Origin of the sequence: Paraburkholderia sp. CNPSo 3274 (assembly GCF_024206475.1) — a bacterium.
GTDB lineage: Bacteria > Pseudomonadota > Gammaproteobacteria > Burkholderiales > Burkholderiaceae > Paraburkholderia.
On sequence record NZ_JAMBPR010000033.1, the window covers coordinates 54,144 to 96,853 of the forward strand.

General features: G+C 61.4%; 55 protein-coding genes and 2 pseudogenes. 33 read left to right on the plus strand and 24 right to left on the minus strand.

Going from position 1 to position 42,710, the window contains the following annotated elements; all coding sequences use genetic code 11:
- Positions 1 to 22: 22 nt before the first annotated feature.
- The 7 genes from M3I54_RS22645 to M3I54_RS22675 all read right to left on the minus strand — a co-directional run bounded on the left by M3I54_RS22645 (position 23) and on the right by M3I54_RS22675 (position 3,177).
- Positions 23 to 484, minus strand: a complete 462-nt coding sequence (locus tag M3I54_RS22645) for a RusA family crossover junction endodeoxyribonuclease (RefSeq protein ID WP_254339991.1) — start codon at positions 482 to 484, stop codon at positions 23 to 25.
- Complete coding sequence (locus M3I54_RS22650; protein WP_254339993.1) at positions 478 to 666, minus strand: hypothetical protein; 189 nt, start codon at positions 664 to 666, stop codon at positions 478 to 480. The genes M3I54_RS22645 and M3I54_RS22650 overlap by 7 nt, the downstream gene beginning before the upstream one ends.
- A 35-nt stretch (positions 667 to 701) precedes the next feature.
- Positions 702 to 1,199: a hypothetical protein gene (locus tag M3I54_RS22655; protein ID WP_254339996.1), complete on the minus strand. Its 498-nt coding sequence runs from the start codon at positions 1,197 to 1,199 to the stop codon at positions 702 to 704.
- On the minus strand, positions 1,196 to 2,164 hold the full coding sequence (locus M3I54_RS22660; protein ID WP_254339998.1) for a hypothetical protein: 969 nt from the start codon (positions 2,162 to 2,164) through the stop codon (positions 1,196 to 1,198). The genes M3I54_RS22655 and M3I54_RS22660 overlap by 4 nt, the downstream gene beginning before the upstream one ends.
- Positions 2,165 to 2,489: 325 nt before the next feature.
- The gene (locus tag M3I54_RS22665) at positions 2,490 to 2,687 is read right to left on the minus strand and encodes a hypothetical protein (RefSeq protein WP_254340000.1); all 198 of its coding nucleotides are present in this window, start codon (positions 2,685 to 2,687) and stop codon (positions 2,490 to 2,492) included.
- Positions 2,684 to 2,902: an antitoxin VapB family protein gene (locus M3I54_RS22670; protein ID WP_254340002.1), complete on the minus strand. Its 219-nt coding sequence runs from the start codon at positions 2,900 to 2,902 to the stop codon at positions 2,684 to 2,686. The genes M3I54_RS22665 and M3I54_RS22670 overlap by 4 nt, the downstream gene beginning before the upstream one ends.
- Before the next feature lie 50 nt (positions 2,903 to 2,952).
- A complete protein-coding gene (locus M3I54_RS22675) occupies positions 2,953 to 3,177 on the minus strand; it encodes a helix-turn-helix domain-containing protein (protein ID WP_254340004.1) in 225 nt (74 codons plus the stop codon).
- Positions 3,178 to 3,275: 98 nt separating this feature from the next.
- Here M3I54_RS22675 and M3I54_RS22680 point away from each other — a divergent pair, with 98 nt between their 5' ends.
- The 16 genes from M3I54_RS22680 (at position 3,276) to M3I54_RS22750 (ending at position 11,265) form a co-directional block, all read left to right on the plus strand.
- Positions 3,276 to 3,890 (plus strand): hypothetical protein, encoded by a 615-nt coding sequence (locus M3I54_RS22680; protein WP_254340006.1) that lies wholly within the window; start codon positions 3,276 to 3,278, stop codon positions 3,888 to 3,890.
- Positions 3,865 to 4,038 (plus strand): hypothetical protein, encoded by a 174-nt coding sequence (locus tag M3I54_RS22685; RefSeq protein ID WP_254340007.1) that lies wholly within the window; start codon positions 3,865 to 3,867, stop codon positions 4,036 to 4,038. The genes M3I54_RS22680 and M3I54_RS22685 overlap by 26 nt, the downstream gene beginning before the upstream one ends.
- 130 nt (positions 4,039 to 4,168) lie before the next feature.
- Positions 4,169 to 4,354 (plus strand): hypothetical protein, encoded by a 186-nt coding sequence (locus M3I54_RS22690; RefSeq protein WP_254340008.1) that lies wholly within the window; start codon positions 4,169 to 4,171, stop codon positions 4,352 to 4,354.
- A 1-nt stretch (position 4,355) separates the two neighbouring features.
- Positions 4,356 to 4,532 (plus strand): hypothetical protein, encoded by a 177-nt coding sequence (locus M3I54_RS22695; protein WP_254340010.1) that lies wholly within the window; start codon positions 4,356 to 4,358, stop codon positions 4,530 to 4,532.
- Position 4,533: 1 nt separating this feature from the next.
- A complete protein-coding gene (locus M3I54_RS44890; RefSeq protein WP_302059078.1) occupies positions 4,534 to 4,662 on the plus strand; it encodes a hypothetical protein in 129 nt (42 codons plus the stop codon).
- Positions 4,659 to 4,814 (plus strand): hypothetical protein, encoded by a 156-nt coding sequence (locus M3I54_RS22700; RefSeq protein WP_254340012.1) that lies wholly within the window; start codon positions 4,659 to 4,661, stop codon positions 4,812 to 4,814. Before M3I54_RS44890 ends, M3I54_RS22700 begins: the two co-directional genes overlap by 4 nt.
- Positions 4,815 to 4,816: 2 nt before the next feature.
- A complete protein-coding gene (locus M3I54_RS22705) occupies positions 4,817 to 4,990 on the plus strand; it encodes a hypothetical protein (RefSeq protein ID WP_254340013.1) in 174 nt (57 codons plus the stop codon).
- The gene (locus M3I54_RS45155; RefSeq protein WP_254340014.1) at positions 4,987 to 5,130 is read left to right on the plus strand and encodes a hypothetical protein; all 144 of its coding nucleotides are present in this window, start codon (positions 4,987 to 4,989) and stop codon (positions 5,128 to 5,130) included. The genes M3I54_RS22705 and M3I54_RS45155 overlap by 4 nt, the downstream gene beginning before the upstream one ends.
- A complete protein-coding gene (gene bet / locus M3I54_RS22715; RefSeq protein WP_254340017.1) occupies positions 5,127 to 6,098 on the plus strand; it encodes a phage recombination protein Bet in 972 nt (323 codons plus the stop codon). The genes M3I54_RS45155 and bet overlap by 4 nt, the downstream gene beginning before the upstream one ends.
- Positions 6,098 to 6,715 carry a PD-(D/E)XK nuclease family protein gene (locus M3I54_RS22720; protein WP_254340019.1) on the plus strand — a complete coding sequence of 206 codons (618 nt, stop codon included), beginning with the start codon at positions 6,098 to 6,100 and terminating at the stop codon, positions 6,713 to 6,715. The genes bet and M3I54_RS22720 overlap by 1 nt, the downstream gene beginning before the upstream one ends.
- Complete coding sequence (locus tag M3I54_RS22725; RefSeq protein ID WP_254340021.1) at positions 6,672 to 7,478, plus strand: hypothetical protein; 807 nt, start codon at positions 6,672 to 6,674, stop codon at positions 7,476 to 7,478. Before M3I54_RS22720 ends, M3I54_RS22725 begins: the two co-directional genes overlap by 44 nt.
- A gap of 49 nt (positions 7,479 to 7,527) precedes the next feature.
- Entirely contained in the window at positions 7,528 to 8,151 is a 624-nt protein-coding gene (locus M3I54_RS22730) for a 3'-5' exonuclease (RefSeq protein ID WP_254340023.1), read from the plus strand.
- A 26-nt stretch (positions 8,152 to 8,177) separates the two neighbouring features.
- On the plus strand, positions 8,178 to 8,342 hold the full coding sequence (locus M3I54_RS22735; protein WP_254340025.1) for a hypothetical protein: 165 nt from the start codon (positions 8,178 to 8,180) through the stop codon (positions 8,340 to 8,342).
- Positions 8,342 to 8,533: a hypothetical protein gene (locus M3I54_RS22740; protein WP_254340027.1), complete on the plus strand. Its 192-nt coding sequence runs from the start codon at positions 8,342 to 8,344 to the stop codon at positions 8,531 to 8,533. Before M3I54_RS22735 ends, M3I54_RS22740 begins: the two co-directional genes overlap by 1 nt.
- 9 nt (positions 8,534 to 8,542) lie before the next feature.
- Positions 8,543 to 9,436 (plus strand): hypothetical protein, encoded by an 894-nt coding sequence (locus tag M3I54_RS22745; protein WP_254340029.1) that lies wholly within the window; start codon positions 8,543 to 8,545, stop codon positions 9,434 to 9,436.
- A gap of 89 nt (positions 9,437 to 9,525) precedes the next feature.
- Entirely contained in the window at positions 9,526 to 11,265 is a 1,740-nt protein-coding gene (locus M3I54_RS22750) for a DNA cytosine methyltransferase (RefSeq protein ID WP_254340031.1), read from the plus strand.
- On the opposite strand, the gene M3I54_RS22755 is transcribed toward M3I54_RS22750, so the two are convergent.
- Entirely contained in the window at positions 11,246 to 11,590 is a 345-nt protein-coding gene (locus M3I54_RS22755) for a hypothetical protein (RefSeq protein ID WP_254340033.1), read from the minus strand. The genes M3I54_RS22750 and M3I54_RS22755 overlap by 20 nt on opposite strands.
- Here M3I54_RS22755 and M3I54_RS22760 point away from each other — a divergent pair.
- From M3I54_RS22760 to M3I54_RS22775, 4 genes are read left to right on the plus strand one after another with little or no spacing between them, the layout of a single operon-like run.
- Positions 11,550 to 12,551 (plus strand): hypothetical protein, encoded by a 1,002-nt coding sequence (locus M3I54_RS22760; protein WP_254340035.1) that lies wholly within the window; start codon positions 11,550 to 11,552, stop codon positions 12,549 to 12,551. The two genes, M3I54_RS22755 and M3I54_RS22760, sit on opposite strands and share 41 nt — an antisense overlap.
- Positions 12,551 to 12,952 (plus strand): antitermination protein, encoded by a 402-nt coding sequence (locus tag M3I54_RS22765; protein ID WP_254340037.1) that lies wholly within the window; start codon positions 12,551 to 12,553, stop codon positions 12,950 to 12,952. Before M3I54_RS22760 ends, M3I54_RS22765 begins: the two co-directional genes overlap by 1 nt.
- Positions 12,949 to 13,194 carry a DUF4224 domain-containing protein gene (locus M3I54_RS22770; RefSeq protein ID WP_254340045.1) on the plus strand — a complete coding sequence of 82 codons (246 nt, stop codon included), beginning with the start codon at positions 12,949 to 12,951 and terminating at the stop codon, positions 13,192 to 13,194. The genes M3I54_RS22765 and M3I54_RS22770 overlap by 4 nt, the downstream gene beginning before the upstream one ends.
- Positions 13,191 to 14,252 carry a tyrosine-type recombinase/integrase gene (locus M3I54_RS22775; protein ID WP_254340053.1) on the plus strand — a complete coding sequence of 354 codons (1,062 nt, stop codon included), beginning with the start codon at positions 13,191 to 13,193 and terminating at the stop codon, positions 14,250 to 14,252. The genes M3I54_RS22770 and M3I54_RS22775 overlap by 4 nt, the downstream gene beginning before the upstream one ends.
- Positions 14,253 to 14,432: 180 nt before the next feature.
- On the opposite strand, the gene M3I54_RS22780 is transcribed toward M3I54_RS22775, so the two are convergent.
- Complete coding sequence (locus M3I54_RS22780; protein WP_254340055.1) at positions 14,433 to 14,744, minus strand: hypothetical protein; 312 nt, start codon at positions 14,742 to 14,744, stop codon at positions 14,433 to 14,435.
- Positions 14,745 to 14,993: 249 nt separating this feature from the next.
- Here M3I54_RS22780 and M3I54_RS22785 point away from each other — a divergent pair, with 249 nt between their 5' ends.
- The 4 genes from M3I54_RS22785 to M3I54_RS22800 all read left to right on the plus strand — a co-directional run bounded on the left by M3I54_RS22785 (position 14,994) and on the right by M3I54_RS22800 (position 17,339).
- Complete coding sequence (locus M3I54_RS22785) at positions 14,994 to 15,626, plus strand: TetR/AcrR family transcriptional regulator (RefSeq protein ID WP_254340057.1); 633 nt, start codon at positions 14,994 to 14,996, stop codon at positions 15,624 to 15,626.
- 59 nt (positions 15,627 to 15,685) lie between these two features.
- Positions 15,686 to 16,429 (plus strand): Pr6Pr family membrane protein, encoded by a 744-nt coding sequence (locus tag M3I54_RS22790; RefSeq protein WP_254340060.1) that lies wholly within the window; start codon positions 15,686 to 15,688, stop codon positions 16,427 to 16,429.
- 23 nt (positions 16,430 to 16,452) lie between these two features.
- Positions 16,453 to 16,962: a DUF1697 domain-containing protein gene (locus tag M3I54_RS22795; protein WP_254340061.1), complete on the plus strand. Its 510-nt coding sequence runs from the start codon at positions 16,453 to 16,455 to the stop codon at positions 16,960 to 16,962.
- Positions 16,963 to 17,033: 71 nt separating this feature from the next.
- Positions 17,034 to 17,339, plus strand: a complete 306-nt coding sequence (locus M3I54_RS22800; RefSeq protein ID WP_254340063.1) for an NIPSNAP family protein — start codon at positions 17,034 to 17,036, stop codon at positions 17,337 to 17,339.
- Between the two features lie 147 nt (positions 17,340 to 17,486).
- Here the strand turns inward: M3I54_RS22800 and M3I54_RS22805 are convergent, their stop codons facing one another.
- Genes M3I54_RS22805 through M3I54_RS22820 form a run of 4 tightly spaced genes read right to left on the minus strand, consistent with a single transcriptional unit; the run spans position 17,487 to position 22,609 of the window.
- Positions 17,487 to 18,779 (minus strand): MFS transporter, encoded by a 1,293-nt coding sequence (locus tag M3I54_RS22805; protein WP_254340065.1) that lies wholly within the window; start codon positions 18,777 to 18,779, stop codon positions 17,487 to 17,489.
- 17 nt (positions 18,780 to 18,796) lie between these two features.
- The gene (locus tag M3I54_RS22810) at positions 18,797 to 19,348 is read right to left on the minus strand and encodes a GAF domain-containing protein (protein WP_254340067.1); all 552 of its coding nucleotides are present in this window, start codon (positions 19,346 to 19,348) and stop codon (positions 18,797 to 18,799) included.
- A gap of 30 nt (positions 19,349 to 19,378) precedes the next feature.
- Positions 19,379 to 20,791, minus strand: coding sequence for an MFS transporter (locus tag M3I54_RS22815; protein WP_254340068.1), 1,413 nt, complete (start codon positions 20,789 to 20,791; stop codon positions 19,379 to 19,381).
- 33 nt (positions 20,792 to 20,824) lie between these two features.
- Complete coding sequence (locus M3I54_RS22820; RefSeq protein ID WP_254340070.1) at positions 20,825 to 22,609, minus strand: gamma-glutamyltransferase family protein; 1,785 nt, start codon at positions 22,607 to 22,609, stop codon at positions 20,825 to 20,827.
- A gap of 225 nt (positions 22,610 to 22,834) precedes the next feature.
- Between M3I54_RS22820 and M3I54_RS22825 the strand changes: the two genes are divergently transcribed.
- Positions 22,835 to 23,485 (plus strand): FadR/GntR family transcriptional regulator, encoded by a 651-nt coding sequence (locus tag M3I54_RS22825; RefSeq protein WP_254340072.1) that lies wholly within the window; start codon positions 22,835 to 22,837, stop codon positions 23,483 to 23,485.
- A 27-nt stretch (positions 23,486 to 23,512) separates the two neighbouring features.
- On the opposite strand, the gene M3I54_RS22830 is transcribed toward M3I54_RS22825, so the two are convergent.
- Together M3I54_RS22830 and M3I54_RS22835 are read right to left on the minus strand one after the other, a co-directional pair.
- Entirely contained in the window at positions 23,513 to 24,037 is a 525-nt protein-coding gene (locus tag M3I54_RS22830; protein ID WP_254340074.1) for a heme-binding protein, read from the minus strand.
- 98 nt (positions 24,038 to 24,135) lie between these two features.
- Complete coding sequence (locus M3I54_RS22835) at positions 24,136 to 25,332, minus strand: NnrS family protein (protein ID WP_254340076.1); 1,197 nt, start codon at positions 25,330 to 25,332, stop codon at positions 24,136 to 24,138.
- Between M3I54_RS22835 and M3I54_RS22840 the strand changes: the two genes are divergently transcribed.
- Positions 25,331 to 25,582, plus strand: a complete 252-nt coding sequence (locus tag M3I54_RS22840) for a hypothetical protein (protein ID WP_254340078.1) — start codon at positions 25,331 to 25,333, stop codon at positions 25,580 to 25,582. The two genes, M3I54_RS22835 and M3I54_RS22840, sit on opposite strands and share 2 nt — an antisense overlap.
- A gap of 378 nt (positions 25,583 to 25,960) precedes the next feature.
- On the opposite strand, the gene M3I54_RS22845 is transcribed toward M3I54_RS22840, so the two are convergent.
- The 3 genes from M3I54_RS22845 to M3I54_RS22855 all read right to left on the minus strand — a co-directional run bounded on the left by M3I54_RS22845 (position 25,961) and on the right by M3I54_RS22855 (position 29,280).
- Positions 25,961 to 27,106: a branched-chain amino acid ABC transporter substrate-binding protein gene (locus M3I54_RS22845; protein ID WP_375542191.1), complete on the minus strand. Its 1,146-nt coding sequence runs from the start codon at positions 27,104 to 27,106 to the stop codon at positions 25,961 to 25,963.
- 129 nt (positions 27,107 to 27,235) lie between these two features.
- Positions 27,236 to 28,591 (minus strand): amidase, encoded by a 1,356-nt coding sequence (locus M3I54_RS22850; RefSeq protein WP_254340080.1) that lies wholly within the window; start codon positions 28,589 to 28,591, stop codon positions 27,236 to 27,238.
- 5 nt (positions 28,592 to 28,596) lie between these two features.
- Positions 28,597 to 29,280, minus strand: coding sequence for a DUF2848 domain-containing protein (locus tag M3I54_RS22855; protein ID WP_254340082.1), 684 nt, complete (start codon positions 29,278 to 29,280; stop codon positions 28,597 to 28,599).
- A 198-nt stretch (positions 29,281 to 29,478) separates the two neighbouring features.
- On the opposite strand from M3I54_RS22855, the gene M3I54_RS22860 reads away from it, so the two are divergent.
- Together M3I54_RS22860 and M3I54_RS22865 are read left to right on the plus strand one after the other, a co-directional pair.
- A complete protein-coding gene (locus M3I54_RS22860; RefSeq protein ID WP_254340085.1) occupies positions 29,479 to 30,423 on the plus strand; it encodes a LysR family transcriptional regulator in 945 nt (314 codons plus the stop codon).
- 30 nt (positions 30,424 to 30,453) lie between these two features.
- Positions 30,454 to 31,014, plus strand: a complete 561-nt coding sequence (locus tag M3I54_RS22865; RefSeq protein WP_254340094.1) for an ureidoglycolate lyase — start codon at positions 30,454 to 30,456, stop codon at positions 31,012 to 31,014.
- A gap of 503 nt (positions 31,015 to 31,517) precedes the next feature.
- On the opposite strand, the gene M3I54_RS22870 is transcribed toward M3I54_RS22865, so the two are convergent.
- Positions 31,518 to 32,381 (minus strand): class I SAM-dependent methyltransferase, encoded by an 864-nt coding sequence (locus M3I54_RS22870; protein WP_254340096.1) that lies wholly within the window; start codon positions 32,379 to 32,381, stop codon positions 31,518 to 31,520.
- A 292-nt stretch (positions 32,382 to 32,673) separates the two neighbouring features.
- On the minus strand, positions 32,674 to 33,570 hold the full coding sequence (locus M3I54_RS22875) for an NAD(P)/FAD-dependent oxidoreductase (RefSeq protein ID WP_254340126.1): 897 nt from the start codon (positions 33,568 to 33,570) through the stop codon (positions 32,674 to 32,676).
- Positions 33,571 to 33,850: 280 nt separating this feature from the next.
- On the opposite strand from M3I54_RS22875, the gene M3I54_RS22880 reads away from it, so the two are divergent.
- Together M3I54_RS22880 and M3I54_RS22885 are read left to right on the plus strand one after the other, a co-directional pair.
- Positions 33,851 to 34,483: a TetR/AcrR family transcriptional regulator gene (locus tag M3I54_RS22880; RefSeq protein WP_254340099.1), complete on the plus strand. Its 633-nt coding sequence runs from the start codon at positions 33,851 to 33,853 to the stop codon at positions 34,481 to 34,483.
- A pseudogene (locus M3I54_RS22885) lies at positions 34,474 to 34,593 on the plus strand (IS5/IS1182 family transposase); the annotation flags it as partial. The gene M3I54_RS22880 and the pseudogene M3I54_RS22885, both read left to right, overlap by 10 nt.
- 779 nt (positions 34,594 to 35,372) lie before the next feature.
- Here M3I54_RS22885 and M3I54_RS45160 read toward each other — a convergent pair.
- The 4 genes and pseudogenes from M3I54_RS45160 to M3I54_RS22900 all read right to left on the minus strand — a co-directional run.
- Positions 35,373 to 35,534, minus strand: a pseudogene (locus M3I54_RS45160) (hypothetical protein); the annotation flags it as partial.
- Between the two features lie 97 nt (positions 35,535 to 35,631).
- Entirely contained in the window at positions 35,632 to 37,359 is a 1,728-nt protein-coding gene (locus tag M3I54_RS22890; protein WP_254340101.1) for a glycosyltransferase family A protein, read from the minus strand.
- 34 nt (positions 37,360 to 37,393) lie between these two features.
- Positions 37,394 to 38,416, minus strand: a complete 1,023-nt coding sequence (locus tag M3I54_RS22895; RefSeq protein WP_254340103.1) for a glycosyltransferase — start codon at positions 38,414 to 38,416, stop codon at positions 37,394 to 37,396.
- A 150-nt stretch (positions 38,417 to 38,566) separates the two neighbouring features.
- Entirely contained in the window at positions 38,567 to 39,595 is a 1,029-nt protein-coding gene (locus M3I54_RS22900) for a hypothetical protein (protein ID WP_254340105.1), read from the minus strand.
- Between the two features lie 61 nt (positions 39,596 to 39,656).
- Between M3I54_RS22900 and M3I54_RS22905 the strand changes: the two genes are divergently transcribed.
- From M3I54_RS22905 to M3I54_RS22915, 3 genes are all read left to right on the plus strand, one after another.
- Positions 39,657 to 40,088 (plus strand): hypothetical protein, encoded by a 432-nt coding sequence (locus M3I54_RS22905; RefSeq protein ID WP_254340107.1) that lies wholly within the window; start codon positions 39,657 to 39,659, stop codon positions 40,086 to 40,088.
- A gap of 972 nt (positions 40,089 to 41,060) precedes the next feature.
- Positions 41,061 to 41,303, plus strand: coding sequence for a hypothetical protein (locus tag M3I54_RS22910; protein ID WP_254340109.1), 243 nt, complete (start codon positions 41,061 to 41,063; stop codon positions 41,301 to 41,303).
- Between the two features lie 61 nt (positions 41,304 to 41,364).
- Entirely contained in the window at positions 41,365 to 41,652 is a 288-nt protein-coding gene (locus M3I54_RS22915) for a hypothetical protein (RefSeq protein WP_254340111.1), read from the plus strand.
- Positions 41,653 to 42,710: the final 1,058 nt, after the last annotated feature.

Below are 42,710 nucleotides of genomic sequence, written 5' to 3' on the forward strand. Positions count from 1 at the left end.
ACACCCATCCCGAAGAAGTCGCTCACGCCGCCACCTCATCGAAAAGCGCGGGCTGCGCCGCCGACTTCACGGCAGCCACCTCGCGAATCGTCACCACCACCCGAGCTTCACCATCCGGCTCGCAACGCCGCGCGCTGTCCGACCATATCCACTTGTCGTCGACGATGGCGATGCCCTTGAGCGCGTCGTAGAGGACTTTCCGCGCATTGTCGATATCCAAACACTGCACGCCGTCATCCCAGTTCTCGCCGAGCTTGCGCTTGCGCGACTCCCAGTCCTGCGGACGCTTCGGGTACAGGTCGATGTGCACGGCCACGCGCCCTTCGATCGGGCTCGTGACGCCAACACCGCGAAGGATGAAGCCGACGTCGCGCTTGTACGCCTTCGCCTCGCTGCTCGGCGCGGTCATCGTGCGGCCGTTCAGCGGGAAGGATTTCCAATAGCGGTTGGCACTTATCGGATACGGTAGCGTGACGGTCAGCACGACTTTCCTCCCGTCATCGGCCGCTTCTTCGCATCGCGCTCGATCTGCGTGCGAAGGCGCGCGTCGCGCGGCGATTCCTTCGGCGCTGCAGGCTTCGCGTCGTGCTGCTCGCGGATGGCCTTGGCCTGGTCTCGCAGCGGGTTCTCGGTGCGCTGATCCGCGCGCGTGGTGGTGGCGTTCATGATGTGGATCCTGTTTTGGGCGGGAAGAATTTGGGTCACTGCGCGATCTCGGTGTAATGCGTCATGGCGTGCGTCGGGCCAATGACTGGCGCAGTCGGCGGCGTTATGCCCGGCAATTCCATCGGCCGCCCAACCTCCCCGCACCGCGTTTCCATCTCCAACTCAATGCGCGCAAGCCACATCTTCACAACCGGCTTCATTCCCGGAGGACAAGGCGGCGATGGGGGCGTGTCTTTCCCGTCGGCGTTGAAAAGCATGTCGAGCCGATTGGCTTCGCGCAGGCGCTTCTGGATGCGCTTGAATGCGTCCGCCCATGAATCGCGGCCGTAGTGCATGCGGATATCGACAGCCGATTGGCCAAGCGGGCGAAGCTCGTGGAGCAGCAAATGCGTGATTTCGCTGAAGTCGCCGGAGTCCGCGCGGTAATGGCAGAAGCAAGCCCATTCGCTTCCACGACCGAGCGAGCCGAAGATCGGACAACCGGACACGAAGCATTTTCCCCACGTATCGCCCGGATTCATTTCTACGCTCATGCTGCTGCTCCCTGCCGCTCAAGGCGGCGAATCTCTTCGAAAACGGCGTCCTTGAGCTGGTCGTAGCCCCACCCTGCCCGGGCTTTCACGCCCAATTCGTCGGCCTTGCGCTTGATTCCCGCATCGGTGCGATGCCAGTCGTCACGCTTTGGCTTGAGCTGTACCGGCTGCGGGTTGAGCAGATCAGGGACGACCGTTGCGAGGTAGTTCGGACCGAGATGCTTGCCGTTGAGGCTGGCTCTGGCCTTGGAGATCGCAGCATCGAGAATCTCGTTCGTCACCCGTGCGTCATCGCCCCATCCAGCGATGTACGGGTTCACGCTGTTGGCACCGACCACCCCGCGCTGTCGCAGGTACACGGCAATTTCGATTGCTCTCGAAACGGAAGTAGAGCCGTCCGGATTTTCTTCGCCCGCATTGGTATGAACTACCGACGACTCCACTGAAGGGGATCCGGAATCCGGAATCAGAGAATCAGAGAATCCGGAATCCGGAATCAGCCCGGCTTGACCCCCTTGGCAAGTCTCATCTTCAACTTCCATTCCTGGGCTTGTCTCAGGCTCGCCTTGGGCTTCTATGTAATCCAAACCATCAGTAGCCCCAGGCTTTGATGAGTTGCCAAGGGGTGTAAGCCCAGGGCTTTTAGGTGGTGGAATGTCGCTTTCGGCTTCCCGATGGTGCGGATTCTGATGCTTGGAGAATGTCATGATCTGGATAAACTTGCGGCCTTCGACCTCATATATCTCGATGAAACCCCACCGCTGAAGCTCATCCAGCAAGGGTTCAGCGGCTTGCTGGTCGAAACGAAGCAACTCGCCCTTGATCTTTTTCGGACGATATTCGAGACGGCCTTCGCGGTCCGCCATCATCCAGAGGCCGGGGAAAATGTAGCGAGCCCAGACCGAGCATTCAGCAAGGTCTTCGTTCGTGTAGAAGCCGGGTTTGATATTGCGTGCGCGTGCCATGTCAGATCGCTTTCCTCGCGCGCTGGCGAGACGGCCACATCAATCCGCAGCGTCGCGCCTTGCGACGCACACCCAGGAGCGAATGGCGGGTGAAGAGTTTGCTCAGATCGGCGTCGCTGTGCCCACGGGGCACCTCGCGCACGAGCGTCGCAACTTCGGTTGTAGTCCAGCGGCTCAATGCAATCTCCACGCGCCGTAGAAGGCGCACGGAATCAGCAGAACCATGCCGACGATCAGAATGTCCGCAGCGCTCATAGAACCCTCCAGCCGCCGAACCACAGTTGCAGGAGCACATAAAAATATGTGTCGATGAACAGTTCCATCGTTACTCCCCTTCATGCATCCCAGATTGGCCCTGCATGGGCAGCATCCTGGCCGCGTAATTCAGTCCGAAAGAGAGCACGCGTACGCAATACGCAATGAAATCCGGTGCCGCCACCTCTAGATCTCTAGCGCGCTGCTCGATACTCTCCGCTTCCCCGTCTGTGAGGTCGACCACGTACCGCTTTTTCGTATCGGTCATGCGTGTGCTCGTGGCCCTGTATTTCCCTGATTGCCGCTTACTGCCGATCGCGACGCCGGCACTATTCCGCACAGCAGCATCTCAAGCAGTCGGGCGATGGCTTGCGAGTCGCTCTCGATGAAGTTGAGTTGCTTGAATTCCTGCAGGCGTTCGTAGACCTCGTCTCGGACGCGGGTCTTGATCTCGTTTCGGTATTCGGCACGTGGGCGGCCCATATGCGGACTCCAGGGGATCGGTGGTTTTTTTAGACTGCGTTCGGTTCGGTTTAAGCCGCTTCAGCGCTCTCGCGGGGCTTGAACATTTCAGCCAGCTCACGCGGCGTGACCAGCCCTTCGGTAAGGACTTCGATCTGGATGGCTTGCTCGAGCATCACGCGCGTCACGCCGCGGTTCCACTGGCTGACCAGCGTTTGCGATACAGGCGGGTTCAGAAGAGCGCCGAAGACCCCTTGGGACATCTTCTTTGCAGTCAGGTATTCGTCGAGTCGCATGGGAGGCCTCATTTAGCAGCACTGCTCTTATTGTACGCAAGCAGCAGAGCTTTTCAAGCACTTCCCATACATAAAAGTCCTGCTCCTAGAATCCAGACATGAAAAAGACAATCCAACGGCACGAGCTAACGGCCGAAGAACAGCAGGAAGTCGCGCGCTTGCGGGCGGCGTGGGAGTCATTCAAAGCGAATAATCCTGGTGCCACCCAGGAGTGGCTGGGAGCCGAAGCAAAGATCGGCGGCCAGAGCGCTGTGGGCCAATACCTGCGCGGCGTGCTGGCGCTGAATTTCGCCACGCTGATGAAGTTATGCGCCGTGCTTAAGGTGTCCCCCAGCTCGATCAGCCCCCGGCTCGTGGAGGAGAATCTGGGCGACCACGCACTAGATGACGACCTGTTCGTGCGCACGACACGCGCTTCTGGACGCTTGGAAAAGCGGACCTCCAAATCAGCGATCAGCGGCCAAGATCGGCCTCTTTCTTCAGAAGCGGCTGAATTGATTCGGTGTGTCGCGCGCCTGGATAGAGATTCAGATTCCGTAAGGAAAAACTTTAAACTTGTAACAGCGCTGCTTCTGCTTGCAGTCCGGCCTAACGAATCCCAAGATATGCGAACGGCAGAGGAACTGATTGGCGATGCGGAGCGTGCGGCCACCGAGATCCTCACCGGCATACGACATGAGGGCCTCGATGAATACCACCGAAAAAATCGTTGAGCTGGACAAGTACCGCGCCCGGGGACACATACGGCGCCTGCGCGCAAACGCGATCCCTACGACGGCCCCGGAGCCGCCAGAGCGCACCGTGAAAGAGATGGCGCATCACCTTTTGAAAGCTTTGGAGTGTGCGAAACGCCTTCTTTGATCTCAGGACTTTCCCGACCACCCCGCTTTCGCGGGGATTTTTTTCACCATCTTTAGAAGCACTGCTCTTGACAATAGCAGCAGCGCTGCTACTATTACCTCAACACGTCACCTGACGCAGCGAGGCAAACATGCATACCCTCTCATCCCGGATCGCCGACGAGGTTGCTTACTTCGCCGAGCCCGATGTCGAACCGACGCGCCGCGTGTACCGCGCACGCTGCCCGGAGTGCCGCCTCAGCTTCGGCTGCGCGCCGGGCTGCCCGAACGAAGAGATCGAAGCCGACGAAACCGCGCTGCGTGCGCTGGAGCACTGAAATGGACATCCGCCTGGAACACATCGTCACTGCGATCAAGGCTCTAAAGGCTGCCGAGGCGATCCTGACCGAGGACGACTATGGCGCACGCAGCCGCGCTGTTACCGAGTGCCTGATCGCTCGTGCGCGTCTTGAGGCTGCTATCGGTGATGTGTCGATCACCGTTCTGGAGCACTGACATGGACCGCCTCAGCTATTCAATCGTGATCCTGAGCAACGCGTACCTCTGCTACGTCTGGGTGCCCTGGAAGAACAAGAGCGTTTATCTCGGCGCCGTCGATCTCATGCGCGACGTGTGCCTGCTGTGATCGATTCCACCTACACCGCTTCGGATTTCAAGATGGCTCTCGTGATTCGCACGGCGCTGTGCGTACTGTTCGGCGTGTTCTTCGCCGCGGCCGTGCTGTGCAGTTTTCTTGAGCAGCCGTTGATCGATGTCCTGTTTCCGTTCTGGAGATGAGCATGTTTGACGCCTTTACCGAGCAACGCCAGCAGAAGCTGCGCGAGTGGTCCGACTACGTGGATAGCCGCGAGGAACGCCTGGAGCGCGCGAAGGAAGCGCTCGGCGAGAACTATCTGCTGCATCCGTCGAATCGCGTGCAGCGCCGCGCAGTGCCGTACGGAAGTGTGAAGTGAAACGCCTCAACACCTACTTCGACTCGCATCCAGTCAGGGCAATGATCGCCGGCTGGGTCGTGCTCTTCGCGGTTGTCCTGACGTCTGCCGCGATCGAAGCGGATTTCCACCCTCAACACACGCACAGGAGTGCAACGTGAGCACAGCAGTCACCACCCAACGGACGAGCCTCGTCGCGAAGTTCGCCGACAAGTTCTCGATCGAGCCCGCGAAGCTCATGTCGACGCTCAAGTCGACGGCGTTCAAGCAGAACGGTAACAACGAAGTCACCGACGAACAGATGGCCGCGCTCCTGATCGTCGCCGACCAGTACGGCCTGAACCCGTTCACCAAGGAGATCTACGCGTTCCCCGACAAGGGCGGCATTGTGCCCGTGATCGGCGTGGATGGTTGGGCGCGCATCGTGAATGAGCACCCCATGTGCGACGGCTTCGAGTTCTCGTACGCCGAAGAAGTCACGGAGTTCTCCAGCAAGAAGGTGCCGCTCTGGATGGAAATCCGCGTCTACCGCAAGGACCGTCAGCGCCCGGTGGTTGTCCGGGAGTACTTCGATGAGGTCGTGCGCCGGAACATGCAGCCCTGGCAGTCGCACCCGAATCGCATGCTGCGCCACAAGACGTTCGTCCAGGGCGCACGGCTCGCGTTTGGCTTCGCCGGCGTGTTCGATGAGGACGAAGCACAGCGCGTCGTCGAGCGTGACATGGGCGCGGCGCAGGAAGTGCCGCAGCCGCAGTCGCGCAGCCAGCGCCCCGCGGCGCCCGCGCTCGAGAACGTCGACGACGATGGCGTGATCAATACGCAGAACACGCAACGCCAGGCCGAGCCGGTGCAACAAAACGCCGAGCCTACGCAACGCACGCGCCGTGCTGCACCCGCGCCGCGTCAACAGCAGTCAGCAGAGCGCGAGCCCGGCTCAGATGACGAAGGTGCCGCGCAGGCCGGCGAGCCCGTCAGCGAAAGCGTGATGCGCATCCTCAAGACGAAGATGGAACAGGCTGCGCTCGGCGAGGCAGACCTTCGCAAGCAGTTCGGTTTCGGCTTCGAGGGCGTGACGAAGGCGAACTACAACGATCTCGTCAGCTGGACCGAAGACCCGGTGGACGCGTAATGAGCGAGCTGCTTTTCGATCCGGTCGAGCACGCCTACACGGTCAATGGAAAGCGGTTGCCGAGCGTGACGCAGATCCTCGCCCCGCTCGTCGACTACTCCATGGTGCCGCGTGACGTGCTCGAACGTGCGCAGAAGCTCGGCACGGCCGTGCACCGCATGACGGAACTGTACGACCTTGACGATCTGGACATGGATTGTCTTGCCGACGAGCTCGTGCCGTACCTCACGGCTTGGATCAAGTTCCGCGCGGAAAGCGGCTTCGTGCCCGAGACGATCGAAAAGCGGCTCTATCACCCGTCGCTGCGCTTCGCAGGTACGCCGGACCGCTCGGGCCTGATCAACGGCCGGCGCGCGGTGATCGACATCAAGAAGATGCTGACGCTCGGGCCTGTGATCGGCCTGCAGCTCGCTGCGTACAGCGAACTCTTCGCGAAAAACGGCACGCAGATCGAGGACCGCTACGGACTCGGGCTGCGCGCAGATGGCACCTACCGGCTGGTGCCATTCAAAGACAAAGGCGACTGGCCGGTGTTCCTGTCGCTTCTCACTATCCGCAACTGGAAGGACAAAAATGGACAAGCAACCGCTGGTGAATCTGCAAGTGCAACGGCCTGAAGACGCACTGTTCAAGGGCGCCGAGCGCGCGCTCGCGAGCGCGAAGGTCTTCACCGTCGACTGCCCCGAAGTGCGCGATCTGGCCGTGCAGGACCTCACGAAGATCAAGGGCCTGCAGAAGGATCTCGACACGAAGCGCAAAAGCATCACGCAGCCGATCGATGCCGCCAAGAAGGCCGTGATGGATCTGTTCCGCGCGCCCACTGATTACCTCGATCAGGCCGAGGCACTCCTCAAGAAGGCGATCCAGGGCTACGACCGCGAGGAAGAGCGCAAGCGCATCGCCGAGCAGGCTCGCCTCGAGGAAGCCGCACGGCAGGAGCGCGCACAACTGGCAGCCGAAGCCGCAGCGCGTGAAGCAGCCGCGCAGGCCGAAGCACAGGCGATGCAGCAACAGGCCGAGAAGGCAGCCGCAGCAGGCGACGTCGAAACAGCCGCGCGCCTGAACGCCGAGGCAGAGAGCCGCGTCGAGCAGGGCGTGGCCGAAGCCGTGACACTGCAGCAGACCGCGACGCTCATCACCGCGCCCGTGGTCATGCCGATCGCGCAGACGAAGGGTGTTTCCACGCGCAAGGTCTGGAAGGCCGAGATCAGCGACAAGCTCGCGCTCATTCAGTACATCGCCGCGCACCCGGAATACATCGGACTGCTCGACGCCAACATGCCGGCCATCAACAAGATCGCCCTGGCGCTGAAGAAGAACTGCCCGCTCGCCGGCGTGCGCGTGTTCGAAGACGACGTCCTCGCCGCGCGCGCCGCGTAACTGCATGCCATCACCACACCAGCCGTCCAAACCTATTGCCGAGAGTTATATGAAACCGATCCTTTTCTACGATACCGAGACGACGGGTCTGCCGCTTTGGAACGAGCCGTCTGAGTCGCCGGACCAGCCGCACATTACGCAGCTCGCCGCCGAACTGTGCGACGTCGACAGCGGACGCGTGCTGGGCTTCATGGACATGCTCATCAAGCCGGAAGGCTGGACGATCCCCGCGGAGCTCGAGGAGCTCATCGGAATCACGAACGATCTCGCCGAGCGCTTCGGGCATCCGATCGAGGAAGCCATGCGCGCGTTCATTCGCCTATGGAGCATGTCGGATCTGCGCTGTGGGCACAACGAATCGTTCGACGCGCGCATGGTGCGTATCGAGCTCTTCCGGCTCTCTCCCGAGCAGGAGAACGAGATTCACGGTGCATGGAAAGCTGCACCGGCATTCTGCACGCAGGGCAACAGCGTGAAGATCATCAACCTGCCCCCCACCGAAAAGATGATCAAGGCTGGTCGCCGTCACGCGAAGTCGCCGAACCTTGGCGAGGCCTTCGAGTTCTTTACGGGCACGAAGCTCGAAGGCGCCCACAACGCAGCGGTCGATCTGGCGGCGTGCAAGGCGGTGTACTTCGGCATCGCGGCTCACCGGGCGCAGGCAGCGGCATGACGATCGACTGCCCACTCCGATGCGCCTTGAAGCGCATCGCGCCGCACCTCGAAACGCTGGACCCGATTGACCGCGAGCAGCTGCGCCCGGCTGTTCGCGCTGTCGAGAACGACGTCGAGGTGATCCACATTCCAGATCGCGTCGTCGCGCGTATCCGCGATATCGCGGCACGCATGCCGAAGGTGTCGTAATGCCCCGCCACTACTCCACCAGCAACATGGTCGAGCGCTTGGTCGGCCTGCTCGACACCACCGACCTCAACGAGTTCGAACACGGCTTCGTCGAGAGCATGCAGCGCCGTCTCAACGAGGGGACGCTGACGGGCATCAGCGATCGTCAGGTCGAAGTCCTCGAAAACGTCTTCAACAAGCATTTCGCGTAAGGAGCGGACATGTATATCGAAATCAAGGAAGTGATGGCGAAGATCACCTCGGTGACTCCCATCATGGAGAAGCACGGCAAGAAAAAGAAACGCCCGGCGCATTCGATCATCTTCGAGTTTGCGATGCCCAACACGGTGCTCGACGCGATGGACGGAAACGGCCTGCGCGAGGCGTTCTATCGCAAGCCGAAGTCCGCGAGCGTGGACCCAAAGTCTGGCCAATCCAAGCTCGACGTGAGCAACGTCGCCGACGGCATCTCGCAACTGAAGTTCTCATGGTGGCAGCAGTGGATCGATATCCCTGGCGAACTCACGGGCTGGAATCTCACGCTGCATACCGGCAACACGGAGCGCAGTCACATTGTGCTTGACGAGGCGAAGGTAAGTTCGTTCGCGACGCTGCCCAAGGACCTTGGCATCGCGCTCGTCAAATGCAAGGCGATCGTGCACCCGACCGCGCACGAGAAAGGGAAGATCGACGAGCTGCTGCAGACGGAAGTGAAGATATCGATCCTGCCGCCGGATACGCAGCAAGCCGAGCTTCCTGGCACCACGACCGACCAAGTCGCAGACGGCGACGACGAGGAAGAGGCCGAAGAGGGAAACGAGGCTGCCGCCACTGCGGAGGCTTTCTCTGGTTCGGATGCTACTGCGAGCGATGCGAGCGAAACGGCGACCCTCGGCGAGCCGCCAAAGGTTGATCCGTTCGCCGGTACCGAGCTTGCAAGAGGCGCGGTCAACAGCGACGCCAAGGTGACAACGAAGAAGTCGCGCAGCGTTGGGCCCGAAGGCGAGCAGGATTCGCGCAAGGGCGTTGCGTGGCCCTTCCCCGGCGACAGGAACGCCGGAATGTATACGCCGAATGGCGAGCCGAAGAACACCGAGGCCGAAACGGCCGAGTAAAGGTTCCGTGGCGCAGGGAGGCTCCTGTGTTGCGGCGTGTTTGGCCGGCGCCTGTACGGGCCGGTCCTTTTTCCCGCGGACAAGAAACAATGAAACGCGATCTGATTTCACTCCCGCTCGACCTTGGCAGCGAACTCATCATCGATAACTTCGCCGGCGGCGGCGGCGCGTCGACGGGCCTCGAGCGCGCATTCGGGCGACCGGTCGACGTTGCGATCAACCACGATCCCGAAGCGCTCGCCATGCACGCGGCGAACCATCCGCATACGACGCACTATTGCGAGAGCGTGTTCGACGTCGATCCCATCGCCATCACCGGCAACCAGCCCGTCGCGCTCGTCTGGCTGTCGCCGGACTGTAAGCACTTCAGCAAGGCGAAGGGCGGCAAGCCTGTGTCGAAGAAGATCCGCGGGCTCGCATGGATCGCACTGCGCTGGGCGGCGAAGGTAAAGCCACGCGTGATCATGCTCGAGAACGTTGAGGAATTCCAGACGTGGGGCCCGCTGAACGCCGATGGGATGCCGTGCCCAAAGAACCGCGGCCGCACGTTCCGTTCGTTCGTGAATGCGCTGCGACGCCAGGGCTATGTTGTTGACTGGCGCGAGCTGCGCGCGTGCGACTACGGCGCTCCGACGATCCGCAAGCGCCTGTTCCTCGTAGCGCGCCGCGACCATCTGCCGATCGTCTGGCCCACGCCGACGCATGGCGACCCGAAGAGCTCCCCTGTTCGCGCGGGAAAGCTGCAGCCGTGGCGCACCGCGGCAGACTGCATCGACTGGTCGCTGCCATGTCCGTCGATCTTCGAGCGCGCCAAGCCGCTGAAGGACGCAACGCTGCGTCGCGTGGCGAAGGGGATCATGAAGTTCGTCGTGAACACCCCGGCGCCGTTCATCGCGTCGTACTACAGCGACGACGAGCGCTTTCGCGGCGCAGCGCTCGACATGCCGCTCGGGACGACCACCACTGCAAATCGATTCGCCATCGTCGCGCCGACCCTGATGCACGTCACGCATCATGGCAGCGATCGCACCGCGCCGGTTGACGCGCCGATCGCGACGGTCACCGGCGCGCATCGCGGCGAACAAGCGCTCGTGACGGCGCACATCACGAAATTTCGAGCGAATAGCGTTGGCAGCGCAGTCGACGCGCCGCTGCATACCGTGACCGCGGGCGGCGATTGCGCTCGCCCGGCCGGCGCCGCGCACGCCATGGGGATCGTCTCCGCAACGCTGATCCAGACGGGCTACGGCGAGCGCGAAGGGCAAGAACCGCGTGTGCCTGGTCTCGACAAGCCGCTCGGGACCGCCGTCGCGGGCGGCGTGAAGCACGCTGTCGTTTCGGCGTTCCTTGCGAAGCACTACGGCGGCCATGAATCGTCCGGTGCTGCGCTCGATAAGCCGACCGGCACGATCACGACGCAGGACCATCACCATCTCGTCTCGTCGCACCTCGTCAAGCTGCGCAACAACCAGTTCGGCCAGGACGTGCGCGAGCCGATGCCGACGCTCACCGCCGGCGGCGGCCATGTTGGCGAGGTACGCGCGCTCCTGCAGAAGTACCACGGACCCGACGCTCTCGGCATCGTCACCATCGGCGGCGAGCAATACGCGATCATCGACATCGGCATGCGGATGCTTCAGCCGCACGAGTTGAAGCTCGCCCAGGGCTTTCCGGTCAGCTATGTGATCAATCCCGCCATCAACGGGAAGCCGCTGTCCAAGTCGTCGCAGGTTCGCATGATCGGCAACAGCGTATGCCCCGACGTCGCCACCGCGCTGATCGTCGCGAACTTCGCGCACGAAAAGCAAATCACTGGCGTAGCCGCCTGAGGGAAACATGCCCTGCACGCCCTTTCGCCTTCCTGGTGGCATCTCCGGAATCGTCTGCACGCGCGGCCGCAAAAAAGTGCATCGCTGCTCGGTCGAAGGCTGCAGCGCGCCGAGCGGTTTCCAGTGCGACTACCGTGCGAAGCAGGGAAAGACCTGCGATCGCCACCTGTGTGCCGTGCACGCGCATCAGGTCGGCGCGGACGTCCACTTTTGCCCCGCGCATCTGGCGGAATCGAGTGGCAAGAAACAGGGCGATCTGTTCGCCTAACACGAGGATTGAACTGATGGATACCTCAAACAAATACCGCAAGAAGCCCGTCGTCATCGAAGCGTTCCAATTGCCCATCGCGCCCGTCGATGGCACCACGAATGAAGAGCATGAGAATGCTGTCTGGTCGTTCGTCGCATGGGCGAATCAGGCCAAATTCAAGAACTGGACCAGCGAGCGCGACGGCGCGCTTTCGATTGAAACACTCGAAGGCACCATGACGGCACAGCCCGGCGACTGGATCATCAAGGGCGTGAAAGGCGAGTTCTACCCTTGCAAGCCCGACATCTTCTCGGCCACGTATGAACGCTCCGCTCTCGCCCCTTCCGATGCGGCGGGAGCGCACGAGGCCGTCGCCTACTGTCGCCGTGACACCGTACTGAACTGGAAAGGACAGATCGTCAACGCTGCCATGATGTTTCCATCGCCGGCCGGGTTGAAAGATCCTATTGCGCTCTACGCCGCTCCCGTCGCCCCTGCTGCGGTAGCACAAACCGATAATTACGCGGCGTTCGAATGGCCGAACCCTTCCGCCTGGCGAGATAAGCACGAGACGAGCGACCTCTATGCGCGCATCCCGAACCCGGAGCAGATCGACGCGGAGGCGCTATACACCGCCAGTCAGGTGCGCGAAATGTTCGCCCGCGCCGTCCATACGCCTACCGTCGCCGCAGATGCGGTAGCGCCGAATCCGCATCCCGAATACACGCGAGGCTGGCAGGACTGTCTGGAAATGCATATCGCTCCCGGTGCTGCAGGTCTCAATGTACCCGCGCTCGCGCCGCGCGATCAGTCGAAGTGCTGTGACACTCCGGCCTATTGTTCGAGCGTTCGCCGGTGCACCGCCAAGGATACGCAGCCCGACGAGCGCGGGGCTTTCGAGCAGTTCTTGCGCGATAAAAAGTTCCCCGTGCTGCCTGTTTGGCAAAACGGCAAGCCGCATCAGAACTATGCGCTCGAAGTGATGTGGGATTCTTGGCAAGCTCGCGCATCAGCACCGCAAGCAGGAGACAACTGATGAGCCGCGCGCACAAAGCCTTCGGCTCCCAGACCGTCGACCGGGTTAGCGAGTGCATGTCGGACGGCGTAGCGCGCACCGCGCGCGAGGTCGCCGAGGCCACCGGCCTGCGTGACACGGGCATCTCCGGCGTGATGCGACACCTTGAGGCGAAGCATCAGGCGCACATCGTCGACTGGCCGCTGAGCCGTCATGGCAAGCCCACAGCGCGGTGGAAGTTCGGCAACGGCAAGAGCGCGCCTCGGCCACCGGCGAAGAGGGCCATCGGAGGCAACGCCTGGCGAAAGATGCACGCGGCCCGCTCGCCGAAGACAGAGCCGACGCCTTGGCACGAGACGTTCAAGCCGTTTCGGGATCCGATGGTTGAGGCGTTCTTTGGCGAGTATCGGAGCGCGGCATGAGCGACCGATTGATGAGTGCAGACGATATCGAGCGCGTGACTGGAAAGAAGCGCTACGGCAAACAAGCCGACTGGTTCAAGGCCCAGTTCGGGATCACAGTGGTGCGCTGTGGTGACGGTAGCCCGGTGATAACATGGGCGACCTTCGAAGCCCTCCAGGCGAAGAAAGCCGGGCTCACGAGCGCACCGATAAAAGAAGAACGCCCGGCCCTGCGGCCGGCAATCCTACGGGCAGTCAAATGAACGCAGCACGCCGCCGCGCCGTCCCTGATGGCCTCCCCAATCGGGTCTATTCCAAGAGCGGGAGCTATTACTGGTTCCCCAAGGGCGCCGGCTGGATCAAGCTCTGTCGCGTCGAGGATGGCGAGTTGCGCATGCTCGAGCGGCTGGCTGAAGAGAAGCGCAAGCACGAACCGGCGGCGATCGGTTCTGGCAACGTTCCCCCCCTTGTCGATGAGTACGTGCGCGAGCGCCGGAAGCAGCACCGCGAAAAGAGCTGGCCGCTCTACGGAAACTACGTCAAGAATGGCTTCGCCGACGTGAATATAGATCAGGTCGACAACGCAATGGTTGTCGAATTCCTGCGCGACAACTACGAAGAGAAGCTGCATATGAAGCGCATCATGCGTGCGTTCATGACCGGCTTTTTCCAGTGGTGCCGCGAGAAGCGTTACCTGGTCGGCGAGAACCCCTGCAACGGAATTCGTCTGAAGGTTCCGAAGGTGCGCGACGTCTACATCACGCATGAGCACTTCGCGGCGATCCGCGCGCAACTGACCAATCCGATGATGCTGTGTTTCGTCGACCTCTGTTACCTCACTGTGCAGCGATCGACAGAGATCCGTGTGCTGCGGTGGAAGAAGGAAGGCGACGAGAGTAGTTGGGTAGACCGCGACAACTGCGTGATTCACTTCCGGCCGTCCAAGACGCGAGACTCGAGCGGCATTGCTGTTGACCTGCCTATCTCGCCTGAGATCGATGCGGTGCTGGAAATGGCCAGAAGCCTCGGCAAGGTCAAAGGCCCGAACGTGATCCATAAGAGGAATGGTAGCGCGTGGACGGCCTCAGGAGCGCTCAAGGCATGGCGTGAGGCATGCAACCGGGCCAATCTTCAGGAGTTTGGATACACGATCAAGGATATCCGGGCCAAAGCGCTGACGGATGCTCGCCGGGCTGGATACGACGTGGATGCCCTTCAGGTGGCTGCGGCCCATGCCGACAAGGCCACGACCGAGATCTATTTCAAGGACCGGGATGTCCCTGTGAGCAATGTTCGCCTCGCCATTCCGAAGTCGGCTTGAAGCAAAAATATTAGAAAGCGCTGGGAAGAATATTAGAAAGCCCCCGCTGGGCGGGGGTTAGCGAGCAAAGCCGCTGAATCCATATCAGGAGGAGACATGGAGGAGACGGAATAAGTCTAGGGTTTTCCCTTAAGCTGCGCAACTGTTTTTTTCTCGTCCTTGCCGCAGCCTGCCTCGGCCTCAATCGGCGCGCTTTTCCCGCTGAACCGCGCCGAAATGGAACGCAAGAAAAAGCCCCATGACGAGCCCGCCCGCCAGCACCGCCACGACGTCCTCGCGCGTTGCAGGCTGCTGCAGGCGGCCCGTGCCCAGCGCGATCGCGATCGCGATATTCACGAAGCCCCAAACCACGTTGACGATGGGCGACGAGTCGCCCCGCCCGCGCGGACGTGCGAAGGGCGTGGGAAAAGGCAGCCCCTGCAGGCCAGAAGCCAGATGCGGGATCGCGTTGCAAAAGAACGCGCCAGCGAAAAAGAGCCACACGTACGGCATGTCGCAACCTCGAACGTTCGAACAGAAAGGCGCAGGGTGGTGGCGGCATCGGCGATGAGCGCCGCGCCGAAATGCGAGGATATCCTCGCGAATCATCGTAGAGAGTAACCTCGCATAAGTCAATGCATCGAGGAGCACTCGACGCGTATCCGCTTGCATTCAAGCATTCTTGCGCGTTGCCGCGGAAGGCGTTACGCATGCTAATATGCGAGGAATTACCCTCACATCCTCGCATTTGAAGAAAACGCCATGACGTCCTCCACGCCTGTAGCGGGAACCGCGCGCCCCACCGAGCCCAAACGCGAAAGGGGCCGCCAGCGCGTGGCCGCGATCATGGACGCCGCTGTTGCCGTCTTCACGGAGAAGGGTTACGACGCCGCCACCATGACCGAAATTGCGTCGCGCTCATCGACGGCAATCGGCTCGCTATACCGCTTCTTTCCGACCAAAGAGGCGCTGGCCGAAGCGCTGTTGCTGCGTTACGCACAGCAGGCAAAGAACGGACTCGCCGAACTGGAGCAACAGGTCCCGGAGATGACGCTCGAGGCCGTAGCCGATGCGCTCGTCGATTTCGTGCTGCTGTTGCAATCTCAACGCAGCTTTGCCGTTGCACTCGTCGACGCCCGCAGCGGCAGCGACGACCACCGCAAACGCTTTCGCGAAGCCATGCGCGGCGGCGTTGCCGACATCCTGAGCCGCGCGATAGCGCATCTCAAGCCGGCCAGGGCAAAAGTCATGGCGATCGTGCTGATCCACATGCTCAAGGGCGTCGCCAGCATCGCCAACGAAGCACCATCGTCGCGGGCCGTGCTGATGGCCGAACTGCGCGATCTCGTGCGCCTGTATCTCGTTTCGGCTTCGGAGCGCGCCGGCGGCAAATAGCCTGCCGCCGGGGAAAGCGGCTTCAGACGCGCATGATCTTTGTGCGCTACCATCGCTGCATGCCCGAACAACCGCTACCCGCACGCGCGGCTGCCGTGCCGCTCACCGCCACGGCGCAGCCTCAAAGCCCCTACGCCATCGCTTTGGCGGGTGCGATCGCGCTGCTCGCATGGGGGGCGCTCGCCGCGCAAACCGACATTACGGTCCAGCGCATGGTGCTGCGCGGCTTCGACACGGTCGAGGCCATTGGCAGGCTTTCGGCCTACCTGACCAATCTCACGGTGTTGCTCGTCGCGCTCACCTTCACCTGCATCGCGCTGCGCGTGCGCACGTGGCCGGCACGCCTGCTCCGCGCTCCGGGCGCAGTGAGTGCAGTGACGGTGTATATCGTGTTCGTTGGCATTGCTTACAATCTGCTGCTGCGGCATCTCTGGACGCCGCACGGTTATCGCGCGCTGCTCAACGAGAGCCTGCACAGCCTGATCCCGCTGTTGTGCGCGGCGTATTGGCTGCTGTTCGTACCGCGCTTCACCCTCAGTGCTCGCGATCGCCTCGCCTGGCTCGTCTATCCGCTGGGCTACCTTGCCGTCACCTTCTGGCGCGGCAGCGAGACCGACTTCTACCCCTATCCGTTCATCAACGTCGCTCAGCTCGGCTATGCACACGTGCTCGTCAACAGCGCCTTGCTGCTCGCCGCCTTCATGATGCTGATGGCGCTCTTCGTGACGATCAACGCGCGCAGGCGCCCCGCCAGCGTGGCAAACGAAGGGTTCGCTGCAACCGACTTGCGGCACCCTGACTAACTCGCGACTTCCCGATCAATACGATGCCCGTCTATATCGCCCTGCTACGCGCCGTGAATGTCGGCGGAACCGGCAAGCTCCCCATGCCCGAACTTCGCGGCATGTGCGAAGCGCTCGGGTTCGCGCACGTGCGCACCTATATCGCGAGCGGCAACGTGGTGTTCGAGAGCCGGTTGGCCGAAGCATCGGTGAAAAAGAAGCTCGAGCAGAGCCTGGAGGCTTATGCAGGCAAAGCCGTTGGCATAGTGGTGCGTACTGCGGCGGAACTGGCCGCGGTACTGCAGGGCAACCCGTTTCCCGCCGCCGCGCCCGATCGCACTGTCGCCATCTTTCTCGACACGCCGCCGCCCGCGGACGCATTCGATAACGTGAGCGGGCAGGAGGCGGAAGAATTCCGCTTGGGCGCTCGCGAGATCTATGTGTTTTACAAGGACGGTATCGGACGATCGAAGCTCAAAATCGCTGCGGCGAAGGCCGGGACGTCGCGCAACATGAATACCGTGGCGAAGCTTCTGGAGATGGCGCAAGCGTGAGCTGCCCTTGACTTGCGCTGCGCTTTGAAGGACAGCGCAAGACCTTACTTCAACGCCCCAAAGAACAACCCATGATTACCTGCTATCTGCGTTACGTAATCGATCCATACCGGCTCGAAGAATTCGAAACGTACGCCAAAATGTGGATTCCGCTCGTGGAAAAGTTTGGCGGCAAGCATCACGGCTACTTCCTGCCTTCCGAGGGCGCCAACAATATCGCGCTCGCACTCTTTTCGTTTGCGAGCCTCGCGGCCTATGAAACGTACCGCGCCGATTCGATGAAAGACGCCGAGTGCCAGGCCGCATTCCGCTATGCCGCCGATACGCGTTGCATCGTGAGTTACGAGCGGAGTTTTTTCAGGCCGGTGTTGGCATAGCGCAAATCAACTGCATGGCACGCGGAGGCGGTACGGTTAGCCGAAAATGCCGGCCGCGTTTTCAAGCCCCCCCGCAAAGCCGTTCACGAAAACGTTCTGCAGTGCGTGCGGCGAGTTCCTGTTTGGGACCAATCGCCCCGGCGTGCATCACCCCCTGCCAGTCGCCGCCGCCAAAGCCCCCTGGCGCGTCTCCCCACTCGCTTGCACCGGATCGCCTTCGCTCGTATCGTGCAGGCGGTCCGGAATGAACAGCGCCATCACACCGCTCAGGAAAAACACCGCGCCAACCACGAGAAAGCCCATGCCGATCGAAAACTGCGTAGCGATATAGCCGATCACCACAGGCGCCGCGCCCGAACAAAAGCGCCCCACGTTATACGAACCGCCCACAGCCGTGCCGCGAATACGCGTTTCGAAGCTCTCCGACATGAACGTGCCGATCGTGCCCAGCGGCACGCCATAGAGAAAGCCGAATACGAGCATCAGCCACGCAATGTTCTCGCGGGTATGGAAGAGCACCATCACGGGAAGAAAGACGGCTGCACCGATACAGCCCAGCACATACACGCCACGCCGGCTCCAGCGGTCGCCTAGCCAGCCCGCCACGATCTTGCCGATGAACGCAACGACCCACGTCGCGGTCATGTACCCCGTCATCGAGCTGAATTTGATGTGCAATTCGCTTTCCAGATACGTGGGCAACCAGTTGTTCAAGCCATAGAACCCGGAAAGCGCAAACACGGAAGCGAGCGACCAGAAGATGAACATCCTGCGCGCCTCGCGGTCCGCGAAAATCAATGCGTAGCGGTTGTCGTGCCAGCGGCGGCCGCTCGGGCGAGCCGCGGCCTCGCTCATGCGCCAGCTCGGCGGCTCGGGCACGAAGAAGTGAATCGCCACCGCGAGCAGCACGGGCGCCGCCGCCACATAAAACAGCATGCGCCAACTGTAGTGCGGCAAGATCCAGGTGCTGAGCGCGATCACCGTGATATAGCCCGCGGAAATCGCCGTTTGCAGCATGCCGAGTATCAGCGAGCGCCGCGCCATGGGCACGTATTCGGCCACGAGCGTGCTCACCAGCACCATGCAGCCAATGCCCATCGAGCTGATGAAGCGCACGACCGCGAATTCGACGAAGCTGTGCGTGAGACCGAGCAGACCCGCGCCCACCGAGAACAGCATCATCGCCCAGACCACCACGCGCACGCGCCCGAACGAGTCGCTCGCCCAGCCGCCGAGAATACCGCCAATCGCCATGCCGAGCAGCGTCAAACTGCCGAGCGCGCCCGCCTCGACATTGGTCAAGCCGAATTCGCTCTTGATGCGCGTGAGTGTCAGGCCGTACATCATGACGTCCGCGCCGTCGACCAGCAGCGCGAGATAGCCGAGCGCAAAGACGAGCGGCCAGCGATTGGCGTTTCCTGCAGATGTCGTTGTCTTCATCAACAAGGGTCCTGCGATCAGGGGCTTGAATGGGCTGCGAAAGACATGCCGTGCGCCACGAGCGCAGGCGCGAGAAACGCGCCGAGCAGCAGGCCCGTTTCCTCGTGTTGCGCGGTGTACCAGCCCTCCACATGCGTAAGGTTCATCGTTCCGACACAACGGCCGTTATAGGCCACCGGTATGTTCAGAATCGAGCCGAGCCCCATCGCCGTCATCACCGCGTGATCGTCGAAGGCTTCGCGCAGGGCCTGGGGCGTCGTGGCGCGAAACGGTTCGAGATCCGAAAGAATGCGCTGTGCCCAGGGCGTGCCGCTTTTCTTCTTACGTCCGCCCGGAGGGTAGACGTCAGGCATGTTCGTGAACACGCGTTCCACCTCCTGGTTCCCGGCGTCATAGGCCATGATCGTGAAGAGGCGAAAGCCGATCGCTTCGGAGGCGACGGCACACACTTCGCGGAAAATCGCGTCCGGTTGCCCGGGCTGGCGAATGACGCGCGAAAGGCGCGCGAGCGTGGCAATCTCGCGTTGCAGCGCATAGGGTTCGATCACAAGGGAAAGAGGCGTTTGCATGGGACGTTCGAGAGTGAGAATAGCGCGCGCTCAGCCGCGCAGCCCGTCGCGGGCAAGCGGCTTGTGCGCATCGAAGTCCGCCTGCGCACCGCTCGCCTCGATGTCTTCGAGCGAACGATTGCGGGTTTCGATGCCGAGGAAGAACACGACGCAAGCGCCAGCTAGCAGCACAGTGGTCGTCATGGCGAACACGCCGAAAAAGCCGAACGCCGGATACACGATACCGACCAGTATAGGCGCGCTCACCGAGCCAATACGACCGAACGAAGACGAAGATCCTGTGCCGGTCGTGCGTACGGCCGTAGGGAAGACCTCCGGCGTATAGGCATAGACGCCCGCAAACGCGCCATTCATGAAGAACGAGAGACACACGCCCGCGACCATGATCTGCACACCGGTATGCGAGAAAGCCAGCGCAATCGCAGCAACCCCGCCAAGCGTCATGGCAGAGGCCACGACGCCCTTGCGGCCGATACGCTCATTGAGCCATGCCGCCGAGAAATAACCGGGAATCTGCGCGCCGTAGATCGCAATCGAATAGCCAAAGCTCTTCGTGAGCGTCAGACCTTCCTTCACAAGCAGGCTCGGAATCCACGAGAAGAACGAGTAGTACGCGAACGCCACCGAGAACCACATCAGCCAGCTCACCGCCGTCGTGCCCACAAGCCGGCGCGAAAACAGCGTCAGCACGTTCTGCAGCGCACTGCCGCTGCCCTGCGCCGCGGCGGGAATCGCGCCCACCGAGCCGAGCGGCGCCAGCGCAATGCCTTCCTGCCCGTAGCGCGACTCGATTGCCCGCACGATGCTGTCGGCTTCGGCGGAGCGTCCGCGGCTTTCGAGCCAGCGCGGCGACTCGGGCAACGTTCTGCGCCACCAGAGCAGCATCACCACCGGCAGCGAGGTCAGCACGGCGAGATAGCGCCAGCCGTCTGCGAAATTGCGCACGACGGTATAGCCAAGAATCGACGAACTTAGATATCCAAACGACATGAATCCGACGAGCGCGCCGCAGAACATGCCGCGATAGCGCCGCGGCACGAATTCCGCCAGGAACGGTGCGATCACAACGGTTTCCGCGCCCGAACCGAAGCCCGCGAGCATACGCAGCGCGAAAAAAGTGTGCCAGTCGTGCGCCGTGGCGCTCGCCATGGACGCCGCGCAATAGACTGCCAGCGCGCTCATCATGATGCGGCGGCGCCCAATCACGTCGGCCAGCACGCCCGAGAGAAACGCACCGAAAAAATAGCCGATATACGTGCTGCTCGCGACGAGTCCCGTTTCGGCGCTCGTCAATTGCCATAGCTTGCTCACGACCGGCAGCAAAAAGGCGAGCGACGAAGAGTCCAACCCGTCGAACATGTAGCCGAGGCCGCCGATCAGCAGCAGTTTGCGATGGAAGCCCGCGAGCGGCAGTCTTTCGAGTCGGGCAGCGACGTTGGACATGGTGGGTCGATTCCGGTTGAGCGTGGCGCGTGTTCAACGGCCAATCGCATAAGCCTGCATCTGGCGCGGCGTGGCCGCGCCGCGCATGAGGCCGTTGCGTATGCCCACCGCACACACGCGCCCGAGCCCCCACGGCTCGGCCACGGTGAGGTCGTGGCCGCGCGCTCGCAACCCGGCGAGCGTGGCTTCCGGAAAGCGCGACTCGGCCGACATCTTGCCGAGCTGCATCGAGCGCGGATAGAACGAGCCGGGGAAATGCGCGGTCTGAAACGAGGGTGCGTCCACGGCGGCCTGCAGGTTCATGCCCGCATGCACGTGCCGCAGGAACAGTTGCATCGACCACTGATCCTGCTGATCGCCGCCCGGCGTGCCGAACGCCGCGTAGGGCTTGCCCTCGCGCGTGACGAGCGTGGGCGAGAGTGTCGTGCGTGGACGCCGGCGCGGCCCAAGCGACGAAGGCAAGCCCTCTTCCATCCAGAACATCTGCGCGCGCGTGGTGACGTTGAAGCCGAGGCCGGGCACAGCGGGCGACGCCTGCAGCCACCCGCCCGATGGCGTGGCCGACACCATGTTGCCCCAGCGATCGACCACGTCGAGATGAACGGTATCGCCGCGCAATTCGGGCAGCGGCGCGAACGTCGGCTCGCCCTGCCCGAAGCCGCCCGGCTGCTGCCGGCCCGCGTTAGCGAGAATGCGCGCCGCGCGTGCTTCGCTGTCGAGAAGCGGCCCGGGGCGGAATTCGAACGAGGCCTTGTGCGGATCGACAAGACGGCGGCGCGCGTCGTTGTACGCGTCGCTCAGCAGCGTCTGCATCGGCACGTCGGCAAAGCGCGGGTCGCCATAGAACACGTCGCGGTCGGCAAACGCGAGCTTCGACGTTTCGATGACCGTGTGCACGAAATCCGCACCGAACGGATCCATCGCGCCCAGATCGAAGCCCTTGAGCAGCGCGAGTTGTTGCAGGAACATCGGCCCCTGGCCCCACGGTCCTGTCTTGTGCACGCGCAGGCCCGCGTAGTCGTACGAGAGGGCGTCCTCGTAGGTGGGCTCCCAGCGCGCGAGATCGTCCGCATTGAGCAGGCCGCGATTGCGGCGACCCGAGGTGTCGAGCACGTCGGTCGAGCGGAAATACTGGTCGATCGCGTCGGCCACGAAGCCGCGGTAGAACGCTGAGCGCGCGAGTTCGCACTGCTCGGCGCGCTCGCTTTTCGCGCTCGCCTCCCGCAGGATGCGGCGGTACGTGGCTGCAATGGCGGGATTGGCGAACAGCGCGTTCGCGGCGGGAGCGTCGCCGTTGCGCAGCCATTGCTCGGCGGAGGTCGTCCATTCGCTGAGGAAGAAGTCCTTGATCGCGAGAATCGATGCGCACATGCGCGGCAGCACCGGATAACCGTTCTCAGCGTAGCCGATCGCGTAGCTGAGCACGTCTTCGAGCGGCAATTGCCCGTAATCGCGCAGCATCGTCATCCATGCGCCGAACGCGCCGGGCACCACGGCGGGCAGCAGGCCCGTACCCGGCACGACTTCGAGCCCGAGCGCGCGCATGCGTTCGATCGTCATGGCCGCTGGCGTCACACCCTGGCCGCACAGCACGCGCACGCGGTCTTCCCGCGCGCTGTAGAACACGACGGGCAACTCGCCGCCGGGACCGTTGAGATGCGGCTCGACGATCTGCAGCACGAAACCGGCCGCCGCCGCAGCATCGAACGCGTTGCCGCCCTTCTCGAGCACCGCCATCGCCGATGCGCTGGCGAGCCAATGCGTGGACGCCACCATCCCGAAGGTCCCGATCAGCTCCGGACGCGTTGTAAACGACATCTTCCACTCCCTGTGCGAAAGGTTCGACTCGCGGACGAACCATTCATGATTGGTTCCAAAACCTTTCACGCTCAGCTTACGAAGGAAGATTTTTGGCCGCACCCGGTGTTAACCCTTGAATTCCGATCAAATCCCACGAATTCCGTCAATTCTGGAGACCGCGCGGTTGCGCGCGACAGCACCGCTGCTAGAATCGAACCAACTCATATTGGTTCACACTGCACCATGGAAAGGTCCGCGCTCGACAGCCTGCTTGCCTACATCGCCCAACACCGGTTGAAAGACGGCGACGCACTGCCTCCCGAACGCAAGCTCGCCGAGGACCTCGGCGTGAGCCGCCGTGAACTGCGCGCCGCGCTTGCCTCGCTGGAGGCGTCGGGCCGAATCTGGCGCGGCGTGGGGCGCGGCACTTATCTGGGCGCGCGGCCGCTGAAGTTCGCACCCACACTGCGCGGCCTGCGCTCACGTACGAGCCCGGCCGACATCGCGGAGATGCGCCTCATGTTCGAGCCGGCGTTAGCCGGTCTTGCCGCCGCCAAGGCCACGCCCGAGGATCTGACCGAACTGGAGAAGTGCGCAAAAAGAAACGCGACGGCGAAAAACGATGAGGAGTGGCAACTATGGGATCAGCGCTTTCACCTGCTGATCGCACAGGCCTCGCGCAATCCCGCGATCATTGCCCTCATGGAAGTGATCAACGGCATGCGGGTCAAGCCGACCCAGCGTGAAAAGACCGCGGATCAGGCCACGCGCCATCATTTCGCGCAGCAGCATCAGTCCATCGTCGATGCGATTCTCGCCCGCGACGGCGAAACCGCCGCGCGCTGCATGCGCGAGCATCTGCTGAAGGTGCAGGGATACGGCTCGCCGCATTGACTGAGGAATCTACGGCGCTTCGCACCTTCACTTCACGGTGGAAGCCGCAGCCTTGCACGTTACGGCGTCCTGATCACCCGTGCCACCGCTGCAGCCGATCGCGCCGATCACCTTGCCATCCTCCACTAGCGGAAAGCCGCCGGGCGAAGCCACGAGGCCCTGGTCGAGCGTGGCAACGTAGGCATGACCGCTCTCGAACTGGTTATAGAAAACGCGGGTCTCGCGGCGAAAGCGCGCGGACGTGCGCGCCTTGTTCTGCGAAACCTCGACAGAGGCGTATTGCGCGCCATCCATGCGCTCGAAGGCAACGAGATCGCCATGCGGATCGACCACGGCGATGTTCATTTTCCAGTCGTGCCTGCGCGCCTCGGCTTCAGCAAGCGCAAGCAGATGCTTCGCCGCATCGAGACCAATAGGCAAACCGTAAGGAATGTCGTAAGGCATGCGCTCGGGCACAGCAGCCGCTGGCGGCGTGGAAGCTGTCGTTTGAGCCTGCACGGAGGTTACAAAGACGAGACAGGCCGCGCCTGCGATCTGAACAGAGTGATGCATTGCACACCCTCCTTCATCATCGGGCCCAAGGTGTAACGCGCATCCAGCCCTCGCCAATCAACATACTCGCGCGATGCGCCGGGCGCAAGGCCGATGGCTCAGCCCTCCTTACCATCGACACGCGGCGCAATGAGCCAGGCGGCGTAGCGATAGCAATAGGCCGCAAACGCAACGACCCAGCACGCGCCTGAGGCTTCGATCCAGAACGTGAGCCATTGCGGCGCGAGCCAGGGTCCCACCACGCGAATCACCGCGGCGAGCACGAGCAACGCATAACAGGCGATATCGAAACGGCCCGCCACCAGCTTGCGGCCCGTATGTCCGCGCGCCGTGCGTGTGATCATCGCCATGATCGCGCAGCCGATAGCGCCCACCGTGAACGCGTGAATGGCGAGCGTATGCGCGACGAAACCCAATGCCGCGAGCGCGAGCAGCACGAAGCCGACGGGTATCCACGCATAGGCGATGTGGAGGATGGTCAGGATCGGCCGGTTGCCGGCGCGCCACGAACGCCAGCCCCAGATCCGCGCGCCTTGTGCGCACGCTGCCGCGAGCGCGGCTATCGCGACGAGCACGCCGGAGCCGAGCGCGGCGTCGAGCACGAACGCCAGCGCGCTGAGCGGCATCACCGCGCGCTCGACCGCGTTCCAGCGCTGCGCCGTGTAACCGGGCACGGCGTTGGCCGTGAACGACGGAATGATGCGCCCGCCAATGATCGTGATGAACAGCACCAGCACGCCCACGGCGAGATACGCGCTGTGCAGCGCCCAGTCCGCGCGACCAGCCAGCATCGAAAGATGGAACGCCACGTTCAGCGCGGCGAGCATGCCGAGCGCGACCGGCAAAAAGATGTTGTGGCTGTTCTTCGCGCCGATGAGCACGCGCAGCAGCACGAGCGCGCAGGCGGGGAGAAAGAGGCTGTCGACCACGGCGGCGGCGCCAGACGGTGCGTACGCAACGGTGATCCGGCCCGCCAGCCACAGCAGCCATAGCGCCGCCAGCGACTTGCCCTGAGCCGGCGTGACCGACGTCCACGCCCGCACGGCGGTCAGCAAAAAACCCGCCAGGATGGCTGCGCCGAAGCCAAAAATCATCTCGTGCGCGTGCCAGAACATGCCCGGCAGGTACGAACTGAGACCCGGCAACGGGTGGCCGGCATACGCGGCCATCCAGGCCAGCAGCGCCGCGCCGCCAAAAAGCGCGCCACCCAGGTAGAACGGCCGGAAGCCGAGCGCCCACAACGCGAAGCCGCGGCGAGCCGCGGGGGTGGGTTCTTCGATCCGAAAGACGGTCATGATCACTCTCGCCAATACATTCATTCTCAATGCATCTTATATGGACTGGCTGAGAAATGCCGCTGACAACCTGAATGGTGCGGCACAAAAGAGATTGAAAAGTCAGCAAAAAACCCCGAAAAACCGGCGTGGAGCGTGGGCAATAGGCATGAAAAACTGGATGTGCGGTGTAATGTCACCCCCCTTCTTTTCTCAAAAACAACCTCCTGGATCGCGAAATAGCACGATTCCGCCCCATACCTCGGCATAGGTACCCAGGATGCAAACGGTGCGTAAATCAAGTCGACGGAGGAAGTCGGGACGCCTGCGTGAGAATCGCGCAGATCTCGGCCGTCGGCCACGGACAACGGCCGGCGTGTCGCGCCCGTCCCTGTCGCGCCCCCTGATCCGACCTTGAGGTAGAGGCGCCCAAGGCCGGCATTCGAGGTTCATGCGATGACCGCCTCGCTCCGTGACGGGCCGCGAAGCGACTCAATCGATGGGTTGCCAGGCCGATTAGACGCCTCTTCCACTCCGCAAGCGGGCTCTTGATCGCTGGAAGCAACCGTCGCGTTATCGGCCATTGCAGACCCTCAGCTACCGATCCTCATCGGGCGGCTGCACGCTGCCAACCGGCCGTTCGCCCCTCCTACATTCGAATAACATCCATCACCGTCTTCTTCTTGTCCTTGAACCGGTAGATCGTGATTGCCGCATCTTTGAGGTCACCGTGTGGATCGAACGCGATCTTCCCGATCACACCGTCATACTGCGTTGCCGGCATCGCGGCGAGCACCTTCGCGCGATCGGTCGAGTTCGCCCTCTTCATCGCGTCGTAGATCACGTAGACGGCGTCATACGCGAACGGCGCATACGCATCGATCGGCACCTTGTAGCGCGAGGTATAGCGCTGGTCGAACTCCTGCCCCTTCGGCATCTTCGACAACGCAAGGCCCGCCTCGGAACATACGACGTTGCCGATCGCGTCCCCTGCCAAGCTGATCATTTTGTCGGTGCATGCTCCATCACCGCCCAACACGCTCGCCGTGATGCCCAGATTTGCGGCCTGCTTCGCCAGCGGCCCAGCCGTCGCATCCGAGCCGCCATACATGACCACGTCGGGCCGCAAACCCTTGATCTTCGTGAGAATGGCGCGGAAGTCAGTCGCCTTGTCGTTCGTTGCCTCACGCGTGACGATTGTCCCGCCGTCCGCCTTCGCTGCCTTGATGAATTCGTCGGCGAGGCCCTGCCCATATGCGGTCGAATCGTCGATCACAGCAATACGTTTCGCGTGCAGCGAGCCGAGCGCGTAACGAGCAAGCGCTGGCCCCTGCAAGGCATCGGTGGCGACTACGCGAAACGTCGTCTTGTACCCTTGCTGGGTATATGCCGGGTTCGTCGAGCCCTGTGAAATCTGCACGACCTGTGCTTCGCTATAAATGCGCGACGCTGGAATCGACACACCCGAATTGATGTCGCCGACCACGGCCACCACGCCGTCGTCGACCAGTTTCTGGGCGACCTGCGTGCCCGTGCGCGGATCGGCCGCATCATCCTGTGAATCCAGTTTGAACTGCACGGGCCTGCCGCCAATCACGGGATGCTGCAGATTGATTTCGTCGATGGCGAGGCGCGCCGCATTCTCGCTGTCCTTGCCCATGTTTGCGAGCTGACCGGTAAGCGGCGCAGCGTGGCCGATCAGCACGACGGCCGGCGTTGCATCGGCCGCATGCGCCGATGCGTAAATGGCGGCCAGCGCAATCACGCCGGCGAAGGAACGATAGGTCGATTTCACGGCTGCCTCGCTTCAAGAGTGGATGTATCGAATGGTGCTGTGCCGGATGCGATGCGCCTGGAAACCAGTATTCAGTCGCCGTAATTGCACGTCCAACGACAAATTCTTTTCGGCGCCGATAAACAAACCCTATGCCGTCGCGACGTGTGTGCTCGCATGCAGCAAGGCCTCGACGCTGCGTCCCGTCGCCAGAATCGATGCATCGGCGAGCGCGGGCCCGCAAATCGAGAACCCGACAGGCAGTTCGTCTTCGTGATGGCAAGGCAGTGTGAGCGCACAGCCGTCCATGAAATTCACAACAGCCGGATTGCGCAGCACCTTCGCGTTCAGCGCAAAAAAAGCCTCGTCGTCGCGCTCGACGCCGGAAATCGGCGGCGGCACAATCGCAACGGTCGGCATCAGCCATGCATCGAACCTGGCCAGCCGCGTGCGCGCATCGCGCACGAATCGCTCACGCGCGGCAAGCAACTCGATATAGTCAGCGGCGCTGCGCCCCTCGCCTGCTCGCAAACGCTTCAGCACGCGCGGGTCGTAACCCGCGGCGTTGCGTGCAACGTGTTCGCGATGCCACGCCCACGCCTGCGCCGCCGTGATACCCGCGAGCGGAAGACGGCCTGCAACCTCGTGCAACTCGGGAAATGCGAAGTGTTCGACAGAAGCACCCGCACGCCTTAGCATACCGATGACACGATTAAACGCAGTGCTCACGGTTTCGTCCAGTTCGTCCGCGACATAGTCGGAAGTGACGCCGAAGCGCAGCCCGGTCAGCGGGCGCGGTGCGGTATCGAGCGTCTGTGCCGAGATCACACCATCGATGAGCGCGCAACAATCGACGCTGCGAGCGATCGGACCGATCGAATCGAACGACCTGGATAGCGGCACGACCCCATCGAGCGGCACACGGCGTGCCGTCGGCTTGAAACCGACGAGACCGCAGAATGCAGCGGGAATCCGCACGGAGCCGCCCGTATCGGTGCCCAGAGCGGCTGCGACGTGCCCGAGTGCGACGGATGTCGCCGCGCCGGAACTCGATCCGCCGGCAAGACGGCTTGCATCGTACGCATTGACGGGCGTACCGTAGTGGGGATTGAGTCCGAGTCCGGAAAACGCAAACTCGCTCATGTTCGTTCGGCCAACGAACACCGCGCCCGCCTCCCGCAAGCGTGCGACTGCAGCGGCGTCCCGCACGGCAGGTGCTGCCCCGCGCAAAATCCGCGAGCCCGCAGCCGTCACCTGGCCTTTCACATCGAACAGATCTTTCACGGAAATGGGCGCGCCCGCCAACGCCGAAGGCACATAGCCGCGGTCGCGCAACGCGTCGCTGCTGGACGCGGCTTCGCGCGCCGCCTCGCGATCGACGTGCGTGTAAGTCACGCCACCGCGCGCCTGGTCGGCGTCGATGGCAGCGAGACTGCCGTCGAGCGACTCGAGTGCCGAGGTGGTGCGCAGTGCAAACGCGCTGGCCGATTGACGCAGGGTCCTCATCGCGATCACTCCGTATGCGTGAATGCATCGACCGAGTAGCGATGCCTTAGACTGCGGCCGAGTACGGGGTCGTGCAGTTCCAGCTCATACACGCCGGCCGACGTCAATGGTCCAATCACCGGCTGCGTGCCGCAGAACAGCACGGTCTCTGCAATCATCGACATCGTGCCGAACGCGCGCCTGATCAGATGCTCCGGACGCATCAGCCGAGCGAGCGTGCCCTCCTGATAACGGACGCGTTCGCCCGACGAATCGATGCGCCAGCTGCGCGCAATCAGTGCATCCCAATGCGCTGCGACGTCCGAATAACGCCAGAGCGTGCGGCCGAGCGGCTTCGCGCACATCTGTTTCGAAACGGCGACGTCGTAGCTTTCGACCCTGCGATCCGTATGATCCGAACCGATGCCGACCAGCAGCCCGTCTGCCTCGGTCTGAATGAGCACGACTTCGACCTCACCTGACGAACGCACGCCCAGGACATCGATGCGCGCTAACGTCGTCAGCAGATCGGGCGAGACTTCGTAGAAGCACGGCACAGCCGACGGCCTGCGTACCCCAATGGCTTCAAGTTCGCGAATATGATGCTCGACCTCGGCACTGTCCCTGCCTGCCCAACCCGCGATCACGAGCCGCTTCACCCTCACGTGGACGGGTGTTCCGGATTCGATTTCACATGCCACTGTTTTCATCGCAACATTCCTTCGTTCAATCGTCGTCTCACCGATCCCGGCTGTATCGTTTCATCGGCGCTCGTTGCAAAGTTTTGGCGTGCGGCGCACCCGTGTCCAACAAATTAAAGTTGTCGCGAGGCGAAATATTTTCTTGTCCCGTCACGTGAGGCGTGGCGATACACTGGGACATTCCAGCTTGCCCTTTCAGGGGCGCGAATGAACCTGCGATTTCTCGAGACCTTTGTCTGGCTCGCCCGGCTGCGCAGCTTTCGTCTGACGGCCGAGCGGCTGAATGCCACGCAGGCGGCGATTTCCAGCCGCATTTCCGCGCTCGAGCAGGAACTCGGCGTGCGACTCTTCGAGCGCGGCTCAAAGGAAGCAACGCTCACGCAGGACGGCACGAAGACGCTGCCATTCGCCGAACAGATGCTGAAGTTGAATCAGGCGATGATCGCGAGCGTCGGCGACCGCTCGAAGGTATCAGGATTGTTACGACTAGGCGCCATCGAATCGATCGTTCACACGTGGCTGCCGGATCTGCTCAAGCACATCCGCGAAACGTATCCGAATCTCGTGATCGAACTGACCAGCGACACATCGTCCAATCTGTCGACCCAACTGCTCAATGGCCATATCGACGTTTCGTTTCAGACGACGAGCGTCGCCGGCTCCGACATGATGAATGTTCCGCTAGGCGGCCTGCCAATGCGCTGGATGGCCAGTCCGGCGCTCAATCTGTCGGCGCAGGCGTTGACGGAGGCGGAACTGGCCACTTATCCCGTGATCAGTTTCGCGCGCCACTCGCCGCCGCATGAGTTTCTGACCGGCCTGTTCGCCGCGAGTGGCGACATGCAGGTGCAGATCAACTGCCTGTCGTCGGTGGCTGCGATCATCCGGCTCGTCGTCGACGGCTTCGGTCTCGCCGTGCTGCCGCCCGCGTTCGTGATGGGCGAACTCGAAGCGGGGAAGCTGCAGCTGCTGCAAGTCACGCATCGCGTGCCTGCATTGCCACTCGTTGCCGCGTACCGGCGCACGCCCGACAGCCTGCTCTCCGAATCCATCACGCGGCTCGCGCTGAACGTCGTGCTCGACTTCTGCCTGAAGCACGGACCCGAATTTGCGCTATTCCCGCCCACGGACGACTCTGTCTCGCGCACGTGAACATCTGCACATCAAAACGGATATCCCCACATGCTCACTGCCCTTTCCATTCCAGTCGAACCGCTCCATGCGACACGTTGCGAACCCTATGGCTGGATGCTTGGCAAGCCGGTGCGTGCCGACGGCGATGCACCTGCATTTATCAGCCCGGCGTCGGACTTCTGGCGCGAACATCTGTTCAATACCGGCGCGCCGGGTGAAACAGAAATTCTGTGGGTGACATACCGTAATCGCGACGAGAGCGTTGCGTCACTTGAGGTTCATTATTTGACGCAACAGGCTATCGTGCCGCTGACGGCGCCGGTCGTCCATATCGTCGCGACTTCGACGAAAGACGGCGAGCCGGACATGGACACGGTGCGAGCCTTCACGATTCCCGTCGGGATGGGCTTTTGCATGCGGCCGAACATCTGGCACGCGACGCGGGTTCGTGAACGCGAGGCGACTTGCCTGATGCTGACGCGACCTTCGACGACCTACGATCTCGTCGTTCATCTGAAAACCGGTGCGCCCGCTTGTGAAAGCGCGATTCGGACTATCGAAACGCGCCGGATCGAAAGTGTGTACCAGGGCACCCATGCAGTGGCCTGATGATCAGGTCACTCTCGATCGAATATTCTCTCTGGTACGGCTTGATCCAAATCGGTCTCAACGAGCACCTGCAGAAAGTGCTTCACAGCTCTTCGTAGAGATCGATCGCCTGTTACCTTTCGATGTCTGTACGTTCCGCGTCTGGAATCCCCTTAACGTTCACGCATTTTCCCGGTTGATCGTTCCGTTGGCACCTCCAGGAAGCCCAGCGGTTCAAGGGTCTGCAACTGGCTGAGAGCACCAGTTACGTCAACCTACGACAGAGGTGACGTTGGAGTCTTCAATATCAGCTTTCCGGCGAGGTGGACGAATGCGTACTGCCGGCCACAAACTGCCCGTCACATGCGCCGCCGGCAGGCCGCTCAGGCGTCGGCTCTGCTTCGCAACCGGCCATCTGATTGTCACAAGGCGAGCGCTCGTTCATCGGCCAGAAGGGACATCAATCTGAGCGGCCAACGACGCCCAGCTCTACCGAGCGGGGGCGTCTCCCCTGTTAATCCCTGTCAGCTTGCCGGATTGCGTGCCATGACGATCCACGCCGCGCCGTCGATCATCACCGACCGCTCGCCGGGGAGGCCCGCGAAGGCGGCACGAACCGCGGCCGAGGCGCGGGCGCGGATGTCGTCGGGTTGATCAGCGAGCGCACGCGACAGCGGGCCGACCTCGAGCGTCATCTTCACCGCGTCATCGATCGCCGCGTCTCGCGTCCCGCCCTCGCCAAACGGGACCGAAGCATCGAAGGGTGCGATAGCGATATCGGTGAAGCCGGCCGCCGTCAGGATGCGCGACACCCGCCCCCGGTCGCCGAACGAAAATGGACGGGGCGCTTCGGGAGCGGGCGGCGCGCTCGGCGGGAGGATGCCCTTGATCGCGCCCATCGGCAGGCGCACCCAATCGTTCTCGACCGCGCCGCGCCAGCAGACGAAAGCGACCCGCCCGCCCGGCCGCAGCGCGCGTCGCATATGGGCGAACGCCGCTGTCGGATCGTCGAAGAACATCACCCCGAAACGCGAGAACAGGATGTCGAACGCGCCCTCGGGCAGCTCTGCGCTGCTGGCGTCGGCCACCTGGAACAGGACCGGCGTATCCGGTGGCGCAAGCGCGCGCGCCCGGCCGATCAGCGGTTCGGATATATCCACGCCCAGCACTTGGCCCCCCGGGCCGACGCGGGCGGCCAGTGCCAGACTCGACGCGCCCGCGCCGCAGCCGACGTCCAGCACGCGCTCGCCCTTCGCGGGCGCGGCGGCTTCGATCGCGGCGTGGCCGAACGCCGCCACCATGGCGTCGAGCCGGGCCTGGTTAGCGACCCAGCGCTCCCCGCTTTGACCATTCCAGTCGGCCACCTGATAGGCATTTGGCTCTGCCATCTCATCTCCTTGTTCTGATTCGTTTTTAGCTAGCTCCCCTTTGTTCGAGGCAAGGGGGAGCGGAACCGATGCCAAGGTGCGTATCGTCTCAAACAAACCCGCCTCCACCTGCGATAAGGCGCAATACCTGCGTGTGCTCGTCTCAGGCCTCGAAACCGGTGCCGCGGCGCCGGACCTCGAAGGACAACCGCTCCTGCCATTCCTTCAAACTCTACGATCCGTCCTTCACCGCGCCGATCTAGGCCAACCTTTTCGAAGGCGACGACGCAACGGGAGAAGTGAATCTGTGCTCTCAAACCACCAGCATCGACTGCTGGGCGAAGATACCCGCCATCGCACCCTGCGATGATGCCTGGGTGACCGAGGGTAGGAAGGGCGTCGTGAGGTCGCCGGCGGCGTAAATGCCGGGCATGCTGGTTTGGCGGCGCTCGTCGACCTTGAGGGCGATGCCGGCGGGCGTATCGACCGTGGCGAGGCTGAGCGATTCATGCAGGCTTGCGGACGGCTTGTTGCGCGGATGGGCGAACAGGACATCGACCGCAATATTGCGGCGGGTATCGAGATTGACGGTGGCGATATGGCCGTTGTGATGGGCGATCTCGACGATCCGGCCATCGACGACAGGTATGTTGCGGCGCGCCAGATCGGCCTGGATATCGGGCGCAATGTCATGGCCATCGGCGAAGACAGTCAGCTTGTCCGTCCAATCGCGGAACAGCCTGACAGACTGGTGCGACTGCGGGCCGGACCAGACGAGGCCCCAATGCTGGCCGGCGACTTCAAAGCCGTCGCAATAGGGGCAGGGCACGATGGACGTGCCCCAGCTTTCGGCAAAGCCCGGAACATCCGGCATCTGGTCGGCGACGCCATAGCTCAGGATCAGGCGGTGCGCCCTTAGGCTTTCGTTATCGTCAGTGACGACGCAGAAATCGTCGATGGCGCCAGACACGCTCTCGGCCCGGGCATTGACCAGCCTGATCGTTGGATAGCGCGTCAACTGCTGCCGCGCCTCGACCAGGATGTCCAGCGGCGGCTTGTGATCGTGGCCGAGCAAGCCATGCGAGTGGCCTGCAAAGCGGTTGCGCGGCCGGCCGGTATCGAGAACCGTGACCTTGCGGCGGGCACGGCCGAGCTGCAGGGCGGCGGCGAGGCCGGCAAAGCTGCCGCCGATGATGATGACGTCATCCATGGTGATGGGCTCCGTGTTGTGATTGGGGGGCTGGACGTGGTGGGCAATATCGTCCAGCGATACGCGCTTGAGGCAGTCAGCGGGCGGGACATCGGCATTGGCGAGCAAGTCGCCCATCACTGTGTTGACCGGCCGCACAATGCCGCAGTCGATATCGCCGGGCGGCACGGGGAAACCTGATTTGCACAACCGGTTGAAACCTACCCTTGGCTTGCACATTTAAGATACTGCGTGGTATCGTAGTGCAAGAATTTGAATACTGTCAAGTACTGGAATTGTCGTGACCAAAGACAACCAGGGCCGGCGCGGCCGGCCCACCAACGAGGCGCTTCGCCAAACGATCGTCGACGCCGCGTGCGAACTCTTTGTGGAATTGGGTTTTCAAGCGACGACCATGGATAAGGTCGCCCAGCGGGCGAAGATATCCAAGCTGAGCATCTATCGGCACTTCGAGAACAAGGAGGCGCTGTTCGGCGCGGCCATGGCGGCCCACTGCCATCAGTTTGCACCACAGGCCCTTTTTGAAGGCGTCGACGGTTCGGCCGAAGATCAGCTCATGGCGGTGGGATCATCCCTGCTTCGCACGCTGTTGAGTCCCGACGTCCGCAGTGTCGAAGCCATGGTTTTGGCCGACAAGACGAATCAAAAGTCGTTAAGCAAGCTCCATTACGAAGCTGGGCCCGCCCATGTCATCGCCCAAATCGAGGCCGTGTTGCGTCAGTTGCACGCGAAAGCGATTCTGAACGTACCCGATGCTCTCAGGTCAGCCCGCTTGTTTGCCGCGCTTTTCAAAGGATCCGATCTCCTGCTTATCGCACGCTTCGATGAGGCGAGAGCAAAGGACGACAACGAAATCGAATCCTATTGCCGGTCGGCCGTCGCCATGTTCATCGCCGCGCACGGTGGCATCTAAAGGTGCGCTATCGCGGCTTGATGAAGAACACGCAGCAGTTGCACACGCTGTTCGCTCTGAGCAATCTGTGGATGACGCGCGAACGACTGATGCGCGAGGCCACTGCATGAGCGCAAAAGCCGCCCGAGCGGGCAGCCAATCGGCGCCTTCCTTATGCCGAACGTCGCGCTGCATTCGAGCCTGGTGCCGCACCGCTTCCACCGCATCGGCCCTATGTGGATGGCTCAGTGCGGCAAAACGAGTTCTGAACACATCCCTAACCTTGCGGGCGCTTCCTTTCGATCTGGTGAACGACAAGCTGATTGGTTATAGAGAAATCAAACTTACGTTCGATAGCAATTCGAGGGTCGAGCAAGACGTCATCCTTGCACGGCGTAAGCCGCCTCACCAACTCACGGGTCTAAGCGTCCGCAGAGGCCGATGACGTGTCCTCCAGGCGACGGCACGGAATGACCGTTCCACTCCGGTACCTACCCTTAGGACAGAGACTGCTCGACCGGCTGCAACGGGTCGAAAGTGTGAGTTCGCTGATGCAGGAAGTTGCCATTCGGCAGCTCGAAGCCGGCGCCGTCAGCATTCCGCCGCATTGTCGACGTAGAACCTAGCCTTCCCCAATGTCGGTTAAGGCCGATAACTCGTGAATTTCGCCGCCGCTATCGATCGAGTCATCATCATGTCCTTAACGAGGAATCCCGACCATACCAGTGCGTAAGCCATGAGGAGCGCGGTGACTGCCATATGCGATCGTGAAATCTTGAAGATAGGCGACTTAACAAGGGGAGTCAGTCAGGGTTTGTTTGGACGGGATGTCTGCGCAGAGTGCAGAAAGCAGGGACTCAAAAAAATTCATGACCCTCTCTCGCATCGGTATCTGTTGATACTCGTCTGCTTACTTCGGTTGCGATTGATAGGCGGTGAGAACGGCACCAAGTCCCACGTCCGTGGTCGCCGGTGTTGCGGACCTTGCGAATAGGTCGCTGTCATTCGCTTCGACGGTCGCAAAACGTTTCAATTCACCAACCGCATGCCATCGGCCAAGAAGCGTGACATTTGGCGGCGGGTGGCCACCGGTTTACATGAAGTGCCCAATGGCGGCCTGTTGCGCCGTTGGTCGCCCTTGCCACTGAACGAGGAAGAGCCTTCTCGCGCTAAATCGCAACGGGCATCAGGGTGAATGGCTTTGTCGGGTCGCGAAAGATTCTCTGGCTGTCGTCCCACGTCAGAATCTCTACCGGCCAGTGGTCCCATTTCAAGGCAATGTGCTTCTCTTCCTCGTAGACATACTTGCCTCGGTCCGCGCCCGGTCGTTCCATCCTCCCATTGCGTAGAAGGACCAGCAGTTGGCTGGTTCCTTGCCAATGGGGATGCACGGCGCGAAAAATCTTCAGGACTTCTCCTGACTGCATCGAGGCCCGCAATAAACGGGCCTCAGTATGCTCATGGTAATCGGCAAACCTCGGGCGTTCATAATTTTCGAATCGACACCAGTCTGGGTGCCACTGGTGCCGAATCCCGTCGAACCGCTCGCGCACCCGCTCAAGGAGGTCTCCGACGCGCGCGGCGAAGATATCGTCCTCGCCGCCCCAGCTTCGAAATTCCGGCAGGCCGCCTGTGGCATTGAACACGCTACGGCTCACCCCGGCGACGCCATATCCAGGGTCAAGCCAGCAATCAGGCGTGCCATTCTCAGCGAGACAGCGACAGATCGGGAACCACGCCTTCTGACAGTCAATAATCTCGATCGCACGGCGAAGCGCGGTTAAGGAAATGAGAAGATCGGCGTCGCACAGCAAGAGGCGGTCGCTCCTGGCATGCGCCGCCGCCACGTTTAGCCCGCGGCCTCGCGAGAAACTCGCCCCAAGCGAGACAACTCGCACCGGCATTCCTGCCGCGCAGTCTGAAATCCACTCGATGAGCGGCCAGTCATCGGAGGCGAAATCCGAGACGACCAGCTCAATGGGCATGTCCGGACCATAACTGTTGGCGAGGCAGGACACGCAATGAGGAAAAGGCCGAAGTTCACGCATCCCATGTTTGATACGCGACCGGTTCTTTACGCTCACGCAAACAGACAGCGCCGGCTTGGTCGCGATTCCTGTTTCGTGCACAACGCGATAGAAGGCGCTGTTACTCTCGCAAAACGCTCCCACTTTTCCAGCATGGTTGGCAACGAGCCTGTCGTGAGCGCCGCGCAGGATCGGATCGCAGATCGCTGTTGGGACGATCCGGTAATCATCCGGTGTGGTGTCGAGAGGATGCACTCCACCACCAATCGACATGTGCTGATACTCGGATGTGCCTCGCAAGATACCGAAGCGGTCTCCTGGAACTAGTTCGTATTTGATGAACGTCTCCCCCAGTTCCCGATGCACGCGCTCGAAGAATTGCGCATCCTCCCCGAGATCAATGGCCGGATAGCCACCGACCTTGTCCCATAGGTCTTTCCTGAACAACACCCACTGATGGCTCACCCAACCTGGAACGGCCTGGTTCTCGTGAAGATCGGCGTTACCCCAATAGGCCCAAAACTGCGCCGGCCGATAAAACGACGTTCCCAATTGTTCCATTTCCGACCAGGAAAAGGAAAGCCGCCAGGGCAGATAAACATCGTCGTCGTCCCAGATCGCGATCACCGGCCCGCGCGCCAAGCTAATACACGCATTGCGTTTCTCGCCCAGGGACGCGAACCGTGAAGACCGATTGACGATGCGAACGTCCGGAAACTCGCCAAGGAATTGCTGACCGACACAATCGTTGAGGATGATGAGTTCTTTCTGCGGGTAATCCTGGGCCAGAAACATCGCGACTGATTCATTGACGTAGGACGGTCGACCGTATGTCGGCATGACGCAGCTGATAAGCGGTAGCGCTCCCATGATAGTGTCCTGTTTCCATACGGACCGTGCCGCCCTACCTCAGCTTTTCCCACTCGCGGAAAACCTCTGCCCATGACTGACTTGCGACGGTGAAACCGGATTTCAATGCCAGGCGGTCCCGAGCGGCGTAGCGCATTTGTTCCCGCTCATCGGACTCGAATGCGCACCGCGATGCCTTGTAGACGAATTCCCGGTCATCCCGGCAAAGCCACCCGGTCACGCCATCTTCGACAAGCGTGCGCCAACCGCCTCTTCGGTCGACTACGAGAACGGAACCGGATGCCATCGCTTCAAACGCGACGCGGGGGAGGTTCTCAAATGTGTCGGTGGTCATGACCACAGCTTCGCAAGCCTTATAGAAGTCCTGCTGCGCCATGCCGCCTTCGGGAAACGTCTTGATGTAATCATCGGGCTCGCGGCCAAATTTGGCTTTGGCGCGGTGATCCCATCCTACGATATACCCTTCCTTGAGCTCCGGCGCGGTCATGGTCTCGTAGATCCAGAGCTGTCGGCTATTAAATTTGTCCGCATCCCCGCGCGAAATGCGCCCAAAGCGAAACTTGTCGTTGGGTCGCTCTTCGTGGAACGGAAAGTCTACCGCGTGGAAATAAGGCGTGAATAACAACGGACGATATATCTCACCAAGCTGCGCCAGCCCTCTGCCCACCCGATCACGCCCGTGTTCTGTCTGGTATAAGTGAAAATCAACGAGCCCTTGCGCCTGGCAACGTAATTCCGCGTCGAAGTTCCAGGTCATGCAATTGACAAAGGTTGTGGTGCGAGCCCAGCGGCGTATTTGGGGAAGATCCTCGAGAAACTGACCGTTGCAGAAGCTCAGGCAATGTAGACCCTCCAGGGACTGCCAGTCCCGAGGCGCGTGATAGACGCAGCCCCGTTCCTCCATTCCCATTGCCAGACAATCCCCGTCGATCTCTCCCGTATGGCAAATGTGAACCTTGATGCCCATCGTTTGCCAGCAATGGATCTGATGGTCGAGCTCGGTATCAGCGCCACCCAACTTGCTTGGATGTCCAACTACGCAAAGTTCATCAATCATGGGTTGCCTCTGGGTGTGCCCCGTCACCCGTCCTCTACTGGGCCTTGTGAATCCGCAGAAGCCAAGGGGCTCAAAGGGGCTCACATCGCAGAAAATCCACATTCGCGTGACGCGGACAGATCTCGAAAATCACTGTCCCTTTGCGACCCATTAGCTGGAACGATTGTTGTATAGCTGATCCAGGATATCCATTACGATGCAATACCAATACTGAGGAAGTAACCCAACGTCGTCATAGTTCTCCATGAATGGAAAGATCAATATCTGGTTAGTGTTTTCTGATCCAGCAATTTGCTTTCCAAGGCGTTCAACATACGCGTACAGTTCTTTCCAGTTCGTACCGTGAGCCCCTGATTTGTCCTGGTAGTCCGCAGGCTGGTAGTTGGCTCCCGATTGCGCCGGATTCGGATGAAAATAAATGATCACATTCCTGTAATCAGTGATGCCATCGGGCACAGCGACACCAAACCAGTTCGGCGCAAGCGGCACCGCACTATTCGTGGCGTCCTGCAGTTCAAAAAGAAACGTCGTGAAGCCAACCGCCCGGGACGAGAAAGTCAGCGCATTGCTACTACTGGGGTCGAAGTTGTCGATAAGAAGGTATTTCTCTCCGGAAACGTGGCTCGGGCCGTTCGTGTATGACGGGACCCTATCATCACCCGGATGTGTCAGGACCCACTCTTTCGGGACTATGTGGTAGGGGTACTCACGGGTTGGCCATGCGGCCGGTCCGGGAGGCATGTTGGTAACGTTGTTGGTCGCCGCTGCGTCCAGGAGCATGAATTCGCGTATCAAATGATGCGTGTAATAAAGCGTATTACCCGAATCTGTCGTGTTAGTGTCGTTATACGGGCCAGGTGGCAGAGGAGGCACGCCCGAGTCTGTCACGCCATTTTGGAGGTCGGTGTAGTAGTTCGCCCATCTCCCACTTTGCAGTTGCGCGTTGAAATAGCAGGCAGGGTTCGGGGGCGTCTGATAGTAGCCTCGAATCGGCGTTCCAAGGGACTGCAGAAAATCTTGCGGCGCAGGCTGTGGAGGGCTTCCGACCCTCGATATTCGAGTGTCGAAATCCCATAGTTCCGCCAGGACCGACTGAAGAATGCCAGGATTGCCCGCGTCGGTCTCATGCTGCTGGAATAGATTCGCATAGCCTCCGCCGTTACTATGGGCGGCTATCACGACACGCAGGCCGGACGGACGGCTGCTGGAGCTCGATGAGCTAACGCTTGAACTCGATGATGTGCTGCCGGAGCTCGATGATGAGCTGCTGCTACTGTTGATGACGCTCGACGAACTGCTGCCAGGACCGCTGCTCGATGAACTGCTGCTGCCTGTTCCGCTACTCGATGAGCTACTGCTGCTCGACGAACTGCTGTTACTTGGGCTGCTGCTCGACGAACTGCTGCTACTTGGGCCGCTGCTCGACGAACTGCTGCTACTTGGGCTGCTGCTCGACGAACTGCGGCTACTTGGGCTGCTGCTCGACGAACTGCTGCTTGAGCTAGAGTATGACTGGCTGCTGGAGCTCGGTCGACTGCTCGAAGATGACGAACTGCCACTGGTGCAAGGAGGCTTTGGCGGGCACGGCATCGGTGGACAAGGTTTGCTAGCGGCGCATGGTTGCGGCGGCGGCACGCCTGTCGATGGTGGATACGGCGGAAATGGTGGATAAGGCGGAAATGGTGGAAACGGGGGAAACGGCGGATAAGGCGGATAAGTCACTTGTGGCTGCTCACCACCATACGGCACGCAGCATCGAACGGAATTGCGTTCGACCTCGCACGCACGCCAGTTGCGCAGTTCCTCGCGCAACTTCCTTAGTTCATGCAACAGTTCAAATGTGCCCGCTCGCTCGCGCGCTTCGCCACGCGTTTCATCGCCCTCCGCTCTACTGATTGAGCGCAGACTCTCTTTCAACCCTTCCAGCGCTCGCTGTATGTGCTCGACCTCTTCGTGCAACCGCCGTTTGCGCTCGCCCGTGGAGTGTTCGTCCTGGCCGCCAGTCACGCGGTCCTCGTGACGGCCGTCGTCGCAGCTGTCGTCGCACTCACGTTCGGACAACCGCTCCAATTCCTGCCGCAGCAACCTGAGTTCGCGCCACAAGCGCTCCTGCGACGACGATCCATCTCTCTCGAACATGAGCGCACCTTTTATCCGAGAATCAACCCGATCACGTCGGGCGACCCGAACAGGGAAGAAGCCTCTAAGGCGATGCTGCGGCTAGCGGGATTGCGAACGTCGTGCACAGCAACGAGCACACGCAGGCGCTCATAATGAATTCAATCGGATATGCGTACCTGAATCAAAAGAATAGGAGATTGGCAGCCAACTAGAAAGCGATATAAGATGAATCGCGTCGAAGCCTTTTCGGCAACGCGATCGACGCGCAACAGCCTTCGTGATGGGCTCGCCAATGCGAGCGAGGCCACTTTCGATAGTCAGTCAATGCAACACGGTGCACATCTAACCCGCACCTCCCATGCGAAAATCTGGATCTCCTCCCGCCCCCCTCGAAGCATTTGAATCGCAAGTCCTTAATGAATATCGGTCAGTCGGCCGGGGGAACTCGACGAACTACTGCTTGAGCTAGAAGATGGCAGGCTGCTGGAACTGTAGCCGGAACTCGGCCGGCCGCTCGAAGACGATGAACTGCTACTGCTGCAAGGCGGCTGAGGCGGGCACGGCGTTGGCGGGTAAGGGTTGCTCGCGCTGCACGGCTCAATCGGTGGCGCACCTGCCGATGGTGGATACGGTGGATACGGTGGATACGGTGGATAAGGTGGATACGGCGGGAACGGTGGGAACGGTGGGAAGGGAGGATACGGCGGATAAGGCGGGGATGTCAGGTGACGTGGTTCGCATCCGCACGATGCGCAGCATCGGTTGATCTTGTGCTCGATTTCACACTCACGCCAGTCGCGCAGTTCCTCGCGCAACTCCCTTAGCTCATGCAGCAGTTCGAATTCCCCCGCCCGCTCGCATGCTGCGCTGCTCGCTTCTTCGCGCTCGGCTCTGCTGATTTCGCGCAGGCCTTCTTTCAGACCCTCGAGCACTCGCTGTATGTGGCCAATCTCTTCGTGCAATCGACGCTTGCGCTCACCAATCAGGCATTCATGGTCGCCGGCCGCGTAGTACTCGTGCCAGTCGTCGTTGCGTCTGTCGTCACACCTACGTTCGTAAATCCGCTCGATCTCCTGCCGCAGCTGCCTGAGTTCGCGCGCCAAGCGATCCTTTGACGGCGATCTATTTCTCTCGAACATGAATGCACCTTTTATCCGAGAATCAACACGATCACGTCGGCCAAGCCGAACATGGAATTGGCCTTTTAGGTGACGCTGCGACTAACGGGATTGCGAACGTCACACACAGAAACGAGCACCAGCACACGCAGGCGCCAACTTTGAAATCATCCAGAGAAGGCTTCTTGAATCAACAGAATAGGAGATTGGCGGTCAATTAGAAAGTGATATACAGTGAACCGCAGAGGTTCTTTTCGGGGAGTCGGCCGATGCGCACCATCGTTTTGGGCCTTCAGGGCGGGCGCGCCAACGGGAGCGAGTCGACATTCGACAACCAGCCAATGCAGCCAGGAACACATCTGCGCTGGTCTTTCTCTCCGGAACTTGGATTTCCACCCGGCGCATTCTGGCTATACCGGCGCGTCAGCCAGCCAGCAGGCTCTGCGATCATCCCACCGCAGGATGCTCAAGCTTCTACCCCACCTGAAGCTTCCGGATCGCCAGGAGATGTTAGCCGTACCGGAAGCTCGACGTGTCAATCGGCCGTTTCGACCGACTTGTGTTGCGGACACTTGAGAATTGATATCGAACCTCCCTGCAACTCGCTAAGGATTGCTGGACAAGTTTCAACACCGTGTACCCACCTACTTTTCTGGACTTACAGCTTTGACGGCGATGCTACGTTTCGCCTGACCGGCTGTCACGAACTCGTCACTCGAGGTACTCAGTTTCGCTGTCGCCTCGAAGGATGCGCAATGGCATGTGTTCTGATCGAGGGCGCGGCCTGTATTGACAGCGCTGACAGCGTGATCGCGAATACCGCTGACGCCGTGGGTTCGGGAGCTTGCGGTGACGCATCCGGGCGATAGGCAGCCTGGGCTCCCGCTCGACGCCGCGGATGAGTGCTGCGACGAAGACCCATTGGCCGATTCGCGTGCACCGCGTCGGCCAGTTGCAGCGTGTGCGCCTAACTTGTCGCCGTCTCCGATGCCGCTTTTTTCACCAATCGCGGCATTTCCTCCCTATCCGCCTTTCCCGCCCTACCCACCCTATCC

What these genes read in the sequence shown, in the direction of transcription:
- M3I54_RS22740 (WP_254340027.1), top strand. Translation starts at nt 8,342, where the DNA reads ATGCCCCGCCACTACTCCACCAGCAACATGGTCGAGCGCTTGGTCGGC.
- M3I54_RS22685 (WP_254340007.1), top strand. Translation starts at nt 3,865, where the DNA reads ATGAATACCACCGAAAAAATCGTTGAGCTGGACAAGTACCGCGCCCGG.
- M3I54_RS22650 (WP_254339993.1), bottom strand. Translation starts at nt 666, where the DNA reads ATGAACGCCACCACCACGCGCGCGGATCAGCGCACCGAGAACCCGCTG.
- M3I54_RS22730 (WP_254340023.1), top strand. Translation starts at nt 7,528, where the DNA reads ATGAAACCGATCCTTTTCTACGATACCGAGACGACGGGTCTGCCGCTT.
- M3I54_RS22795 (WP_254340061.1), top strand. Translation starts at nt 16,453, where the DNA reads ATGCCCGTCTATATCGCCCTGCTACGCGCCGTGAATGTCGGCGGAACC.
- M3I54_RS22785 (WP_254340057.1), top strand. Translation starts at nt 14,994, where the DNA reads ATGACGTCCTCCACGCCTGTAGCGGGAACCGCGCGCCCCACCGAGCCC.
- M3I54_RS22680 (WP_254340006.1), top strand. Translation starts at nt 3,276, where the DNA reads ATGAAAAAGACAATCCAACGGCACGAGCTAACGGCCGAAGAACAGCAG.
- M3I54_RS22760 (WP_254340035.1), top strand. Translation starts at nt 11,550, where the DNA reads ATGGATACCTCAAACAAATACCGCAAGAAGCCCGTCGTCATCGAAGCG.
- M3I54_RS22865 (WP_254340094.1), top strand. Translation starts at nt 30,454, where the DNA reads ATGCTCACTGCCCTTTCCATTCCAGTCGAACCGCTCCATGCGACACGT.
- M3I54_RS22820 (WP_254340070.1), bottom strand. Translation starts at nt 22,609, where the DNA reads ATGTCGTTTACAACGCGTCCGGAGCTGATCGGGACCTTCGGGATGGTG.
- M3I54_RS44890 (WP_302059078.1), top strand. Translation starts at nt 4,534, where the DNA reads ATGGACCGCCTCAGCTATTCAATCGTGATCCTGAGCAACGCGTACCTC.
- M3I54_RS22915 (WP_254340111.1), top strand. Translation starts at nt 41,365, where the DNA reads ATGCAGCAGTTCGAATTCCCCCGCCCGCTCGCATGCTGCGCTGCTCGC.
- M3I54_RS22810 (WP_254340067.1), bottom strand. Translation starts at nt 19,348, where the DNA reads ATGCAAACGCCTCTTTCCCTTGTGATCGAACCCTATGCGCTGCAACGC.
- M3I54_RS22770 (WP_254340045.1), top strand. Translation starts at nt 12,949, where the DNA reads ATGAGCGACCGATTGATGAGTGCAGACGATATCGAGCGCGTGACTGGA.
- M3I54_RS22910 (WP_254340109.1), top strand. Translation starts at nt 41,061, where the DNA reads ATGAACTGCTACTGCTGCAAGGCGGCTGAGGCGGGCACGGCGTTGGCG.
- M3I54_RS22825 (WP_254340072.1), top strand. Translation starts at nt 22,835, where the DNA reads ATGGAAAGGTCCGCGCTCGACAGCCTGCTTGCCTACATCGCCCAACAC.
- M3I54_RS22805 (WP_254340065.1), bottom strand. Translation starts at nt 18,779, where the DNA reads ATGAAGACAACGACATCTGCAGGAAACGCCAATCGCTGGCCGCTCGTC.
- M3I54_RS22755 (WP_254340033.1), bottom strand. Translation starts at nt 11,590, where the DNA reads ATGACGACGGGCTTCTTGCGGTATTTGTTTGAGGTATCCATCAGTTCA.
- M3I54_RS22800 (WP_254340063.1), top strand. Translation starts at nt 17,034, where the DNA reads ATGATTACCTGCTATCTGCGTTACGTAATCGATCCATACCGGCTCGAA.
- M3I54_RS22815 (WP_254340068.1), bottom strand. Translation starts at nt 20,791, where the DNA reads ATGTCCAACGTCGCTGCCCGACTCGAAAGACTGCCGCTCGCGGGCTTC.
- M3I54_RS22855 (WP_254340082.1), bottom strand. Translation starts at nt 29,280, where the DNA reads ATGAAAACAGTGGCATGTGAAATCGAATCCGGAACACCCGTCCACGTG.
- M3I54_RS22745 (WP_254340029.1), top strand. Translation starts at nt 8,543, where the DNA reads ATGTATATCGAAATCAAGGAAGTGATGGCGAAGATCACCTCGGTGACT.
- M3I54_RS22725 (WP_254340021.1), top strand. Translation starts at nt 6,672, where the DNA reads ATGGACAAGCAACCGCTGGTGAATCTGCAAGTGCAACGGCCTGAAGAC.
- M3I54_RS22765 (WP_254340037.1), top strand. Translation starts at nt 12,551, where the DNA reads ATGAGCCGCGCGCACAAAGCCTTCGGCTCCCAGACCGTCGACCGGGTT.
- M3I54_RS22890 (WP_254340101.1), bottom strand. Translation starts at nt 37,359, where the DNA reads ATGGGAGCGCTACCGCTTATCAGCTGCGTCATGCCGACATACGGTCGA.
- M3I54_RS22670 (WP_254340002.1), bottom strand. Translation starts at nt 2,902, where the DNA reads ATGGGCCGCCCACGTGCCGAATACCGAAACGAGATCAAGACCCGCGTC.
- M3I54_RS22720 (WP_254340019.1), top strand. Translation starts at nt 6,098, where the DNA reads ATGAGCGAGCTGCTTTTCGATCCGGTCGAGCACGCCTACACGGTCAAT.
- M3I54_RS22780 (WP_254340055.1), bottom strand. Translation starts at nt 14,744, where the DNA reads ATGCCGTACGTGTGGCTCTTTTTCGCTGGCGCGTTCTTTTGCAACGCG.
- M3I54_RS22860 (WP_254340085.1), top strand. Translation starts at nt 29,479, where the DNA reads ATGAACCTGCGATTTCTCGAGACCTTTGTCTGGCTCGCCCGGCTGCGC.
- M3I54_RS22675 (WP_254340004.1), bottom strand. Translation starts at nt 3,177, where the DNA reads ATGCGACTCGACGAATACCTGACTGCAAAGAAGATGTCCCAAGGGGTC.
- M3I54_RS22665 (WP_254340000.1), bottom strand. Translation starts at nt 2,687, where the DNA reads ATGACCGATACGAAAAAGCGGTACGTGGTCGACCTCACAGACGGGGAA.
- M3I54_RS22655 (WP_254339996.1), bottom strand. Translation starts at nt 1,199, where the DNA reads ATGAGCGTAGAAATGAATCCGGGCGATACGTGGGGAAAATGCTTCGTG.
- M3I54_RS22660 (WP_254339998.1), bottom strand. Translation starts at nt 2,164, where the DNA reads ATGGCACGCGCACGCAATATCAAACCCGGCTTCTACACGAACGAAGAC.
- M3I54_RS22840 (WP_254340078.1), top strand. Translation starts at nt 25,331, where the DNA reads ATGATCACTCTCGCCAATACATTCATTCTCAATGCATCTTATATGGAC.
- M3I54_RS22695 (WP_254340010.1), top strand. Translation starts at nt 4,356, where the DNA reads ATGGACATCCGCCTGGAACACATCGTCACTGCGATCAAGGCTCTAAAG.
- M3I54_RS22895 (WP_254340103.1), bottom strand. Translation starts at nt 38,416, where the DNA reads ATGATTGATGAACTTTGCGTAGTTGGACATCCAAGCAAGTTGGGTGGC.
- M3I54_RS22835 (WP_254340076.1), bottom strand. Translation starts at nt 25,332, where the DNA reads ATGACCGTCTTTCGGATCGAAGAACCCACCCCCGCGGCTCGCCGCGGC.
- M3I54_RS22830 (WP_254340074.1), bottom strand. Translation starts at nt 24,037, where the DNA reads ATGCATCACTCTGTTCAGATCGCAGGCGCGGCCTGTCTCGTCTTTGTA.
- M3I54_RS22775 (WP_254340053.1), top strand. Translation starts at nt 13,191, where the DNA reads ATGAACGCAGCACGCCGCCGCGCCGTCCCTGATGGCCTCCCCAATCGG.
- M3I54_RS22750 (WP_254340031.1), top strand. Translation starts at nt 9,526, where the DNA reads ATGAAACGCGATCTGATTTCACTCCCGCTCGACCTTGGCAGCGAACTC.
- M3I54_RS22875 (WP_254340126.1), bottom strand. Translation starts at nt 33,570, where the DNA reads ATGGATGACGTCATCATCATCGGCGGCAGCTTTGCCGGCCTCGCCGCC.
- M3I54_RS22790 (WP_254340060.1), top strand. Translation starts at nt 15,686, where the DNA reads ATGCCCGAACAACCGCTACCCGCACGCGCGGCTGCCGTGCCGCTCACC.
- M3I54_RS22870 (WP_254340096.1), bottom strand. Translation starts at nt 32,381, where the DNA reads ATGGCAGAGCCAAATGCCTATCAGGTGGCCGACTGGAATGGTCAAAGC.
- M3I54_RS22850 (WP_254340080.1), bottom strand. Translation starts at nt 28,591, where the DNA reads ATGAGGACCCTGCGTCAATCGGCCAGCGCGTTTGCACTGCGCACCACC.
- M3I54_RS22690 (WP_254340008.1), top strand. Translation starts at nt 4,169, where the DNA reads ATGCATACCCTCTCATCCCGGATCGCCGACGAGGTTGCTTACTTCGCC.
- M3I54_RS22705 (WP_254340013.1), top strand. Translation starts at nt 4,817, where the DNA reads ATGTTTGACGCCTTTACCGAGCAACGCCAGCAGAAGCTGCGCGAGTGG.